Below are 56,222 nucleotides of genomic sequence, written 5' to 3' on the forward strand. Positions count from 1 at the left end.
GCTGCAGCCGCCCAGAACCTCCGGAAACTAGCCAAGCTGATCCCAGCGCCGCAGCCAAAACCGACCTAAGAGGCGGTCGGTTCGCGCTGCGAATTGCGGCCGTCTTGCTCGAAGACCGACTTCTTCAACGGAATCGGTCAAAAGCCGACACCGCGCCAATGCCCCAGCACGCCAGCTTGGGGTCACAAGCCGAAATCTGCATCGAGCAACGCCACGTCTGCGAAGGGCCAAGAGCGGCCGTCGCACGCCAGCCCATGAATAAGAGAGGTCGCCTCGCGAACGACCTCTCCTTCGTGTCCGGCAATGTATCTTATTTGCGATCAGCTTTTTTGAACGGCGGCCGCGGCTTTGCGTATCACGTCGATAACCACATTTGGCTGGGAGAGCATCGGCACGTGGCTGCTCGCCACTTCGGTGACCGTCGCTCCCATGCGCTTCGACACCCAGCGTTGCAGATCCGGATGCACGGTATGGTCTTGCGTGGCCAGAATGTACCAGCTCGGCTTCGACCGCCACGCGATCTTGTCGGCGCTGAGCTTCTGTTGCTGGAACAGATTGTAGACGGGCGCATATTGGGTGGCCCAAACCAGCTTCTGGTCTTCCGCGGAGAGGTCTCCTGCGAAGAACTCGGTGCCGCTCGGAAGCATCCAGGCACGCCCATCGGCGACCTCGACGCGTGAGAAGATATCCGACGGATACTTGTCGAGCCGGTCCTGTACGGTCTCGCCGGCATCCGGAGCGACCGCTGCAATGTAGACGAGACCGACCACGCGTTCATCGGTGCCCGAGCCCGTGATGGTGGCGCCGCCATACGAATGGCCGACGAGAAGGACCGGGCTGCCAACACGATTGAGTGTGCGCCTCACCGTCGCCAGGTCCTCCTCAAAGGAGTCCAGGCCATATTGAACGGCGATCACTTCGTACCCGTCGGCCTGCAATGCTGGAATGACTTTGCTGAAACAGGAGCCATCGGCCCAAATGCCGTGACAGAAAACGATCGTTGGCTTGATTTGCGCAGACATACTGCTTTTCCTTTTTTGCACGAGCTTCAGCGATGAAGGGCATTGGAAGACCAACTCGGTTGTCGGGGCCTCCATTGCGAAAGTCAGACTATTCGTTCATAAATGGCCGATTAGCCGTCTTTCGTTCGGTTCTTTCGCGATCCAAAGTCCTGAATGACAACGATTCTAGAAAGAACGGCCGGTCTGCTGGCCTTCGTGCGGACGGTTGACGCGGGTTCTTTCGCCGGCGCCGCGCGATCGATCGGCGCCAGCCCCTCGGCGGTATCGAAAAGCGTTTCGCGCCTCGAACAACGCCTCGGCGTGCGCTTGCTGCAGCGCTCAACGCGCACACTCAGCCCAACGTCCGAAGGCGCCGCTTACTACGAGCACGTCGCTCCCCATCTGCGCGCGATAGAGGAAGCCGACGACGTCGTGCAGGTTCCGGGAAACGTCCGTGGCGTGCTTCGGGTCACTGTGCCGAGTACATTTGGACGCCCGTTGATTTCCGCATGGGCGGGCTCGTTCCTGGAGCGCTATCCGGACATCAAGCTTGATCTCAGCGTCACGGACCGCCGTGTCGATCTCATCCGCGAGGGTTTCGACCTCGCTGTCAGAATTGGCGAATTGGAAGACACAAACCTGATCGGCCGCTCGTTAGGTGTCCTGCAATATGTTCTGGGCGCATCGCCGGAATACCTTCAGCGACGAGGAATCCCGCAGTCGATCGACGATCTCACTCAGCATGCCTGCCTTCGCCATCTGCTTGGTGGCCGGCCGCAAGCATTTACTTTTGCGGACGGCACACGGGTCATCCCCAATGGCCCCTTCGATAGCGACGATGCCCAGTCGTTGATTGAGGCGGTCATAAAAGGCGTTGGCATCACGCAGTTCATGCGCATCGCTATCGAGGACGAGCTTGCCGCCGGACGATTGAATGTCGTGCTGCCGGGCATACCGATGTTCACCACACCGGTCTACGTCCTGCACGCATTCGGACGACAACTCCCCCTGCGAGCCCGCCTGTTCATCGATTTTCTTGTCGACGCCTTGGGCGTGTCGCGCAATTTGTCACTCTGAACTTTAGGAACTGGCCAGAAACGGGTCCGACGCGCGAGCAGGGATTTCCGCCTGATCCTCTCGGCCAGTGACATCTAAAGCGCGGGCAAGCCGGGCGGCGGCTTGCGCATGTCGGTCGCCTGCTCATAGGCGTAGGCCAGACGCAGCAGCTTGTGCTCGCTCCAGGCACGGCCTGCGAAGGTTACGCCGAGCGGATAGTCAGGCGTGTCCTTGTCGTCTGCTCCCGAAATGAAACCGCCCGGCACCATGACGCTGGGATAGCCCGCCTTCGCTGATATCACGCAGCCGGCGGCGCCGGGAAACAGCACCGCGTCGAGCTTGTACTGGTTCATGTAGGCGTCCATGCCGCGCGTCTTGGCGGAGAGCAGGTCCATGGCCCGCGCCGATTTGTACTCGCGCTCGCTGAGATCGCCTCTGGTCATGTTGGCGGCGAGGAACAGGTCCTGGCCGAACCGCAGCGCCGTCTCAGCGTTCGCCTCGTTGAAGGCCACGATGTCGGCCATGGTCTTCATCTCTGTGTTCGTCGCCCAATCGCTGAGGTAGAGATTGAGATCGTGCTTCAGCTCGTAGAGGAAGACGATCGGCGGCGTCGCCAGATTACCCTTGTTGCGACTCAGGGGATTGCGATTGAGCACGTTCATGCTCGTACCCGGCCCGCCGATCCAGCCAGATGTTGGCATGTTGGCACGCACGATGATGGCGCCCAGATCCTCCAGCACCTTGATCGCGTCGATCATCACCTTGGCCGACCTGGGCGGCAGCTTGCCGTAATAGCGATCGTTGAGCGGGTCGGTCGAGTCGCTCGGCACGCCGATGCGCGCGCCCTTCATCGCGTCGGTCGCGAGGTCGGCGGTGTAGTCGACCGGCCGCCGCTGCCGCTCGGTCGCGGGGTCGAGTGGGTCTTCGGCCGCGAACACGTTCAACAGCATCGCCGCGTCGCACACCGTGCGCGTCATCGGCCCTGCAGTGTCCTGGCTGTGCGCGATCGGCAGGATGCCGGCGCAACTGACCAGCCCAACGGTCGGCTTCACGGTGACGAGGCCGTTTTGGCTTGCGGGATACAGCAGCGAGCCCGACGTCTCGGTGCCGATCGAGGCCGAGCACAGGCCGGCCGCCACCGCGACCGCCGAACCCGCGCTTGATCCGCCTGGCTGCACGACCGGAATGCCGTGATCGCCCATCAGCGCCGGCGCGTAAGGGTTTTTCACTTGGCCGCCGAGCGACGAATAGCCCGAGGGCATGTCGGCCGCGAGAATGTTGGCGAACTCCGTCAGGTTCGCCTTGCCCAGGATCACCGCACCGGCCTTTCGCAGCAGCTTGACGATTGTCGCGTCTCTCCTGGCGCGCGCGCCCTCCAGTGCCAGCGAGCCCGCCGTCGTCGGCTGCTTGTCGCCGGTCGCGATGTTGTCCTTCACCAGGATCGGGATGCCCGCCAACGGCCGCTTGGCCGATGGTTTTGTGTCGTCGAGCTCGCCAGCGATCCCGAGCGCGTCGGGATTGATCGCGCGCACGGAGTTGAGCGCGGGCCCGTTGCGGTCATAAGCTTCGATGCGCGCGAGGTAAGCTTTGGTCAGCGCCGTGGCAGTGACCTGTCCGCTGGCCAGCGCATGAGCGATATCGCTCATCGGCGCATTGTCGAGCTTCAGAGTGATCGGTGCTTCAGCGCTGACGGCAGCCGCGGCGATGCCGGCATCGCGGCGGGATGGCTTCTTCATGGCGTGCCTCGCCTGACGGCGCGTCCCGAACCATGACGCCGCGATGATCGTATATTGCCGGTGTTTTGCCCGACGGGTCAACCGCATCGCATGGCTCAGCAAGCCATCGAGCGGACCGTGCAAGCCATTGAAATATCTAACCCCGGCTACTGTGCATGGGGTTGTTTTTCAGGTTTTTGTTTTGGGTTGCCCAAAAAGATTGACCTCTCCTCCGATGGGGAGAGGTCAACGTTGCAGCAGGTTCGACTTGATCGAACGGCCCCTACTCCCAGGACCAGGTCGAGAAATCGTTCTCGTATTGCGGGACGTCCTTCCAGACGCCCTTCAGCTTCTTGTTGGTGATGGTGATGAGCTGGGGCTGGTACAGGAAGCCGGCGACCGCGTCGGTGGCCAGCATGCGCTGGGCATCGCCGAGCAGCTTTGCGCGGCCGGCCTGGTCAGGCGTCGACACGATCTGCTTGTAGAGCGCGTTGAAGGCCTCGTTGTTGTAGCCGAGGTAGTAGTCCGGCTCGGTGATCTTGACGAGGTCGAACGGCTCGACATGGCTGACGATGGTGAGGTCGAAATTGTGCGGGCCGTTGCCGGCGAACACCTGCGACAGCCACTGCGCCCATTCGACATTCTCGATCTTGGCGATGATGCCGACCTTGGCGAGCTGGGCCGCGAGGATCTCGCCGCCCTGCCGCGCATAGGACGGCGGCGGCAGCTTCAGCGACAGTTCGAGCGGCGTGGTGACGCCGGCTTCCGCCAGCAGCTTCTTGGCCTTCTCGGGATCGTAGGGGTTGATGCCGGTGGTGTCGACGAAGCCGAGCGCGCCGGGCACGTAGAAGCTGCCGATCGGCGTGCCGAAACCATCAGCCGCGCCGTCGACCATCGCCTTGCGGTCGATCGCGGCGAGGATGGCACGGCGCACGCGGACGTCGTCGAGCGGCTTCTTGCGCTCGTTGATGCCGACGATGGTCTTGGCACGGGAGCCGCCGACCATGACGTTGAAGCGCGGATCGGCCTTGAACTGTCCGATGGCGCGCGCTGCCGCAACGCGCGGGAACGCATCGACGTCGCCAGAGAGCAGCGCCGCGGTCTGCGCGGCCGGGTCGGAGATGAAGCGGATCGTCACCTTCGACAGCTTGATCGCGGCGGCGTTGCGATAGTCGGCCCATTTGGTCAGGGTGATCGAGGAGCCCTTGGCCCAGGCCCCGAGCTGATAGGGCCCGGTCCCGACCGGCTGCGTGCCGTTGGTGGCTGCACTCTTCGGCTCGACGATCGAACCGCTCGCCTGTCCGAGCAGGAACGGCAGGTTCGGCTCGGAATACTTCACCGTGATCACGACGGTGTCGGCGTCGGGCGCGTCGACCTTCTCGAAAGCCTGGAACAGGCTCTTGTCCTTGTTGGTGCTGGTCGCGATCGCGTTGCGCTCGAACGAGAACTTCACCGCCGCGGAATCGAACGGCTCGCCGTTCTGGAATTTGACGCCCTTGCGCAGCTTGAACGTGTAGGTCTTCAGGTCGGGCGAGGCGGTCCAGCTCTCCGCCAGCAAGGGCGAGACGGAGCCGTCCTCGTTGATCTTGGTCAGCGTCTCATAGATGTTGTAGAGCGTTACTTCGGCGATCGCGGCCGCGGCGGCGATGGTGGGATCGAGCCCTGGCGGCTCTAGCGCCATCGCCATGACGACGCTGTCCTTCTTGCCCTGCGCCAGCACCGGCAGCGGTGCTGCGACAAGCGCGGCGGCAAATGCGACGATCGATAATTTCCTGAACATGCGTAACTCCCCGGCCTTCTCTTGTCTCAGCCTACGCCAATTCCATGGGGGACACTAACCTTCCATGACCGCGTGCGGCAATGCCATCACGGCCTCCGCCTTGTGGCAGGCGGCGAGATGGGCTTCGCCGACCTTGCGTAGCAAGGGCGGAACCTCGCGGCAATGCTGGTCGGCGAGCGGACAGCGCGCGACATAGGGGCATCCGGCAGCAGTCACCGATTGCGAGGCGATCGCCTGGGCCCCGCGCCGCCGTCGGCCGCCGCCGGCGCGCGCCCGCGGCACGGCATCCAATAGCGCCCGCGTATAGGGATGGGCACAGCGCTCGAACAGGTCCTCCGGCCTGCCCTGCTCGACGATCCGGCCGAGATACATCACCGCGACCTCGTCGCAGAGATAGTCGACCACGGCGAGGTCGTGGCTGATCAGGATGTAGCTCAGGCCGAACTGCTCCTGGAGGTCCTGCATCAAATTGAGCACCTGCGCCTGCACGGAGACGTCGAGCGCGGAAACCGGCTCGTCGGCGACGATGAGCTTCGGCTGGGTGATCAGCGCGCGCGCGATCGCGATGCGCTGGCGCTGTCCGCCGGAAAATTCGTGCGGATATTTGTCCATGTCGGCATCGCGCAGGCCGACCTGCCGCAGCACCGCAGAGACGCGGGCGCGAAAAGTGGTGCGGTCGGCATCTTCCAGCACGGTGAGCGGCTCGGCGACGATGCGCGCGATGGTCTGGCGCGGATCGAGCGATCCGTAAGGATCCTGGAACACCATCTGGAAATCGCGGCGCGCGCGGCGCAGCTCGTCGGGCGAGATGCGGTTGAGATCGCGCCCGAGCAGCGCGACCTGCCCCGACATCGGCCGCTCCAGCGCCATCACCACCCGCGCGAAGGTCGACTTGCCCGAACCAGACTCGCCGACGACGCCGAGGCTCTTGCTGGCATCGACCCGCACGCTGACGCCGTTGAGCGCGCGCACCTGGCCCGGCGGGCGGAACAGGCTTTCGCGCGGCAGCGTGTAACGCTGCTCAAGATTCTTGACGTCGAGAAGCGGCGCTGCGGTCATGCGGGCAGCGCTCCGACATTCGCGGCCATGGAGACATCGGTGCGCACACAGCGCACGCCGTGACCGGGACCGACTTCGATCATCGGCGGCAGCGCCACGCGGCACTTGTCCTCGACCAGCGGACAGCGGTCGCCGAACGTGCAGCCGGCAGGCAATTCCGCAAGTTCGGGCACCGTCCCCGAGATCGTCGTCAGCCGCGTCCCCTTGCGCGCGCCGAGCTTCGGCCGGGCGCGGAACAGGCCCTGCGTGTAGGGATGGCCCATCCGGCGGAACACCTCGTCGGTCGGCCCGCTCTCGACGACCGTGCCGCCATACATCACCATCATGCGTTGCACGTTCTCGGCGATAACGCCGAGATCGTGCGAGATCAGGATCATCGACATGCCGCGCTCCTCGACGAGATCGGCGATGAGGTCGAGGATCTGGCCCTGGATAGTGACGTCGAGCGCCGTGGTCGGCTCATCCGCGATCAGGAGGTCGGGCTCACAGGCCAGCGCCATGGCGATGGTGACGCGCTGGCGCTGACCGCCGGAGAACTGGTGCGGATAGGCGTCGATCCGCCTTGCGGGGTCGGGCAATCCGACGCGGTCGAGCAAGGCGATCGCTTCACGCCGCGCCTGCGCCGCCGAATATTTCTTGTGACGCCGCAGCGGCTCGGCAACCTGATGGCCGATCGTGTGCATCGGGTTGAGCGCGGTCATCGGCTCCTGGAAGATCATGCTGATACGGTTGCCGCGCAGCTTGCAATAATCCGCATCCGACAGACCGGCGAGCTCGCTGCCGTCAAGCCTGATGCTGCCGGTCACGACAGCACTGTCTGGCAAGAGGCCCATCAGCGACAGCGCCGTCACCGACTTGCCGCAGCCGGATTCGCCGACGAGACCCAGCGTCTCGCCGCGCTTGAGGGTGAAGCTGACGCCGCGCACGGCCTGCGCGGGTCCGCGGCTGGTGTTGAGGCGAACGCCGAGATTGGCGACCTCGATCAGCGGCAGGGTTGAGCGCTCCCCCATCGTCATCGCTCCCGCGCCAGTCGCGGATCGAGCAGATCGCGCAGTCCGTCGCCGAGCAGATTGAGCCCGAGCACCGCGATGGCGATCGCCGCGCCCGGATAGACCGCAAGCATCGGCGACTGGAACAGCAGCGTCTGTGCGTCGTTCAGCATCCGTCCCCAGGACGGCTGCGGCGGCTGCGTGCCGAGACCGAGATAGGACAGCGCGGCTTCGGCAAGGATGGCGAGCGCGAACTGGATCGTGACCTGCACGATCAGGATCGACAGGATGTTGGGCAGCACATGCTCGATGGTGATGCGGAATTTGCCCTTGCCCGACGCGCGCGCGGCCAACACGAATTCGCGCGCCCAGATCGCGTTGGCCGAGCCGCGCGTCAGCCGGGTCAGCGTCGGGATCTGGAAGATGCCGATCGCGATGATCGAGGTCACCATGCCCGGCCCGACGACCGCGGCTAGCATGATTGCGGAGAGCACCGCCGGAAAGGCGAAGGTGAAATCGGAGAAGCGCATGATGATCTCTTCGGTCCAGCCGCGCTTGGCCGACGCGACCAGGCCGAGGCAGACGCCGAAGGTGAGACCGATGCTCACGGCGATGATGCCGACCAGAATGGTCGAGCGCGCGCCTGCGAGCAGCAGCGAGACGATGTCGCGGCCGAAGGAATCGGTGCCGAGCCAGTGCGCCGCCGACGGCGGCCGGAGCTTCGAGGCGATGTCGATCTCATAGGGCGACCACGGCGTCCACACCAGCGACAGCAGCGCCGAGGCGAGCACCAGCAGGCTCAGCGCTCCGCCGAGCACAAAGCTGCGGTGACGCAGCGCGCGGGTCCAGAAGGTGCGGGCCGGCAGCGGACGCGTTGCGACCGGGGCGTCAACCGAAGTGGCCAGGGGCGCGCTCACAAATCGTGGACCTTGATGCGGGGATCGATGAAGGCGTAGAGCACATCGACCACGAAATTCACGATGACGACCATGGCCGCAAGCAGCATCACGCAATTACGCACCACGATCAGGTCGCGGTTGGCGATCGACTGGAAGATCAGGCGGCCGAGGCCCGGCAGGTAGAACACGTTCTCGATCACGATGGTGCCGGCGAGCAGATTGGCGAATTGCAGCCCCATCACCGTCATCACGGGGATCATGGCGTTGCGCAGCACGTGGCTCCACAGCACCTCGCGCTTGCCGAGACCCTTCGCGCGCGCCGTGCGGACGAAATCTTCGCGCAGCACTTCGAGCACGGCCGAGCGCGTGACGCGCGCGAGGATCGCGGCCTGCACCACGGCGAGCGAGATCGCCGGCAGCAGCAGCGACTTGATGCCGAGCCAGATGCCATCCTCCCAGCCGGGAAAGCCGCCCGCCGAGAGCCATTGCAGCCGCACCGAGAACAGCAGGACCAGCAGGATCGCGAACCAGAAATTCGGCAGCGCGATGCCCACTTGCGTCAACGACATTACGCCGACGTCGCCGAGCTTGTTGTGGTTGGCCGCGGTGTAGATGCCGGCCGAGAGCGCCAGCGTCACCGTGATCAGCATCGACATGATCGCGAGCGGAACGGTCAGCACCAGCCGCTCCGCGATCAGGCTCGCGACCGGCGTGCCATAGACATAGCTGTTGCCGAGATCGCCGACGAGGAGGCCCTTGATCCATTGCAGATAGCGAACCGCCAGCGGCTGGTCGAGCCCGAGCTTGACGGTGAGCGCACGCACCGCGTCGGCCGAGGCATCGGCGCCCATCAGCATCTGCGCCGCGTTGCCCGGAAGAGCGTCCAGCACCAGGAAAATGATCACGGATGCGCCGACCAGCGTCGCCAGCAAGGTAAACAGACGTCGAAGAAAGAATACGCTCATGCGCGCTCGGCTTCAGGGCTCATCCGCCGCACGATCAACATGTCCGGGCGCCGGAGGCAAGTCCTTTGCGGCATGTACCTCACCTCAGCCGGGCCGGCGGGACAGAAGATCGTGCGAGGCCTCGAACAGCGCGCTCACCCGCAGCAATTCGGCATCGGCACGGAAGCGCCCGACGAGTTGGAGCCCGATCGGCAGGCCGTCGCCGCCGAAGCCGCTGGGAAGACTGATCGCGGGGTGTCCGGTCATGTTGAACGGCATGGTCCAGGGGAACCAGTGCGGCCGGACGCTGTCGAAGTGCTTGCCGTCGATCTCGATGGTGCCGAACAGGTCCTGGTCGATCGGCAGCGCGGTGCGGGTAAGGGTCGGCATCGCCAAAAGATGCCCGCGCGCAAGCAGGGATTGCACACGGCGGAACAGCGCGGTGCGCGCGAACATCGCCTCCTGATAGGCGATGCCGCTGACATTGGTCGCGAGCGCGACCTGCTTGACGAAGGCTTCGCTGAGGACGGCGCCGTGCTCGGCCACCAGCTTGGCGAAACGCGTGCGCCAGACGGTGTGGTTGATGGCGCGCCAGATCGGCTCGATGTCAAACCCCTCGCCGGAGAACTCCTCGAGCTCGGCACCGAGACCGGCCAGCCGGTCGAGGCTCGCCTTGAAGCTGGCCGCGACATCTGACGACACCGGGCGGCCGGGCGGCGACGCACAGAACAGGATCCTTTGCCCGCGCAGATCGCCGCGCGGCGCGGCGGTGCCGATGAAATCGGGCACGGGCACGCCGATCGACCAGGGATCGCAGGAATCCTCACCGGCCATCGCCTGCATCATCAGCGCGGTGTCGGCGACCGTGCGCGTGGTCGGCGTGACATAGGTCTGGTTGCCGAAGGCGTCGAGCGCCTGGCTGTGCGCGATCACGCCGTTGCTCTGCTTCAGCCCGACCACGCCATTGCAGGCTGCGGGAATTCGCGTCGATCCGCCGCCATCGGTCGCAATCGCAAGGGGCGCGATGCCGCTCGCCACCGCCACCGCAGCGCCGCCGCTGGAGCCGCCGGAGGAGCGCTCAGCGCTCCACGCGTTGCGGGTGCGGCCGAACAGCGGCGAGTCGGTCAGGCATTTGCTGCCGAATTCCGGCGTGGTCGTTTTGCCGATCAGAATCGCGCCTTCCGCGCGCAGCTTTGCGACTGCGACGGCGTCCTCGGTGGGCACATTGTCCTTGTAGGGAACGGCGCCAAAGGTGGTCCTCACACCCTTGGTGTTGACGATGTCCTTGACGGTGACCGGAAGCCCATGCAGCAGGCCGAGCGGCTCGCCGGCCATCGCCTTGCGCTCAGCCGCACGCGCCTGCGCCATCGCCTCGTCGCCGCAGAGCGTGATGAAACAGTTCAGCTCGGGCTGAAGCGCCTCGGCGCGCGCGAGCACGGCGCGGGTGACTTCGACAGGCGAAATCTTCTTCGTGGAAATGAGGCCGCGCAACTCGGTTGCGGACAGCAGGCAGGGATCGCCGTTCATCGTCAAATCATCGCTCCGAAGCCGGCCCTCGTTGGCCCAAGCATTGACAAGGCATTGACAGCGAGAATGACACTTCTGTTAACTCAGCGTCCAATACCATTTTGGTGGTCAACCCATACGTTTTCGGTATGCCAATGGATCTTCACCGGCTTCGCTACTTCGTCGCCGTGGCCGAGGCGCGCAGCGTCGGCAAGGCCGCCGAACGGCTGCGGATGGCGCAGCCGCCGCTGTCGGTCCAGATCCGCAAGTTAGAGGCCGAGGTTGGCGCGCCGCTGTTCCGCCGCGGCACGCGCGGCATGGACCTGACGGAAGCCGGCCAGGCCCTGCTGGTGCGCGCCGGCGAGGCGCTGGCGCTTGCGGCCGACGGGGTCGAAGCCGCGCGGGCGGTCGCGGCCGGCAGCCGCGGGCGGATTTCGGTCGGATACATGTTCGTGCTGGCGAACGCCATGCTGCCGCGCCTGATCCCCGAGCTGCGGCGATCCATTCCCGGCGTCGACCTCGACTTCGCCGAGCTCAGCGCCTCGACGCGCGAGGCGCGGCTGCTCGACCGCAGCGTCACCGTCGCGCTGTGCATGCCGGCGATCCACCATCCCGAGATCCAGGTGGCGCGGATTGGCGCACAACCGTTCATGCTGGCGATGCCGAAGCGCTCGCCGCTTGCGCGCCTGAGCGCGGTGCCGATGGCTCGACTCCAGGGCCGCCCGCTGATCGCGCTGCCGCCGCCGGAGCAAGACCCCGCCTCCTCCGCGGTCGCAGCCTTGCTGCGGCGGCATCAGATCGTGATGCCGATCGCGAGCCGGGTGGAGACGGTGCATTCGGCGATGAGCCTCGTTCTCGCCGGCRAGGGGCTTGCGATCCTGCCGGCCTGCGCGAAGCTTGGCGCGCCGCAGGGCATCGTGTTCAGGCCGCTGCGGGATGCCGCCGACTCCATCGATATCGCCGTGTGCTGGCGGCGGGATTCGCAGAGCCCGCTGATCCGCACCTTCCTCAAATGCGCCGAGAAGGTCGTGGCACGGCTGTGATGCGGACCCGGGCTAGACATTCCAGGTGACTTCATGGCTCCACGGCGGATCGGCGCCCGGGCGGGTACAGGTCAGGCCGGCGCAATTGGCGGCAAAGGACAGCGCGCGGCGAAGCTCGTCCGCGCCGATGTCTTTCAGCTGCTGCCGGCTGATGCGGCCCTGCTTGTGCAGGGCGAACAGGAGCGCAGCCTGAAAACTGTCGCCGGCGCCGATGGTGTCGGCGATCTCGACCTTCGGCGCCTGAACTTCGACCTGCCCTGCGCTCGCGTGCCAGGCAATGGCCCCGTTGTTGCCGCGGGTGATGACGACGAGGCTCGTGCCCTGCCCCAGCAACGCGTTCGCGCGTTGCTGATATTGCTCCTCGCCGAAGAGATACGCGAAATCGACATCCGACATCTTGATGAGATCGGCTTGGCCTGCGAACTCGGCCATGCGCGCGAGATAGGCCGGCTTGTTCTTGACCAGATTGGGGCGGCAGTTCGGATCGAAGGAGATCGTCGACGACGCGCGCGCGTCCGCGATCAGGGCTTTCGTCTCGGCGGCGCCCTGGTCGTTCACCAGCGTGGTCGAGCCGACATGAACGGCCTCGATATTCGCGAACGGAATCGCGCCGCGCCGGTAGGTCCAGTTCCGTGTCGCGGTTTCGGCATCGTAGAAGGCGTAGTGCGACTCGCCCGCGACGATGCGCACGAAGGCGAGCGTCGTCTGGCGGTCGCTGCGGGTGGCAAGCCCCAGCTCGACGTTCGACGCGGTGGCGTGGTCGACGATCATGCGCCCGAACATATCGGTCGAGACGCCGCCGACAAATCCTGTCGGCGCGCCCAGCCGCGCCATGCCGATCGCGACGTTGAGGCAGGAGCCGCCGACCGCAGGCATCACCGCCTCTCGCCCCTCGGTGTTTCGCGTCGGGACGAAATCGATCAGCGCATCGCCGCAGGCAATCAACATCCGTTTCAACCTCCGGCACCCTCGCGCATCGCTTCACGGCTGCTGCGATCGACCTCGCGCAGCAGCTTGTAGACCTCGCGCTTGCGGGCATGAAACGCGGCCATGCCGAGCGCGGTCGGTTCGCTCTTCCGTCCCAGCGCCGACATCTTCGCCATGGTCTCGCCGATCGAGGCATAGGCACCGCCGGCCACCGCGCCGAGCATCGCGGCGCCCAGCAGCACGGGTTCTTTCGTTTGCGGCAGCGCGACGGTGAGCCCGGTGGTATCCGCCATGATCTGCCGCACCAGCGGACTGCGGCTCGCGCCGCCGCCCATGATCATGATGCTGGAATGGACGCCATGCGCGGCAAAGGCCTCGATCACCTCGGCGAGGCCATAAGCCAGACCGCAGAGGCCGGCGACGAACAGCCGCTCCATCGCACCAACGTCGCTGTCGAGATCGAGGCCCGCGATCACCGCGCGGGTGTCGGGGTCGGCGTAGGGAGAGCGGTTGCCGATGAATTCGGGAAGCACATGGACGTCGCGGGCGAGCAGCGCGGCGCGGCTGGCGTCACCGGCGCGCGCGATGATGCGCCGCTCGAGGTACTCGATGAGGTCGACACCCTCGTTGCGCGCCGCCGCGCCCGCCTCGGCATGGCCGGGATGCGACTTGAGGAGATGGTCGATCGCCGCACCCGCAGCCGACTGGCCGCCCTCGTTGAGCCAGAAGTCCGGCACCATGCCGGAATAATAAGGGCCCCATACGCCGGGCACGAAGCACGGCTCCTTCGTCGTCGCCATGATGCAGGCCGACGTCCCCATGATGTAGGCGAGACGGTCGCTGACATCGCTCGTTCCGCCCGATCCGTCGCGTCCGCCGATCGCGCCGATGCCGCCGGCATGGGCATCGATCAGCGAGGCGCCGACCGGCGTGCCCGGCGACAGGCCGAGCTCCGCAGCCGCAGCTCGGGTGAGGCCTTCGCCGAGCCGCGTGCCGGGCGCGACGATCTCGGTGCCGATGCGGGCGTATTTCTCGCTGACGAAATCGGAGAGGCCGATGCGCTTGAAGAACGGCGCGCTCCAGCCGCCGCCGTCGTGTGCGAGGTAGTTCCACTTGCAGGTGACCGTGCAGGTCGAGCGCTGCAGCGACCCGGTCGCGCGCCAGGTCAGATAATCTGCCAGATCGAAGAAATGACCGGCGGCATCGAAGCTCGCGCGCATGTGCCGCTTCAGCCACAGCAACTTCGGCATCTCCATCTCGGGCGAGATCGAACCGCCGACATAGCGCAGCACCGCGTCCCCGGTCTCGTTGATCAGCCGTGCCTCGGCCGTAGCGCGATGATCCATCCAGACGATGACATTGCGCTGGCGGTCGCCGGAGGCACTGACGGTGACCGGCTCGCCTTGCCGATCGAGGACGACCAGCGAACAGGTGGCGTCGAAACCGATGCCGCCGACGCTGTCGGGCGCGATGGCAGCTTCCGCCATCGCCGCTCGCACCGACTTGGCGCAGGCCTCCCAGATGTCGGACGACGATTGCTCGACGATGTCGCCGGCCTCGTGCCAGATCCGGATCGGATGCTTGGCGGTGGCAAGGAGGGTGCCCGCCTCGTCAAACACCCCTGCCCGCGTGCTCGTGGTCCCCACGTCGACGCCGATATACGCTCGCGGCATTGTCGCTCCCGGTCGCTCTCGTCAGTTTTGACGCAAGCCTACCAGCAAGTGTAGCCGCCATCCACCAGCACGATGCTGCCGGTCATCAGGCTCGCGGCCTCCGAGGCCAGGAACAGCACGACGGAGGCGATCTCCTCGACCTGCCCCATCCGCGCCATCGGGGTTCCGCCGATCCAGGCGTCATACATTTTCGGGGTGCTTTTCACGAAAGCATTGAGCGGCGTGTCGATATAGGTCGGCGCCACCGCGTTGACGCGGACGCCGCGCGCGCCCCATTCGGCGGCCAGCGACTTGGTCAAATGGTGCACGCCGGCCTTGGAGGCGTTGTAGAAGCACTGCTCCTGCGGCTTGTTGACGATGAAGCCCGACATCGAGCCGACATTGACGATGGCGCCGCTCTTGGCCTTCAGCATGTGCTTGCCGAATTCGCGGCAGCACCAGAAGGTGCCGTTGAGATTGACGTCGATGACGTTGAGCCAGTGCTCGTCGGTGACGGTCTCGGCCGGCGTCTCGCTGCGGGCGATGCCGGCATTGTTGACGAGGATGTCGACCTTGCCGTGGCGGGCGACGAGGTCGGCCGCGACCTCCGCCACGCGCTTCGTGTCGGTGACATCCATGATCGCCGTCTCGACGTCAAAACCCTTCGCCTTCAGGGTTGCCTTCGCGCTGTCAGCAACCTTGCTGTCGCGATCGCCGATGATGACCTTCGCGCCGGCCTCGGCCAGCGCTTCCGCGCAGGCAAGGCCAATGCCTTGCCCGCCGCCGGTGATGAACGCGGTCTTGCCGCTCAGCTTGAATTTTTCGAGGTACATGGTGGTCTTTCCGTTTCTTGCCGTCTCTTGCCGTTTCTTGTCAGCCCCGAAGCGCGTTGCCGCTCTCGTCGAAGCGATGGATGCGCGCGGGATCCGGCACCAGCGACACGTGGTCGCCGGCATGCAGGCTCAATTCACCGATGTAGCGCGCCGTCAGCATGCCGAGCGGTCCGGCATCGACATAAAGGAAGGTGTCGCTGCCTAGATGCTCGGCGACCGCGATCGTTCCCTGCCAGCCGCCGGCACCATCGCGCTCGATCTTGAGATGCTCCGGCCGCACGCCGATCGTCGCCGCCCCCTTCTGCAAGGCGTGCTCGCCAGTGACGAAGTTCATCTTCGGCGAGCCGATGAAGCCGGCGACGAAGAGATTGGCGGGCCGCTCATAGAGCTCCAGCGGCGAGCCATATTGCTCGATCTTGCCACCATTGAGCACGACGATCTTGTCGGCCATGGTCATGGCCTCGACCTGATCGTGGGTGACGTAGATCGCGGTGGTACCAAGCTGCTTCTGGAGCCGTGTGACTTCTATCCGCATCTGCACGCGCAAGGCCGCGTCCAAGTTGGACAGCGGCTCGTCGAACAGGAACGCCTTGGGCTCGCGAACGATGGCCCGTCCGATCGCGACGCGCTGGCGCTGGCCGCCGGAGAGCTCGCGCGGCTTGCGATCGAGATAGGGCGTGAGGTTCAGTGTCGCGGCCGCCGCCTCGACCTTGCGGTTGGTCTCGTCCTTGGAAAGCCCAGCCATCTTCAGGCCGAAGCCGATATTGCCGCGCACGCTCATGTGCGGATAGAGCGCGTAGGACTGGAACACCATCGACAGCCCGCGCTTGGCGGGCGGCGTGTCGACGACGTTCTTGCCGTCGATCAGGATCTTGCCGCCAGACACGTCCTCGAGCCCGGCGATCAGGCGCAGCAGCGTGGTCTTGCCGCAGCCGGACGGTCCCACGAACACCACGAAGGAGCCGTCCGCGATCTCGAGATCGGCGCCCTTGATGATGTGAACGGGGCCGAAGGATTTCTGTACGTCCTGAAGTGTGATCTGACCCATGATCCGCCAGCCCCTTTACTTCACCGCGCCGAAGGTGAGCCCGCGCACGAGCTGCTTCTGGCTGAACCAACCGAGGACGAGAATGGGCGCGATCGCCAGCGTCGAGGCCGCCGACAGCTTTGCCCAGAACAGCCCTTCCGGGCTCGAATAGGAGGCGATGAACGTGGTGAGCGGCGCGGCGTTCGAGGTCGTCAGGTTGAGCGTCCAGAACGCCTCGTTCCAGGCCAGGATCAGATTGAGCAGCATGGTCGACGCCAGCCCCGGGATCGCCATTGGCGTCAAGACGTAGATGAGCTCGCGGCCGATGGTGGCGCCGTCCATGCGCGCGGCTTCGAGGATGTCGCGCGGGATCTCCTTGAAATAGGTGAAGAGCATCCAGATCACGATCGGCAAATTTCCGAGGCACAGGATGAAGACGAGGCCGATGCGGGAATCGAGCAGGCCGAAGGTCTTGAAGATGAGATAGATCGGCACCAGCACACCGACCGGCGGCATCATCTTGGTCGAGAGCATCCAGAGCAGGATGTCCTTGGTGCGCTTGGTCGGTGCGAACGCCATCGACCAGGCCGCGGGGATTGCGATCAGCAGCGCGATCAAGGTCGAGCCGCCGGCGATGATGATCGAGTTCATCGCGTGGTGGAAATAATCGCTGCGCTCCTGCACGGTCGCGTAGTTTTCCGTGGTCCAGTGGAAGAACAGGAAGGACGGTGGAATGGCGAAGGCCTCTAACTCGGTCTTGAAGCTCGCCAGCACCATCCAGAGGATCGGGAAGAAGATCAGGAAGCCGAAGAACCACGCTCCGATCGTCGAGACCACCACCCGCTGCGTCGTCGCCATCCGCGCCATGTTTCAAGCCTCCAGATTGCGGCCGACGATGCGGACGAGGAAGAAAGCGACAACATTGGCGATCACGACCGCAACGAGGCCGCCTGCGGAGGCGCTGCCGACGTCGAACTGGATCAGCGCCTGCGAATAGATCAGGAAGGCGATGTTGGTGGTTTGCAGGCCCGGTCCGCCACCGGTGGTGACGAAGATCTCCGCGAACACCGTGAGCAGGAAGATAGTCTCGATCAGGATCACCACGGTGATGGGACGCGCCAGGTGCGGCAGCGTGATGTAGATGAAGGCGGAGACCGCGCTGGCGCCGTCCATCTCGGCGGCCTCCTTCTGCTCCTCGTCGAGCGATTGCAGTGCGGTCAGCAAAATGAGCGTCGCGAAGGGCAGCCATTGCCAGGCGACGATCAGGATCACCGCGAACAGCGGCGCGTCGGTGAACCAGTCGATCGGTGTCAATCCGACCAGCTTGGCGAGCCAGGCGAACAGGCCGGAGACCGGGTGCATCAACAGGTTCTTCCAGACCAGCGCGCTCACGGTCGGCATCACGAAGAACGGCGCGATCACCATCAGCCGCACGATGTTGCGGCCAATCACGGGCTGATCCATCAGCAGCGCCAGGGGGATGCCGAGCAGGATCGTCAGCGCCAGCACCGAGCCGACCAGCACCAGCGTGTTCTGGAGCGAGGCGAGGAAGGCGGGATCGGTGAGGAAGTAGCGGAAATTCTCCAGCCCGACGAACGCCTCGGAGCCGGGATCGAGCAGGCTGTAATGCAGGGTCGAGAAATAGATCGTCAGCGCCAGCGGAACGATCATCCAGATGAACAGCAGCCCGACCGCAGGCGTCAGGAGCGAGCGCGCAAGAAACTGCGTCTGCCGGGTTGCCATCCTTGGCGTCTCCGCTGGGAGGAAGAAGGCGGCCATCCATTCGGGGCTGGCTGGTGGATGGCCGCCAGTTTGAGCTCAGGAGGGAGAGCTCGGGTTCACTTGATGTAGCCGGCGCGCTTCATCTCGCGCTCGGTGGCGGACTGCGCCGCGGCAAGCGCGGCATCGACCGTCATCGATCCCGCGAGCGCGGCGGAGAATTGCTGGCCCACCTGCGTGCCGATGCCCTGGAATTCGGGGATCGCCGCGTATTGCACGCCGACGTAAGGCACCGGCTTCACGGTGGGCTTGTTCGGGTCGGCAGCATCAATCGAGGCCAGCGTCAGCTTCGCGAACGGCGCGACTTTCAGATAGTCCTCGTTCTGGTAGAGCGAGGTGCGCGTGCCCGGCGGCACGTTGGCCCAGCCGTCTTTCGACGCCACGAGCTTGGTGTAATCCTTGCTGGTGGCCCAGGCGATGAACTTTTCGGCGGCTTCCGTCTTCTTGGAGCCGGCGGGGATCGCGAGGCTCCAGGCCCACAGCCAGTTGGCGTTCTTGCCGAGCCCAGTGTTCGGCGCCAGCGCAAAGCCGACCTTGTCGGCGACCTTGGACTCCTTCGGATTGGTGACGAAGGACGCCGCCACTGTCGCGTCGATCCACATCGCGCACTTGCCGGCGTTGAACAGCGCCAGATTCTCGTTGAAGCCGTTCGAGCTCGCGCCGGGAGGGCCGGCCTCCTTCATCAGATTGACATAGGTCGTGAGCGTCGTCTTCCATTCCGGCGTGTTGAACTGCGGCTCCCACTTCTCGTCGAACCAGCGCGCGCCGTAGGAATTGGCCATGGCCGACAGGAACGCCATGTTCTCGCCCCACCCGGCCTTGCCGCGGAGACAGATGCCGTAGGTGCCGGCGCTCTTGTCGGTGAGCTTCTTGGCGGCGTCGATAACGAAATCCCAGGTCGGCTTTTCCGGCATCTTCAGGCCGGCCTTCTCGAACAGGTCGGTGCGATACATCACCATCGAGCTCTCGCCATAAAACGGCGCGGCGTAGAGCTTGCCGTCGACGGAGACCGCGTCCCTGATCTTCGGCAGCAGGTCGGCGATGTCGTAATCGGCGCCGAGATTGGCGAGCGGCACCAGCCAGCCCTTCTTGGCCCAGATCGGCACCTCATAGGTGCCGATGGTCAAAACGTCGAACTGGCCGCCCTTGGTGGCGATATCCGTGGTGACGCGCTGGCGCAGCACGTTCTCCTCCAGCGTCACCCATTTGACGGTGATGTCTGGATTTTTCTTGGTGAATTCGCTGGTCAGCCCCTGCATTCGGATCATGTCGCCATTGTTGACGGTGGCGATGGTCAGGGTCGTTTCGGCCATCACAGGGACGGCCAGCAACAGGCAAGACGCGCCGCAGACGGCGCCGAGGACGTGTTTCACGGTGACCTCCCTAGGATCGCGCTTCTGAGCATATGCCCACGCGTTGGGCGTATGTTCGGCCGAGGTACATCGCTTGTCAAGCAGGCGCGCGGGCGTTCCCGCAACTTATGAGTGCTGCGGTGCGGGAGGGCCGGAGCTTTTCCTCCGCCTTCGCTGTCATGCCCCGCGAAAGCGGGGCATCCAGTACGCCGTGTCGTGGGTTGGTTTTGCTCCGGATAGGCCGCGGCGTACTGGATCATCCGCATTCGCGGATGATGACATTGGCGCAAGTGGCTGTAGCGCCCGCCCTACCGCTCCAAAATCGCCCTTGCCGTCGCCTCGTCCGTGATCAGGCCGTTGATCAGGTGCCCGTTCAGCGCGGCCGAGATCGCCGGCACCTTGGCCGCACCGACCGCGGCGCCGATCGTCGTGGTCTTGGCCGGCACCTCCGGCGGAATGCTGGTGAGGCGCTTGTTGGTACCGGCCTTGAGCAGGCGGCCCTTGGAATCATATGCCCAGCCGGTGATTTCGCCGATCGCCCCCTGCCGCATCATCTCGAACAGTTCGTCGCGGGTGACGAAGCCGTCGATGTGGATTTGCGCTCTCTGGTCCATCTGGCCGATACCGACGAGGCGCAAGTCCGCCTTGGCCGCGACCGCCTTGACCTTCGCGATCGGCTCGATCCGCACCATCTTGTTGCGCTCGTCTTCCGACGACATCAGGAACGGCAGCGGCATCGGATAGTGCCGCGCACCGGTGCGGTCGGCGAGCCGGCCGACAGTGTCGTAGAAGCTCGCCGAACCGTCCGCGGAGATGTTGCCGACCAGCGAGACGATCTGGTGGTTGGGCCGGTCGATCGGCGTCACGCGCTCGACCGCGGCGCGCACCGCCCGCCCCGTGCCGAGCGCGACGATGACGGGCGTTTCCGACCGCAACGTCGAATCCAGCAGATTGGCGCAGCGTTCGGCGATGCCCGCCGTGGCCTGCGGCGCGGCAGGGTCAGCCGGCACCACCTCGCAATGGCTGAGGTCGAAGCGCGCCTTCAGGCGTGCCCCCAGTTCCATGCAGGCGGCGATGGGATGTTCGAGACGGAATGTGATGAGACGCTCGGCGAGGCACAGCGAGACCAGCCGCTGCGCGGAGGCCCGCGAGACCTGGAGCATCTTTGCGATCTCGTCCTGGGTGTGACCGGCAATGAAATAGAGCCAGCCGGCACGCGCGGCATCGTCGAGCCTGGACTTTTCGTTCTCGACGGCCATGGCGGCCTATGCCTCCCAGAATTCGCTCATGTGCGCGAAGACCCGATCGGCCCCGGCGCCGGACAATATAACCTGGCCGTCGCGCCCGCGATAATGGCTGCCGCCGACAAATCCCCAGACGGTCATGCCGGCAGCCTTCGCGGCCAGCACGCCACTGACGCTGTCCTCGATCACCAGTGCGCGCGCAGGGAGCGCGCCCATTTTCTCCGCCGCGTGGAGAAAGAGATCCGGCGCGGGCTTGCCGTGCGTGACCATCTGCGCCGTGTAGATCCGGTCGCCGAAATGGGGCGCGAGACCGGTCACCCTCAGCGACAGCGCGACGCGGTCGAGATCACTCGACGAGGCCACGCAACTCGGCACGCGCAGTCCGGACAGGACGGTATCCGCATCGGGAATCGGATGGAGCGCCTTCTCGAAGGCGGTCAGTACGCGCGACTTCAGCCGGACGGGAAAATCGGCCGGCATCGCCTGGCCGAGTTCGCGATAATGTTGCGTGACCGCGCTCGTGCTTCGTCCGAGGAACAGCTCGAGCGCCTGCGCGAGTGTCAGCGAAATCCCAAATCCGGACAGCTCGTCTACCAAGCACTGGCAGCTCAAGAGTTCGCTGTCGACGAGCACGCCGTCGCAGTCGAAGATGACGAGATCGGGCCTTTGCCGGCTTCGGTCCATCCGGCCATTCGATCATATACCCATGCTTTGAGCAATAGTTCACCCGGTGGAGGACATATGCGGATTCTCCGGGGTCAATGGGCGACCTGTCGATAGATCGCCGGCAACGCCGCAGGCAGTCGACGGATGTTGCCGACGATGGCGTAGCCGCTGCGGCCGAACAGCGTCGGGACGTAGGATTGCGCCGTCGCATCGACCGTCACGCCGAAGACCGCGATGCCGAGCCGCCGCGCCTCCTGCACGGATTTGCGGGTGTCCTCGACCGCGAAGCGGCCCTCATAATGATCGACGTCATTCGGCTTGCCGTCGGTGAGGACGAGCAGTAGCTTCTTGCGCTGCGGCTGGCGCGCCAGCTCGGCCGAGGCGTGACGTACCGCGGCACCGATCCGTGTGTAATAGCCCGGCTTCAGCGCGCCGATCCGGCGCTCGATCGCGCCACTCATCGGCTCGCCGAAGGCCTTGACCGTTTCGAGCCGCACCCAGGAACGCCGGCGCGAGGTGAAGGTGAGGATGCTGTGGTGATCGCCGCAGGCCGACAGGCCGTGCGCAAGCACCAGCAGCGCCTCCTTCTCGACGTCGAGCACCCGATAACCATCGACCCAGGCATCCGTCGAGAGCGAGACATCCACAAGCAGCGTGACGGCAAGATCGTCCCCTCGCGGTCGCATCGCCACATGGACGCGATCGAGACCGCCCCCGCCACTTCCGGCGCGGAGATCGCACCGCGCACGCACGAGCGCGTCAAGGTCGAGGTCGTGCCCATCGGCTTGGGCGCGCATCAATTCATGACGCGGCCGCAACACCTCGAAGCGGCGGCGCACCTGGCGGATGTGCCGACGCATGGCGTCATCGGGCATCCAGCCCTCACCCAGCTCGGAGGCCGCACCCGCGAGCACGCGGCAATGATCGGGCAGATAGGAGCCGCTGCGATAATCCCATTCGGGATAGCTCAGGTCCGCGTTCAATCGCGATACATCGAGGGCTTCCGGCGGCAGGTCGAGATCGAATTTGAGCCGGCTCGCCGGCTTGCCGCTACGGCGGCTGAGCGTGATCTCCTCGAGGTCGTCGGCTGCCTTCCGCGCGTCCTCGTCCTCACTGTCGTCAGCCGGGCGGTCGACATTGATCATCTCGGCCATCGCGAGAATCTTTTCAAAGCGATTGAGTACGAAAGGATCGCGGCGATTGGTACCGTCCTCGCGCTCGCGGACGGCGAAACGCTTGCGATCGTCTGATGGCGCTGGCGCAGCGGTCGACGCCCAATCGTCGTCGCCTTCATGTGCGGGCGACAGCTCGCGCGTCCAGCAATCGCCCCAGAGCGGGCATGGCAGGATCGAACGGTAACCCGGCGGCGCCTTGTCCGGCAGTGGCCCCGTCCCCATCATCGCCGGCCACAGCTTTCCCACCGGCGGCGTATCGGCGCCGAGCAGAGTAAGCACGATCTGCTCCATGTCCTGCTCGATGCGCGGCAATGGCCGGTGCGGCCGCGCCATGGCCGTGGCCGCGGCCAGCCGGGCGTAGTCCTCGGCAAGGCCGGGACATTCCGTCAGCACAAGCACCGCGACTTCGCTGGTCCGGCGCAGCGTCAGCAGATCGCGCCGCAGCGGATCGGCCTCCGCGATCACTTCGACCGGTGCAAAGGCAAACCACGCGGCCAGCCACCGGTACAGCGCAGCATTCAGCCCGCGATCGGCGAAGATCGCGATGTTGTCGGGCAGGAAGATCGTCGCGGCATCACGCCCGGGTTGCGCGAGCCGCTCGTCGCCAAGCCCGATGCGCTGCCGCCATCCGAGCCGATGCCCAGTCCGGCGGGCACTCGCGCTCGCGATCTGCACGCCCGTCTCCCCGCCAAGCGCGCGGAACATGATCGCGATCCGGCCGCGCACCTCCGCGAGCGATACCGCGTGTTCGGCATGGACCGGATAGCTCGCGGTGCCGCCGACCAGGCGATGCCAGGCGCGGCCGACGGTTTCTTCAAGCTCGAGGAAATCGAGCATCGCATCACCCTCAGGAGATCACGGCGCGTGCGACGTAGAGCAGCGCCGCCTTGACGTCTGCATCATCGGTGAGCGGTTCGATCATGCCGGCCAGCACCGCATCCGTAATTGAGGCTCCGGCCGCAATCAGGGTGGCGCAATAGACCACGAGACGGGTCGAAACGCCCTCCTCCAGGTCGTGCCCCTTCAGCGCGCGCAGCCGGCCGGCCAGCAGGACCAGCGGCCGCACATAGTCGGGCGCGAGCCCGCTCTCGGCCGCCACCACCGCGATCTCCTGCTCCGGCGGCAGGAAGCCGAACTCGATGGCAACGAAGCGCTGACGCGTCGACGGCTTCAACGCCTTCAGCAGCGTCTGGTAACCGGGATTGTAGGAGACCACCAGCATGAAGCTCTTCGGCGCGACCAGCTCCTCGCAGGTCCGCTCCAGCGGCAGGATACGGCGGTCGTCGGTGAGCGGATGCAGCACCACCGTGACGTCCTTGCGCGCCTCCACGACCTCGTCGAGATAGCAGATGCCGCCTTCCCGCACCGCCCGTGTCAGCGGACCGTCGGTCCATACGGTGTCGCCGCCCCTCAGCAGGTAGCGGCCGGTAAGATCGGCGGCGGTGAGATCGTCGTGGCAGGCGACGGTATGAAGCGGCAATCCCAGCCGCGCCGCCATGTGAGCGACGAAGCGCGTTTTGCCGCAGCCGGTCGGTCCCTTCAACAAGACCGGGAGCTGATGCCGCCAGGCGTGCTCGAACAGCGCGCATTCGTTGCCGCTCGGAACGTAAGCCGGGAGCACGAGCGCGGGTGCCGACAAGGCGTGAAGTGCTGCTGTCATGGTTTTTCTCCGGAAATCATTCGGGAAAGGCGGCCGCGACTTGCGCGGCCGCCTTGTGTTTATTCGGCCGGTTGCAGGGCGCCTGGGATAGTCGCCTGCTTCTCGCGGCCGGGCACCAGCACCGCCCAGACGAACATCAATGCTGAGATCGCGACGAACACGCCGGAGCCGAGCCGCACCCAGTAGAAGAAGGCAAGCTGGTCCTGCACGTCCATGTAACTCTGGCCAAGTACGCGCTGGAGATGGACCTGAATCACGCCGGCAAAGGTCAGCGCGAAGGTCATGGTCATCATCGCCGTGCACATGATCCAGAAGCTGGTCATGCTGAGCCACTGGTTATAGGGCGCACGTCCCTTGATTTGCGGGATCGCATAAGCCATCACCGACAGGTTCAGCATCACATAGGCGCCGAAGAAGGCGAGATGGCCATGTGCGGCGGTGACCTGCGTGCCGTGGGTGTAGTAGTTCACCGACGACAACGTGTGCAGGAAGCCCCAGACGCCGGCGCCGAGGAACGCCATCACCGAGCAGCCGACCGACCACAGCAGCGCGGCGCGGTTCGGATGCTTGCGGCCGGCCTTCCAGGTCATTTGCACCGTGAAGATCACCATGGTGAAGAAGGGTGCGACCTCGAGCGTGGAGAACAGCGAGCCGATCCACTGCCAGTAACCGGGCGCGCCGATCCAGTAGAAGTGGTGGCCGGTGCCGAGAATCCCTGAGAACAGCGCAAGGCCGATGATGACGTAGAGCCACTTCTCGACCACCTCGCGGTCGATGCCGTTGAGCTTGATCATCAGATAGGCGAGCACGGACGCCATGATCAGCTCCCAGACGCCCTCGACCCAGAGATGAACGACATACCACCAGTACATCTTGTCGACCGCGAGATTGGCGGGATTGTAGAAGGCGAACAGGAAGAAGATCGCGACGCCCCACAAACCGAACAGCAGGATGTTGGTGACCGTGGTCTTGCGCCCCTTCAGCGCCGTCATCGTCACGTTGAACAGGAACATCAGGCAGACGACCACGATGCCGACCTTGATTATGAAGGGCTGCTCGAGGAATTCGCGGCCCTCATGGTAATGGAAGAGATAGCCGACCACGGCCACCCCCGCCGCGCCAAAAAACATCCAGAACTGGATCTTTGCGAGCAGCGGGCTGTACAGCTCGGTCTCGGTTTCCTCCGGTAACAGGAAGTAGGTCGCGCCCATGAAGCCGATCAGCGACCACACGATCAGCGCGTTGGTGTGGATCATCCTTACGATGTTGAACGGCAGCAGCACCGACAGCGTGTTGGGCAGAACGTAGATGGTCCCGGCGAGGAGGCCGAACAGGACCTGCGCCAGGAACAGGGTCAGCGCGCCGTAGAAATACAGCATCGCGACTTTCTGGGTCTGATATTTCATTTCGGGTTCTCTCTGTCTTGAAAGAGGCAAGGCCTTGAAGGAGGCAAGGCCCTGAAAGAGGAAGGCGTCAGCCGGCCTTGTTCGGCGGCCACTCCTGGCGCTTGATCTTGCTGGTCCATTGCAGGAAGTCGGCGAGATCGTTGAGCTCCTGGTCGGTGAGATTGAACTGCGGCATCTGGCGCCGGCCCTCCGCGCCCGAGGGCTGTGACTGCATCCAGGCCTTCAGTGTCTCGCGCGCCGCGGCCGGATCCTCATTGCCGCCCCAGCGATCCCAGACATTGCCGACTTCAGGGGCGAAATACGCGCCCTCGCCCAGCAAGGTGTGGCAATTGATGCAGGAGTTCTTCTCCCAGACATGCTTGCCGCGCGCGACCGACGATGTCAGCGTCGTCGCGTCCGTCGAGGTCGTCGCCATATAGTAGTGGCTGTGCGCCGTCAGCCCGATGAAGATGGCGAAGAAGAAAGCCGAGCCGCCGTAGAAGACGTTTCGCGCCGCCGACTTGGTCAGGCGTTCAGCCATTGCCAGTCCTTTCCGTTGTGAGTCCAGTAATGAGGAGCAGTGATGCTGTATCTTGCCGATCCGTGCCGACGGGTCTTTGTTCGGGCGCAATGAGCGCTGCGTTGGCGGCGTCAGATCAATGCGACGACGGCGGAGGCGAGCCAGGCGAACAGCACGACGATGAAGATCCATGCGCTGACGAGGCCGCGCCAGAGCGCCGGCACCGCCCGAAGGTCCATGAAATCGAGCGCGATTCGGCGGCCCTTGATGGCGGCAAGGACCAGGAGAAGTGCATTGGCGAGCAGCGGACGCGGCATCAGTGGCGGAAGCAGGATCGTCGCGAGCGCGAGGCCGATCAGCACGAGCCAGGTGATGTCGAGACGGCCGGGCATGATCAGCGCACCAGATAGAGGATCGGGAACATGACGATCCAGACCAGATCGACCATGTGCCAGAAGGCGGCGCCGGTCTCGACGCCCGAGATCTCGGCGCGGCGGCAGACCACGGCAAGGATGATGATGCCGAGGCCAACATGCAGGAGATGGAAGCCGGTCAGGAGGAAGTAGAGCGTGAAGAACGGGCTGGTCTCCAGGCCGATCCCGCGACCGATCTCTTCGGCATATTCGGTCAGCTTGATCGCGATGAAGAGGCCGCCGAGCGCCATGGCAATCAGTAGCCAGCGGCGCGAGGCCTGCTTTTCATTGGCGCGCGCAGATCTGGTCGCCCTCGCCGCGGCCCAGCCGCTGGTCACCAGCACGATTGTGTTGAGGCCGGCGAGATTCGCGTTGAGCGCCGCCTGCCCCGCCGCGAACACAACGGGATGGATCGCCCGGGCAACGACGAAGGCGCCGAGGAACAGGCCGAAGGCGACGAGCTCGCTGAAGATCAGCACCCAGATCATGGGATCGCCGGGGAGATCTTCCAAGATTCCCCAGCCGGTTCCCTGTTGTTCGCAATCGGCCGCAGACATCGTCTTTCCGGATCAGGACACCGGCCAGACCTAGCTCAACCGTCCAGTTCGGAATTTGTCGCAGGACAAACTGGGGGGCCACCGGCCGAGATGTTTGCGCCGACGCAACGTCTCGCTCGCCGGAGCGCGGTACGAACAGACTCAGGGTTCGCAAAGAGCGGTGAGCAATGACATGAGCGATGCACAGATCGGGCTAATGACCGCGACACCCATCATCATCGCCTTCGCCATCGCGCTCCGGCGCATGGGCGTGCTGTCGACGGTGGCGACGGTATCGGCGGTGAGCCTCTCCGTCGCGATCGCGACGGTGCTGTTCACGACGCAGTAGCCGGGCACTACCGATGAGGAGACGATCAGCTATCGCCGGTCGGGCGCTATTCTCGGCAGGATGAGCTGAAACCGCGTCCCCGCGCCGGGCAGGCTCTCGAGCCGGAGCTGCCCACCCAGCCGGTCGACGACGATGCTGTGCACGATATGCAGACCGAGTCCGCTGGCGCCGTCGTGTCGGCGCGTGGTGAAGAACGGGTCGAAGGCCCGCCGTTCCACATCGGGAGCCATGCCGCAGCCGTCATCAGCAAACAGCAGCTCAACGTGGTCATCATTGACCGCACGGAGCGAGACGTTGATCGTCCCGGTCTCACCATCGGAGAACGCGTGCGTCATCGCATTGACTGCGAGGTTGGTGAGCACTTGGCCGAAAGGCCCGGGATAGCTGTCCATGGCGAGATTCGTTTCGCAGTGGAGGCTGAACGCGATGTCGCGCACCCGTAACTGCCGCTCGAACTGCGACAGAACCTGGCCGGTCAGCTCGCCTGCGTCGAAGCTGCGCCGAAGTGACTCGGTCTGGTCAGCCGCCACCTGCTTGAAGGATTGCACCCGCTCGGCGGCGCGACCGAGATTCGTGACCAGCTGCGCCGACGCATCGCTGACCAGTTCCAGAAACCCTGTCAGTGTCGAGCGCTTGAGATTACCCCGCGCGACCTCCGCCGCGAACTGCTCCGCCTTGCGCTGGAGCGTCGATGCCACCGTCAGACTGCTGCCGAGCGGCGTGTTGATCTCGTGCGCGACACCGGCAACCATGCGCCCGAGCGCCGCCAGCTTTTCCGCCTCGATCAAGGTGTCCTGGATATCGCGCAGATGGCGAAGCGCGGTCTCAGCGGCGTCCCTGGCGCTGCGAATCTCCCGCTCGGCGCGCTTGCGTTCGGTGATCTCCTCCGCTGCCACGTTGACCGCGACAATCTCGCCGTCCGGCATTCGCAGCGGGTGCCAATAAGTAACCCAGGAACGCTCCTCGACCTGATCAGCCCGTTGCCCCGCCACCTCGATACCGATCACGGGCTCGCCCGTCGCGACGATCGAGCGCACAATCTGCTCGACGGAACCCGCCAGGGCCGGCACGCAGTCCCTGACCGTATGTCCAAGATGGCCTTCGATGGATATGCCGCAGATCTCGGTCAGACGCTGGTTGATCAGCAAATAGCGGCAGTCCGGCGACAGACAGGCCAACCCGATCGGGGCGGTGTCGTAGATCAGCTGCAACGCCGGCAAAGTCGAGACCAGCATCACTTCCGAAGCCGGCGATGACCTCACTGTACTCGTCACTCAGGTTCCCCGTGGTCCCTTGCGTCGACCACATGAGATTAGCACGGAATTGGCGATCGGTTGATCTAGATCAAGAAGACGCGCCGGCGCCTCTCGTTCCGAGGCTCTGGCGTGAATCGCCTCGTTCAAAACAGAACAAAGGCCCCGATCAATAAACCTGCAGCAAAGGAGCCTAGCCCGAGGGTGCAGACGGAAACGATGCGCAAGAGGATGCGAAGCCGGCCCTCAAATTCATCGTCTGTCATCTCGTGGATATGAGCCGCCACTGGTGCTGCCCTGCCCGTGCCCTGCTCGGCACCCCCCGGATCTAGTCCCCAAATCATGGTCATCGCGAGGCATCGGTTCCGGTCGCGATGCCGTGATCGAAATTGACGAAAATGGTAGTCGCCTGGCGGGGCGGCGCCAGAGCCTCCCCCGCGACGTGATTTTGCGCCTACCGCCGCTGGTTATACACGTCGATGCACACGGCCCCGAGCAGCACCAGGCCCTTGATGACCTGCTGATAGTCGATGCCGATGCCGAGGATGGACATGCCGTTGTTCATCACGCCCATGATCATGGCACCGACCACGGCGCCGCCGACGCGCCCGACGCCACCATAGGCCGAGGCGCCGCCGATGAAGCAGGCGGCGATGACGTCGAGCTCGAAGCCGAGGCCCGCTTTCGGCGTCGCGGTGTTGAGACGCGCGGCAAAGACGAGGCCGGCAAGGGCTGCGAGCACGCCCATGTTGACGAAGGTGAGGAAGGTCAGCCGCTCGGTCTTGATGCCCGACAGGCTTGCCGCCTTGGCGTTGCCGCCGACGGCATAGATCTGCCGGCCGATCACGGTGCGGCGTGTGACGAAGCCGTAGAGCGCGATCAAGGCGCTCATGATCACCAGCACGTTCGGCAAGCCGCGATAGGTCGCGATCAGGTAGGTGAAGTAGAGCACGGCGCAGGCCAGCACCACGCTCTTGCCAAGGAAGAACGCGTAAGGCTCGACCTCGATGCCGTGCGACTGCTCCCGCGCGCGGCTCTTGGCGCTGGCATAGACCAGCCCCAGCGCCAGCACCGCGCCGATCAGCATCGAGGTCGGATGCAGCGTGCCCGCTTCGGGCAGGAACTCCGGAATGAAGCCCGACGACAATTTCTGGAAGGTCGGCGGAAACGGCCCGAGCGACTGCCCCTGCAACACCGCGAGCGCAAGTCCCTTGAATACGAGCATGCCGGCCAGGGTCACGATGAAAGACGGTATCTTGAAATAGGCGACCCAATAGCCCTGCGCCGCGCCGATCGCAGCGCCGACCACGAGGCAGGCGATGAAGGCGAGTGTATAGTCGACCTTGTACGTCACCATCAGCAGAGCGGCGACCGCGCCGACGAAGCCCGCGACCGACCCCACCGAGAGGTCGATATGGCCGGTGACGATCACGAGCAGCATGCCGAGCGCCATGATGACGATGTAGCTGTTCTGGAGCACCAGATTGGTCAGGTTGAGCGGCTGGAGCAGCGTGCCGCCGGTCATGACCTGGAAGAACAGCATGATCGCGATCAGCGACATCAGCATGCCGTAATTGCGCAAATTGTTCTTGATGAAGCTGCCGTGCCGGCGCTCCTCGGGCAGCGACACCGTCTTGTCGGTCATGGCTGCGATCCTCCCATCTCCGCGGCCTCAGGCACGCTGTTTCCGTTGCTTCGTTCGTTGCGCATGATGGCGCGCATGATCTTCTCCTGCGTCGCCTCTGCGCCCTTGAATTCCCCGACGAAGGCGCCGTCGTTCATGACGCAGATGCGGTCGCAGATGCCGAGCAGCTCGGGCATCTCCGAGGAGATCACCACGACGCCGCGCCCGGCCTCCGCAAGCTCGTTGATGATACAGTAAATCTCGTATTTGGCACCGACGTCGATGCCCCGTGTCGGCTCGTCCAGGATCAGGACCTTGGGATCGGTCATCAGCCATTTCGACAGCACCACTTTCTGCTGGTTGCCGCCGGAGAGCTGGCCGGTCTCCTGGTACACGTCGGAGCAGCGGATGCGCATGCGGCTCCGGTAGTCGCTGGCAACCTTCAGCTCGGCGATGTCGTCGATCACCCGGCCGGGTGCGACCTGGTCGAGGCTGGCGAGCGTGATGTTCTTGCGGACGTCATCTGCCAGGATCAAGCCGAGCTGCTTCCGGTCCTCGGTGACATAGGCAAGGCCGGCGTCGATCGCGGCCGCAACGCTCGGCAGCACGATCTCATGGCCCTCGAGCTTGATGCGGCCGCTGATAGTGGTGCCCCAGGAGCGGCCGAACAGGCTCATGGCAAACTCGGTGCGACCGGCGCCCATCAGCCCGGCAATGCCGACGACCTCGCCGCGCTTCACGCCGAAATTGACGTTCTTGATCACCTGCCGCTCGGGATGAATGGGGTGATAGACCGACCAGTTCTCGACGGTCAGGACAGGCCCGCCGATTTTCGCGCTGCGCTCGGGAAAGCGATGGGCGAGATCGCGGTTGACCATGCTGCGGATGATGCGGTCTTCCTGGATCGGCTCGCTGCGGCAGTCGATGCTGTCGACGGTGCGGCCGTCGCGCAGCACGGTGATGTGGTCGGCGACCTTGGCCACCTCGTTAAGCTTGTGCGAGATCAGGATCGAGCCGATGCCCTGCTCGCGGAAAGCCATCAGGCGTTCGAGCAGCGCGGCGCTGTCGGCCTCGTTGAGGCTCGCGGTCGGCTCGTCCAGGATCAGCATCCGCACCCGCTTGGACAGCGCCTTCGCGATCTCTACCAGCTGCTGCTTGCCGACGCCGAGGTCGGTGATCAGCGTATCCGGCGATTCCTTCAGGCCGACCTGCGCCAGCAGCTCGCGCGTGCGCCGGTAGACCTCGTCGCGATCGATGACGCCGAATTTTGACGGCGGATGCGACAGGAAGATGTTCTCCGCGATCGACATCAGCGGGATCAGCGCCAACTCCTGGTGGATGATGATGATGCCGAGCGCCTCAGAATCGTTGATGTCGCGGAAGCGGCGCTCCTCACCCTCGAAAACGATGGTACCCTCGTAGCTGCCGGCCGGGTAGACGCCGCTGAGCACTTTCATCAGTGTGGATTTGCCGGCACCGTTCTCGCCGACAAGCGCGTGGATCTGCCCGGCCTCGACCGAGAAGTTCACGTCACGCAGAGCCTGCACGCCTGAAAAGCTCTTGCTGACGTTGCGCATCTCCAGCATGGCGGTCATGATTTCACATCCCTCGATCGCTGCTAGTTCACCTCTCCCCGCTTGCGGGGAGAGGGAGAAGAGGCTCTCCCCGCAAGCGGGGAGAGGGGAAAGAAAGAAGCTTACTGGAACTGCGACTTCTTGTAGTAGCCGCTGTCGACCAGAGTCTTCTCCCAATTGTCCTTGTAGACCACGACCGGCTTCAAGAGATAGGACGGCACCGTCTTGGCGCCGTTCTCGTAGGTCTTGGTGTCGTTGACGGTGACCTGCTTGCCGGCGAGTGCGGCGTCGACCATGTCGGCGGTCACCTTGGCGAGGTCGCGGGTGTCCTTGAAGATGGTCGAGTACTGATCGCCGCGCAGCATCGCCTTGATCGAGGGCACCTCGGCATCCTGACCCGAGATAACAGGCATCGGCTGGCCGGCGCTGCCATAGCCCACGCCCTTCAGCGATGAGATGATGCCGATCGAGAGGCCGTCATAGGGCGACAGCACCGCGTTGACCTTCTTGTTGCCGTAGTAGGCGCTGAGCAGATTGTCCATGCGCGCCTGTGCGGTGGCGCCGTCCCAGCGGAGCGTCGCGACCTTGTCCATGCCCATCTGGCCGGAGACGACGACGAGCTTGCCGCTGTCGATGTACGGCTTCAGCACGCTCATCGCGCCGTTGTAGAAGAAGTAGGCGTTGTTGTCGTCGGGCGAGCCGCCGAACAGCTCGATGTTGAACGGGCCCTTGCCGTCCTTGAGGCCGAGCCCCTGCACAAGCGACTCCGCCTGCAGCACGCCGACCTGGAAATTGTCGAAGGTCGCGTAATAGTCGACGTTCGGCGTGCCGCGGATCAGGCGATCATAGGCGATCACGGTGATGCCTTTTGCTTTCGCCTGCTTGAGCACGTCGGACAGCGTGGTGCCGTCGATCGCCGCGATCACCAGCGCTTTCGCACCCTTGGTCACCATGTTCTCGACCTGCGAGAGCTGGTTCGGGATGTCGTCCTCGGCATATTGCAAGTCGGTGTTGTAGCCGCGCTCCTTCAGCACCTTGACCATGTTGTTGCCGTCGTCGATCCAGCGCGCCGACGATTTGGTCGGCATGGCAATGCCAACCGTCGCCTTGTCCTGGGCGGAGGCAGTGACGCCTGAGGCCATCGTCGCTGCGCCGGCCAGCGCCAGCGCGAGGAATGTCGTCTTCAGTTTCAGCATGTTTTACTCCCTTGGGTGTCAGACTGTTTCTTCGTTTCGTCGAGAACGTTGGTCGTGTGCGGCTTCGAGCCTCCTATGCGAGCTTGACGTCAGGCTCCGCGCGGCCACGCGCAGATGCCTGCAACAGGAAAGTACAGCCGGCTTGCGGATCGGCAGCGCGCGCCGCCGCGTCCATATCCTGCCAGGCCGAGGTGACGAGGAGGCGTGACAGATCAGGGCCGACGAAGGCCGGGCAGCTCGATTGCCTTGCCGGCACGCGCAGCGAGCGCAGGCGCTCGCCTTGCGGAGAGTAGACATCGATCCGGCCCGCACCCCAGCAGGCGTTCCAGATCCGCCCGTCGGCGTCGCACACCGAGCCGTCGAGCCCCCCGATGCCGGTGTGGCGCAACAGAACGTCCGGCTCGCCTCGCGGCAAGCCGGTCGCCGGATCAAGCGGAACGGCGTAGAGCACGGCGCGCGCGGTGTCGGCGAAGTAGCCGGTCGCACCGTCCGGTGAAAAGCAGATCGAATTGGGAATGGTGATGCGGGGGAACAGCATCGATATCTTGCCGCGATGGAACGCGTAGATCGCGCCCGCTCCTGCCTCCGCATTGCGGCCCATGGTGCCGATCCAGAACGTGCCGGACTGATGCACACGGGCATCGTTGGAGCGCGTCGCGGGATTGTCGGCTTCAAGCGGACAGACCAGCGTCAACGCGCCGTCGGCGAGCTTGCGGATGTAGAGGCCGTCTTCGGCGACGATCAACTGGCGCTCGGCGTCGATGCGCCCGAGACCGCTCGCCATCCGGCCGAGAGCGTGGACGCGAATGCTGCCGCTGCCGAGATTCGCCTCGAACAGCCGCTCCTCGCGGATATCGAACCACCAGGCCGTGTCGGTGCTCAAATCATAGGTCGGCCCCTCGCCGAGGTGGCACGGATCGTCCGAGAGAACCGAGGTCGGCACCTCTTCCATCATGGCGTCCTCACTCCAAAGCGATAGACCGTGTGATGACGGTAGACCTCGCCGGGATTGAGGCGCGGGCTCGGGAAATCCGGCCGGTTCGGCGCATCCGGCCAGATGTGCGGCTCGAGACACATGGCATCCGACTGCCGGATGAGCTTGCCGCCCTTGCCCGAAATCGTGCCGTCGAGATAGTTGCCGGAATAGACCTGAAGGCCGGGCTGATTGGTCAGGAGCTCCATGATGCGCCCTGAACGCGGCGCCTCCAGCCGGGCCGCGAAAGCAAGCTTGCCATCGCGCCCGAGACAGTAGGTATGGTCGTAGCCCTTGCCGTTCCGCAATTGCTGATCGCTCTCGCGGATGCGCGCGCCGACGGCTTCGCCGTCGCGGAAGTCGAACGGCGTTCCGGCCACCGCGCGCGGCGGCTCAGCCAACGGAATGGCGGTGGGATCGATGGCAAGGAAATGCTCGGCGGCGACCGTCAGCTTGTGGTCGATAATGGGCGTGCCTGAGGTCGCGCCTTCCAGATTGAAGAAGCTGTGATTGGTCAGGTTGACGATGGTCGGCCGGTCGGTTCGCGCCTCCATCGTCAACGACAGCTCGGCCGGGCCGGTGACGCGATAGGTCAGGCGCACGTCGAGCCGGCCGGGATAGTTTTCTTCGCCATGCGGGCTCGAATAGGTGAGCGTGACGCCCGGCTCCGCGCCGTCGTCGATGGCGGCGATCTCCCAGAGCTTGCGATCGAACCCGTCGAGGCCACCATGCAGCGCATTCGGACCGTTGTTGACCGGAAGCTGCACCGTTTCGCCGTCCAGCGAAAATCGTCCGTTGGCAATGCGGTTGGCGTAGCGGCCGACGGTGGCACCGAAGAACTTTCGTTCGGCGCGATAACCGGCGAACGCGTCATGGCCGAGCACGACGTCGTCGTAACCGCCTTTGGCGTCCGGTGCGATGAGCGCCTGGATCACCGCGCCATGGGTGATGATGCGGGCTTCGAACCCGCCCTCCCCGCGCAGCACGATGCGCTCGACGTTGCGGCCGTCCGGCAGCGTTCCGAAGATGTCTTTTGTTATTCTTGAGCCAGCCATGTTCAGTCCACAAACGGTTCGACGATGTTACGCTTGCCGAGCAGGAAGGCATCGGCAACGAGACGCAGCGGCGCCAGGTCGACGTCGCGCGCGCCGGTCGCGGTGAGCTTGACGAAGCGCCCGTACAGCTCGCGATATTCCTGATCGGGCGCCTCGGCAATGGTCTCGCCGTCGATCGCCATGCGCCGGCCGCCGCCCGACAACGTCATTCGGCCCTCGTCCGTTTCGACGAGGATATCCCAACTCTGCGGTCCGGTCTGGCGGAAATCGAACTCGGCGGTCACAGGCAGGCCGCCGATGTCGGTCAGCGTCAGGTTCGCGGCGATCGGGGCCTGGCAATTGGCTGGAAAGGCCAACTCGGCCGCGGTGACGAACACCGGCCGCGGCAGAATACGGGTCAGGATCGAGAGCGCGTTGATGCCGGGATCGAACACGCCGAGCCCGCCCGGCTCCCAGATCCAGCCCTGCCCGGGATGCCAGACGCGAACGTCTTCCTTCCAGTTGATGTGCACAGACTTGATCTGCCGCGTGAGAAGCCACTCGCGCGCCGGCTCGACCGCGGGCGCATAGCGCGAATGCCAGGTCGCAAACAGCGTTCGCTTGGCTTCCTCCGCCATCGCGATCAGCGGGTCGAGCTCGGCGACGCCGGTGCCGGGCGGCTTCTCCAGCATCACGTGCTTGCCGGCAGCGAGCGCCGTGGCGGCCTGGGCACGCCGTACCTGCGGCGGCGTGCAGAGCGAGACGGCATCGATCGGCGGTCCCTTTTCCAGCAATTCCTCGATGGTCGCAAAATTCGGCACGCCCGGCAGCGATGCGTTGCGGCTCGCGACGGCCGCGAGCGTCGCGCCCGCCGTCGCGGCAATCGCACCGACATGCTGGTCGCGCGCGATCTTGCCGAAGCCGACGATGGCAATGCGAAGTTCGGTCACGCTTTTTCTCCAATATCCGCGGACGGCAGCGCCTCGGCCTCGTGGCGGCGCATACCGTTGTGAATGACATAAACCATCGCTTCCGAGGCGGTCTGGGCGTCGCCGGCGGCGATGCCATCGACGATCTTCTGGTGCCAGAGCAGCACGGTGTCACGGTCCTCCGGCTCGACCGGTGCGCTGAGCAGGAAGGAGGCGCGCAGGGCGGCCTCGATGACGTGGCCGATCGAGCGCATGAACAGATTGCCCGAAGCGCGCGCCACCGCAACATGGAGCGCGAGGTCGGCGTCGGCAAAGCCGACGGAATCGGAAGCCTCAAACCGCATGCGGTCCATGCAACGACGGAGCTCGGCGAGGTCGTCCTCGGACCGCTGCGCCGCCGCCAGCATGGCCGCGCGCGGCTCGACCGCGAGGCGAATCTCGGCGAGGTCGTTGAGGAAGCGCTTGTCGATGCCGGCGTCGAGATGCCAGGCCAGCACGTCAGCGTCGAACATGTTCCAGGCGGCGCGCTCGCGTACGACGGTGCCGACGCGGGCCTTGGTGGTGAGCAGACCCTTGGCGACCAGGGTCTTCACGCTCTCGCGCAGCACCGGTCGCGACACGCCGAACATTGCAATCATCTCGGCATCGCCAGGCAGGCGCGTTCCCTCGGCGTAGCGGCCGGCGATGATGTCGACGCCGATCGAGCGGGCCACTTCCGCATGGTTGGAGTGAGCCCGGCGCGTCGGGATGACGACGATGCGCGACGTCATGTGGCTGCTCCTGCGCGCTTCGCCGCCGGCCGCCGCGCGAGCGCGACCAGCCCCTGCTGCAAGGCGATGAAGGCGAACAGTAGCACGCCGGTCGCGATCTTGGTCCACCAGCTCGACAGCGTTCCGTCGAAATTGATGTAGGTCTGGATCAAGCCCTGGATCAGCACGCCGAGGAAGGTGCCGATCACCGAGCCCTGCCCGCCCGTGAGCAGCGTACCGCCGATCACGACAGCCGCGATGGTGTCGAGCTCGACGCCGACCGCGGAGAGCGAGTAGCCGGCGCTCGTGTAGAAGGAGAACACGATGCCGGCGATGCCCGCGAGCAGGCTCGACAGCATGTAGATCCTCACCGTCATCTTGCCGACGGCAACGCCCATCAGGCTCGCGGTCGCCCGGCTGCCGCCGAGCGCGTAGACATTGGCGCCGAACCGGGTGAGATGCAGCAGCAAGGCGCCGCCGATCACGATCACGAGCATGATGATCGCGATCGCCGTCAATCGCCCTCCACCGGGCATCCGCAGCGCGAAGTCCGACACGGTGGAATAGACCGGCGCGGTGATCGGCACCGATTCCGTCGAGAGCAGGAAGCTCGCGCCACGGGCCAGGAACATCCCCGCCAGCGTCACGATGAACGGCGGCAGGTCGAAGACATGGATCACCGCGCCCATCGCAGCTCCGAAGGCCGCCGAGAGCGCGAGGATCGCGACGAAGGCAAGCAGCGGCGGCACGCCCCAGCGCTCGATCGCAAGCGCGACGAACACCGTGGTGAAACCAATCACCGAGCCGACCGAGAGGTCGATGCCGCCGGAGATGATGACGAAGGTCATGCCGGTCGCGACGATGCCGAGAAAGGCGTTGTCGGTGAGGAGATTGCCGACCACGCGGGTGGAGGCGATGTTGGGGAATTGCACGGCGCAGAGCGCAAAGCCGGCAACCAGCACGATAGCGGTGATGAGGACGGGCGGCAGGCCTTTCATGCTTTGGACCTCCGCAGCCGCGCGGCGATCCCGGCAATCCCCGAAAATTTCGGCGATTGCAGCAGCAGCACCGTCATCACCACCACCGCCTTGACCAGCAAATTGAACTCCGGTGGATAGCCCGACAGCAGAATGCCGGTGTTCATGGTCTGGATGATCAACGCACCGAGCACGGCCAGCACGAGGCTGAAACGGCCGCCGAACAGGGAGGTGCCGCCGATCACCACCGCGAGGATGGCGTCGAGCTCGAGCCAGAGGCCGGCATTGTTGGCATCCGCGCCCATGATGTCGGCCGCCGCGATCACGCCGGCGAGCGCGGCGCAGATGCCGCACCAGACGTAGACAGCCAGGATCATCGCACGCGTGCCGACGCCGGCAAGCTCGCTCGCCCGCGCGTTGCCGCCGGTTGCCTCGATCAGCAATCCGAGCGCCGAACCGCGCACCACCGCTCCGGTGAGAATCAGCATGCCCAGGGCGATCACGACCGGCATCGGCACGCCGAGCACCGCGCCATTGCCAAGCCAGACCAGATCCGGCGAGGAGAAGGTCACGATACGCCCCTCGGTAATGAGCTGCGCGATGCCGCGTCCCGCCACCATCAGGATCAGCGTCGCCACGATCGGCTGCATGCCGAGCACCGCGACGAGAAATCCGTTCCACAATCCGCAGACCAGGCCAGCGCCGAGCGCGGCCGCAAGGACCACAGGCAGACTGTGCGTGTCGGCAAGGCTCGCCGCGATCGCGCCCGAGATGGCCATGACCGCACCGACCGACAGATCGATGCCGCGCGTCGCGATCACCAGCACCATGCCGAGCGAGAGCAGCGCCACCGGCGTGCCGCGGTTGAGCACGTCGATCAGGCTGCCGAACAGCCGGCCGTCCTGGAGACGCAGATCGAAGAATTGCGGCGACACGATGCGATCGGCCGCCAGGATGACGATCAACGCGAGGATCTGGGCAAGGCCGCGGCGCGGCAACAGCGCTGTCATGCCCGACCCTCATGCGCGACAGCGGCGCCATCGGCGGCGATGGCCGCGAGAATGTTGCCGACGTCGATCGTCTCTCCCGCGAGCTCCTCGACATGGGCACGGTCGCGCAACACGACCACGCGGTCGGAATAGGTCACGATCTCATCCAACTCGGAGGAGATCACGAGCAGCGCCAGCCCGTCGTCGCAGAGCTCGCGGATCAGGCGGATGATCTCGGCATGCGCGCCGACGTCGATCCCGCGGGTCGGCTCGTCCAGCACCAGGAGGCGCGGCGAGGTCGCGAGCCAGCGCGCCAGCAGCACCTTCTGCTGATTGCCGCCGGACAGCAGCCCCACGGCGCGCTCCGGATCGGGCGGGCGGATGTCGAGCATCTTGACGTAGCGGCCTGCGATCTCGTCCTGCTCGCGGCGCGACAGCGGCCGGTGCAGGCCGCGCTTGGCCTGGAGCGCGAGCACGATGTTCTCGCGCACGGTGAGCTCGGCGACGATGCCGTCGGTCTTGCGTTCCTCCGGGCAATAGCCAAAGCCGTGGCGCACGCCGTCGCGCGGCGACTGCAGCCGCACGGGCGCCCCCTCCACCCTCGCCTGCCCGCCATCGGCGCGCTCGGCACCGAACACCAGCCGCGCTGTTTCGGTCCGGCCCGAGCCGAGCAGGCCGGCGAGACCCACGACCTCGCCATGGCGCAGCTCGAGATTGAACGGCGCGACATAGCCGGCCTTGCCGTAGTTCTCGAAACTCGCGCAGACCTCGCGCGCCCGATGCTCTCCCGCCGACGCGCGGGCGCTGGTGGTCTCGGCCAGCTCGCGGCCGAGCATCATCCGGATCAGCTCGAGCCGCGGCAGCGAGGCGGTCTCGCGCTCGCCGACCAAGCGGCCGTTGCGCAACACCGTGATGCGGTCGGAGATCTCGTAGACCTGATCGAGGAAGTGACTGACGAATACGATGCCGATGCCGCGCTTGGCGAGCTGGCGCATGATGCCGAAGAGGATCTCGACCTCGTGGCGGTCGAGGCTCGCCGTGGGCTCGTCCAGGATCAGCACGCGCGCGGAGAGATCGACGGCCCGCGCAATCGCGGTGACGTGCTGGATGGCGACGGAATAGCTGCCGAGCGGCGCGGCGACGTCGATATCGAGGCCGAAGTCCGTGAGAAGCGCCTTGGCGCGACGCCGCATCTCGCCTTCACGTACGATGCCGAAGCGCATCGGCTGTCGGTCGAGGAACAGGTTCTGCGCGACCGAGAGATTCGGTAGCAGATTGACCTCCTGGTAGACCGTGGCGATGCCGGCCTGGAGTGCGGCCTTGGCCGAGCGCGGCGCGACCTCTTCACCGCCAAGCCGGACGATGCCGGCATCGCGCGGGAATACGCCGGTGATCACCTTGATCATCGTGGATTTGCCTGCGCCGTTCTCGCCAAGCAACGCATGAATCTCGCCGGCACGAAGCGTGAAGTCGACCTCCTGCAACGCACGCACAGCACCGAAGCTTTTGCTGATCCCGCGCACCTCCAGCAGGGAAGGAGCAGGATCGGGGCTGTTCTCCATAACGACGTCACTCCCACCGGCGTCCGCTTATGCTGCGGACACCCAGCCTATTCGTTCGCGCAACGGTTTCGAAGGGGGATGCGCCGGACCACGGGGGAGCGGTCCGGCGCTGCGCCGCCTCAGTAACCGAGGCCCTTCTTGCTGTCGTAGATCTTCTGCGGATCGTCAGCCGCTGTATAGAGCTTGGAGTCGGTCTGGATCCACTTGGGCGGAACGGTGCCCTTGTCCTTGAAGGCCGCGACGGCATCGAGCGCGGGGCCGGCCATGTTCGGCGTCAGCTCGACGGTGGCATTGGCCTCGCCGGCGGCCATGGCCTTGAAGATGTCGGGGACTGCGTCGATCGAGACGGTGAGGATCTCCTTGCCCGGCTTGAGGCCGGCTTCCTTCATCGCCTGGATCGCGCCGACCATCATGTCGTCATTGTGCGCGTAGACCGCGCAAATCGACTTGCCGCCGCCTTCGGCCTTGATGAAGCTCTCCATCACCTCCTTGCCCTTGGCACGGGTGAAGTCGCCGGTCTGGCTGCGCACCACCTTGAGGTTCGCATGCTTGGCGATGGCGGTGTCAAAGCCCTTCTTGCGGTTGGCGGCGACGCTGGCGCCGACCGTGCCCTGCAATTCGACGACGTTGCAGGCCTTGCCGCCGACGGTCTTGGCCAGCCAGTCGCCGGCAACCTCGCCTTCGTGCACGCTGTCGGAGGTCACGGCGGTGAGATAGAGCTCCTTGCCGGAGGGATCGATGTCGCGGTCGAGCAGCACGACCGGGATCTTGGCCTCCTTGGCCTCCTTCAGCACCGAGTCCCAACCGGTCGAGACTACGGGTGCAAGGAAGATCGCATCGACGTTCTGCGCGATGAAGGAGCGGATCGCCTTGATCTGGTTCTCCTGCTTCTGCTGCGCGTCGGCGATCTTGAGATTGACCTTTCGCTTGGCAGCCTCCTGCTTGGAGACCGACGTCTCGGCCGCGCGCCAGCCGGATTCCGATCCGATCTGCGAGAAGCCGATGGTGAGCTCGGCGGCGCTGGCCGGCAGCGCGAGCAGCAACGCGGCCGTGGCGCTGGCCGCAAAGAGGGCTTTGAGGGTCATCAGGCGTATCTCCCAAGAAGTCATCTTGTGTTATCTCGAGTGCCGATCGGTAGCATGGCACCCGCAGGCCGGCCTTTGAGGCGGCGGGAGGGACTATTTCACGGAAGATGAGTTCCGACTAGTCATATTATTTGACTATTCGCGCGAAACTTCGATTTGGCGGGAAGGACGGTTCAATGACACGCCCAGCGCGATTTTGTTCCGTGGATGCAACGGGGAGATGAAGGAATATKTGCGGCCCGCAATCTCTCCTCCGCGTCATTGCGAGCGCAGCGAAGCAATCCAGAAACTGTCCACGCAGGGACTCTGGATTGCTTCGCTGCGCTCGCAATGACGGTGTGGATAGAGTTCGGCGTAGGTCGACCAAATCGACTCGCGGAGAGTCCGCGTCACCCGGATTGCATCTTCGATGCAATCCGGCTCTCCCCGCGTGCGGGGAGAGGCGAAGGGTAGCGGAGCTAAATCAGCTTCCGTTGCGCGAGGTTCTTCATCAGCGCGCCGATTCCAAACGTCCAGGGCTCGCACTCGTCGCTGGTGCGCATGCGGTTGATGAGCTTGCCGAGCTGGGGTGCTGCGATCGTGACGATGTCGTCGCGCTTGTGGGTGAACCCCTGCCCCGGCGCATCGCGATCCTTGACGGGTGCGAACATCGTGCCGAGGAACAGCACGAAGCCATCGGGATATTGATGCACCTTGCCGATCGTCTGCTCGACGAGGTCCGTGGGATCGCGACTGATCATGCTGATCGAGGAATGGCCGTCGAGAACGAAACCGTCCGCGCCCTTCACGTTCAGGCTGATGTCGAGCTTGCGGGCGTCGTCGAGTGTGAARCTGTCGTCGAACAGACGCAGCAACGGGCCGATCGCGCAGGAGGCGTTGTTGTCCTTGGCCTTCGACAACAGCAGCGCCGAACGCCCCTCGAAGTCGCGCAGATTGACGTCGTTGCCGAGTGCGCCGCCGACGATCTTGCCGCGGCTCGAGACGAACAGCACCAGCTCGGGCTCGGGATTGTTCCAGGTCGATTTCGGATGCAGCCCGGCATCCATGCCGGTGCCGACCGAGGACAAGGTCGGAGCCTTCGTGAAGACCTCGGCATCCGGACCGATGCCGACTTCGAGATATTGGCTCCAGGCGTTCTGATCGATCAGCACCTGCTTCAAATGCATCGCCTGGTCGGAGCCCGGCTTGAGCTTCGACAGATCGTCGCCGATCAGCCGCGTCACTTCTTTCCGGATCGCTTCGGCCGATGCCGGATTGCCCTTGGCCCGCTCTTCGATGACGCGCTCCAGCATCGAGATGGCAAAGGTGACGCCGGCGGCCTTCAGGGTCTGGAGATCGAGGGGCGCAAGCAGCCACGGCTTTTTCGGATCGCGCCCATCCGGCGCCGTGTTGGCCACGATCGCTTCGAGATCGCCGATGCGCTCGCCCTTGACCGAGGCGAGCGCCTTGGCCGGATTGTCTTCCTCGCAGAGCGCGCTGACGGTCGGAAACTTGGCGGTGACGTCGAAGACGCCGTCTCCACGGACGGCRACAACGGCCGGGCCGTTCGCCTGCGGCAGCCAGACGCGGCCGACCAGCGTCCCCTTCGTTCCATCCTCGGGGAGAAGATCTCTAACAGACAGTGTCGTCATGGCCGCGTCCTCGCTCTTTCTCGGATCGGCCGCGTTCACAGCAGCCGATCCCATTGGCGAAGACCAATAAACGTCTGGCAGGGGAAGTCCAGACCGGCAGCGAAGAGCCGCTATGCCCCTGCCCGGGCCTTTATGCGCCTGCTCGCGCTTTGCGCGCCGCGATCTGCTGGAGCGCCCAGCGCGCGTTCTTGCGAACGTCGGGGTCGGCATCGTCGGCGATGACCGCCAGGAACGCCTCGCCGTCGGGATGGGCGATCTCGCCGAGCGCGGCCGCCGCCTCCTTCCGCAAATTGGCCTGGTCGTGGTTGATGCAATTGCCGATCGGGCGTACCGCGCGCTCGATCTTCATCTTGCCGAGGCTGCGGATCGCCTTCAGCCGCACCTGCCAGAATTCATCGGCGAGCGAGCCGACAAGCTGATCGGCCGCGAGCGAACCGTTGACGTTGAGGCCCAGCGTTTCCGCGGCCATCTCGCGCACCATCCAGTCCGAGTCCTTCAGCCCGCGTGTGATCGTCTCGGCCGCGGGCTTCAGCTGCGAGAAGGCCAGCGCGCTCACCGCGGCGCGGCGCACATGGGCGTCGGGATCATTGATCAGCGCGGTCAGCGCGGGGATGGATTCCTCCAGCTTGAGGAAACCGATCACGCCGATCGCCTGCACGCGAACGGCCGCATCTTGATCCAGGAGCGCTTCCAGCGCCGGCTTCAGCGTGTCCTTGCAGCGCAGCTCCTTCAGCGCGCGCAGCGCGCCCATGCGGACGAAGGCATGGGCGTGCTTGACCAGCGGCAGGATGATCTCGGCGCAGGCCGGATCCTTGAACTCGGCCATGCTGTCGGCCGCGGCCGCCGCCACGATTCTTTCGGGATCGACCAGCAGTTTGACCAGCCCATGCGCGGCCTCCGGCCCGTCGAACTCGCCGAGCGCCATCGCGACCTGCTGGCGCACACCGGCGTCGGGATCGGCGGCCATGTTGGCGAGATGCGCGACGGCTGCGGGATCGCCGGAGTGACCGAGCGCGATGATGGCGACGCGGCGCTCGGCGGGATCGGCGGCTTGCAACCGCTCATCGGCGTCTTCGAGGTCGTCATAGGACTCGAACGGGCTCGACATGATCACCTCAACAGATAGGGAATATTGACGGTGACGGCGCCGGTCGGGCAATCGGCCTCGCAAGGCATGCAGTACCAGCACTCGTCATAGGCCATGTAGGCCTTGCCGGTCATGTCGCTGATGCGGAGCACATCGAGCGGACAGACGTCGACGCATACGGTGCAGCCCTTGTCGGCGATGCATTTGGCGTCGTCGACGACCACCGGAACCGATGTCTGATAGGACGCGAGAGGCATTTTATGTCTCCTGTTGCGATGTTGCGGTGGATCAGGCGGAGGCGCGGATGCGCTGCTTGTCGTAGAGGTCCTTCTCGTCGTCGGCGATCGGCACGACATAGGGCTCCACGGCGCGCTTCTCGCTGGTCATCTTGCCGTTCTGCTTGGAGAGCAGCGTGTGGCAGAACCAGTTCTCGTTGTCCTTCTCCGGGAAATCCGTGCGCCAGTGATAGAGGCCCCAGCGGCTCTCCTCGCGGTACAACGAGGCGTGCACCGCCATGTCGGCGCAGTCCATGATCGACTGCACTTCGAGCGCACGAAGCAGCTCGTGCGCATTGCGCGCGATCATGTGTTCCTGCATGTCCTGCCGCGTCTCGGCGAGGCGGCGCATGCCGAGCTCGTATTTGCGCGTGACCTTCGGCGGCTGGAGATAGTCGTTGACGAGGCGGCGGGTCTTGTACTCGACCTGGTTCGGCGGAATGCCGTCCTCGCGCTTCGTTGGCGCCAGCACGCGATCGCGCTCCCTGGCGACATCGGCGGCGTCGAATTCCGCGAAGTCGTGGCTGTCGGCGAACTCCATCGCGTCGATGCCGGCGACCGATCCGTTGGTGAAGGCGCCCAGCATGTAATTATGCGGCACGCTCGCCATGTCGCCGGCGGCGTAAAGGCCGGGCACGGTGGTGCGGGCATTGTCGTCGACGAACACGCCGGAGGCGCTGTGGCCGGAGCAGAACCCGATCTCGGAGATATGCATCTCGATCGACTCGCTACGATAGTCGACCCCGCGCCCCTGCTGGAACAGGCCGCGCGTGGGACGCTCGACCTTGTGCAGCGTGGATTCGATCTCCGAGATCGTATCAGGATGGAGATGCTTGAGCTGGAGGAACACCGGGCCCTTGCCTGACAGCAGCTCGTTGTAGAACTCCAGCATCATCTGGCCGGACCAGTAGTCGCATTCGATGAAGCGCGATCCCTCGTTGTTCGCGGTAAAGGCGCCGAAGGGACCGGCGACATAGGCGCAGGCCGGGCCGTTATAGTCCTTGATCAGCGGATTGATCTGGTAGCATTCGAGGTTCGCGAGCGCGGCGCCGGCGTGATAGGCCATCGCATAGCCGTCACCGGAATTGGCGGCGTTCTCGTAGGTGCCGAACATGTAGCCGGAGGTCGGCAGGCCCAGGCGGCCGGCGGCGCCCATGCAGAGGATCACGGCCTTGGCTTTGATCGCCAGGATTTCGGCGGTGCGAGTGTTGACTGAGATCGCGCCGGCGATGCGCCCGTCCGACGACTTCAGCAGCCGCGTCGCCATGTAGCGGTTGGAGATCAGGATGCGGGCGCGGCGGAGCTGGCGGTACAGCGCCTTCTTCACGGTCTCGCCGTTCGGCATCGGAAGCACATAGGTGCCGATGTGGTGCACCTTCTTGACGGCGTAATCGCCGTTCTCGTTCTTCAGGAAGCGGATGCCGAAGCTGTCGAGCTCCTCGATAATCTTGTAGCAATTTTGCGCGTATTTATAGACCGCCTTCTGATCGACGATGCCGTCGTTGGCGATGGTGATTTCCTTGGTGTACTGCTCCGGCGTCGCGTAGCCGGGGATGACGGCGTTGTTGAGCCCGTCCATGCCCATCGAGATCGCGCCGGAGCGCTTGACGTTGGCCTTCTCGAGCAGGACGACATTGGCCTTCGGGTTCTTCAGTTTTGCCTTCAGCGCCGCCATCGGGCCGGCCGTACCGCCGCCGATGACGAGCACGTCGCAGGAAACCTCCGAAAGTCCGTCGACGATCTCATCTAGTGCCATCACTTGCTCCTGGTTCGCCGGTCCTGCGCCTTTGCATCAGATTTGTTCAGGTGGTTGTCCGGCGATAGCAATTAGTTGTCGCCGGGACGCGATTTGCGCCTCAGCGCTCGACGAAGGCCTTTTCAACGACGAAATGGCCGGGCTGGCTGTGGTTACCCTCGACAAAGCCGCGCGCGGCAAACATCGCGGGGAGTTCCTCGAGCATCGCCGGGCTGCCGCACAGCATGATGCGGTCGGTCTCGATATCGAGACCTGTTAGCCCGATGTCGTCGAACAGCTGATTGGAGGCGATCAGGTCGGTGATACGGCCGCGGTTTTTGAACGGCTCGCGGGTGACGGTCGGGTAGTAGACGAGCTTGTCGCGGATCAGGGGGCCGAAGAATTCGTGATTGCGCAGGCCGTCGACGAGGTGCTCACCATAGGCGAGCTCCGAAACCTGGCGGCAGCCATGGGCGAGCACGATGGTCTCGTAATTCTCATAGACGTCGGGGTCCTTGATCAGGCTGGCGAAGGGCGCGAGGCCCGTGCCGGTCGAGAGCAGCAGCAGGCGCTTTCCAGGGATGAGGTTGCCGGTGATCAGCGTGCCCGTCGCCTTGCGGCCGACCAGGATGATGTCGCCCTCCCGGATCTTCTGGAGGCGCGAGGTCAGCTGGCCGTCCTGCACCTTGATCGAAAAAAATTCGAGCGCCTCCTCGTGATTGGCGCTCGCCATGCTGTAGGCCCGCATCAACGGCTTGCCCTCGACTTCGAGCCCGATCATCGCGAACTGGCCGTTCAGGAAACGGAAGCCCGGATCGCGCGTCGCCGTGAAGCTGAACAGGCTATCGGTCCAGTGCCGGACCGACAAAACCGTTTCCTTCTGAAATGCGCTCATGCTCTCTCCTCAGCCGTCGTTGGCGCACAAGGTTTCGGAGAGAGCAGAGCCCGGCAATTCGGAAGTGAAATTCCCGGTCGATTAGTTTCACATTTAGTGGGCGGTGACTGAAGAGGAGGCCGACGGCCACGCGTTCGCGCTGGCAATTAGTTGCTATTCGTGCGCGCCCGCGCCGACATAGAAGGAAGCTGGAGGTTCGTCATGACCATGACCTTGGTGGCGCCGACTGTGGCGGCCTATGAAGCCAGCGCCGATCTCGCGACGCTCGTCGTGCGCACCACGCAGGACGACGTGGTCGGGATCGCTGTCGAGCAGCTCCGACTCTCCTGCAAATGCGCCCATTGCACCCGTGCCCGCTTCGACGATCGCTTCCCCGAACGCTTTCCCGGCATCGCCATCACCGAGATCGGCGATCTCGGCTACGGGCTGAACATCTCGTTTTCGGATGGGCATAACAGGGGGATTTATCCGAAGCCGTATCTGCTGAGCTTGGCGGGGCGGTAAGCCTCGATCCCGCTACACGCACACCGCTGTCATTCCCCGCGAAAGCGGGGAATCCAGTACGCCGCGGCCCCTCCGTATGTCACTGAAGTCTCTGGAATACTGGATCGCCCGCCTTCGCGGGCGATGACAGCGGAGTGAATGGCGGCGGCCTGCCACGAGCTCCCCCCATCTGGCACGGACATTGCTCCTCTTTAGAACGATTTGAACGTTCCGGAGGCAGACGATGTTGCAGGCGGCGAATGCGGTTCGCGGGACGGTTCCCGCAACGGTCCGGCCTGCCGGCGGCTCCTCGCTGCTGCTGACCGAGAACCAACAATGGATCGGCGGACCGCCGCCGCTGATGGACAAGCTGTCACCGCGCGAGCGGGAGCTGGTGCTGAAGCAGGGCCGGCGAAAGGTGCTCAACCGCGGCCAGACGCTGTTCAGCCAGGGCGGCAAGCATGACGGCATCTGGCTGATCGAGAGCGGCCGCATCCGCGTGTTCTACACTTCGCCGCTCGGACGCGAGATCACGCTGGCCTATTGGCACGTCGGCAATTTCGTCGGTGGGCCCGAAGTGTTCGAGGGCACCGTGCATCAATGGTCCGGCGTCGCATCCAGCAATTGCAGCGTCGTGCACCTGCCCGGAAAGGAACTGCGGTCCCTTGCCGTGGAGATCCCGAACCTCGCCATCGGCCTCATTGAAGGCCTTACCTTCAAGGGCAAATGCTATTCGGCGCTGGCGCAAATGCTGGGAACACGTTCGATCACCCAGCGCCTCGCGCATCTTCTGCTGCATCTGGTCGAGCTCTACGGCGTCGAGGATGCCGACGGCCGGGTGATCGCGGCGGCCTTCACCCATGCCGACATCGCCCACATGGTCGGCGCGACCAGGCAATGGGTCACGATCAGCCTGAAACGGATGCAGGAGAAGGGAATCGTCGTCACCAAGCGCTCGCAGATCGTGGTGTGCCGGGCCGACGCTCTCGAGGAGATGCGCGGCCAGAGCGGCGACTAGGGTCGATGCACAGGCAAGTGGCTTTATAGTGCAGGACTGCCCAAGGAGTATGCAATCAGCTTTTCCCGGCAACTAATCGACTGCGGCGGTCACTCCGGATTTGCCCTGCCCGCGGCCTCACCCAATCATGGCAACCACAGCACATCCAACCGAATGAGGATGAGAATGGTCCGCCATCTTCCCACGCTCTCGATCGCGATGTCGGTGACCTCGCTGGCGCTTCTGATCGCGCAGCCGGCCCTGGCGGAAACCGTCACCCTCGGCATCGGAACGCAGGACACCACGACCAACACGGTGACCGCCGGCGTCGTCATCCGGCAGCTGCATCTCCTCGAGAAATATCTGCCGAAGGACGGCAAATACGCCAATATCAAGTTCGAGCTGGAGTGGCAGAACTTCACCTCAGGCCCGCCCGTCACCAATGCGATGATGGCGAACAAGCTCCAGATCGGCATGATGGGCGACTATCCGCTGATCGTGAACGGCTTCACCTTCGGGAGCAATCCGGAGAGCAAGAGCCGCCTGATCGGCGTGGCCGCCTACAGCCTGTCTGGCTCCGGCAACGGGCTCGTGGTCCACAAGGACTCGCCCTATTACGATCTCGCCGATCTCAAGGGCAAGCTCGTCAGCGTGCCGTTCGGCTCGGCCGCGCACGGCATGGTGCTGAAGGCGATGCAGGACCGCGGTTACGCCTCCGACTTCTTCCAGCTCGTCAGCCAGAGCCCGGAGGTCGGCTCGACCAATCTCCAGGAGAAGAAGATCGACGCGCACGCCGACTTCGTCCCCTTCGCCGAGCTGCTGCCGTTCCGCGGCTTTGCGCGAAAAATCTTTGACGGCGTTGAGACCAACCTGCCGACCTTCCACGGCATCGTGGTCCGCACCGATTTCGCCGAGAAATACCCCGAGGTCATCGTTGCCTACTTCAAGGCGCTGATCGCCGCCAACCAGTGGCTGCGCGACGATCCGAAGCTCGCGGCCGAAAAGATCCAGGAGTGGACCGGCATCAACAAGGAAGTCGTCTATATCTTCCTCGGTCCCAGCGGCAACATGACCACCGATCCCACGGTGAAGCCGGCGCTGATCGATGCAGCCGCGACCGACGTCAAGGTTTTGCAGAATCTCGGCCGCATGAAGGAGTTCGATCCGAAGAAGTGGGTGGATGATTCCTACATCCGCAAGGCCTATGCCGAGATGAAGCTCGACTATGACACCCAGCTTGCGAGCACCAGAAATTACGAGATCGCGGGCGAAGATTCCTTCTGCAAGAAGCCGATCACCGACCCGCGCAAGGCCGGCGAGGTCTGGGTCGACGAAGCCGGCATCCTGCCGTTTGCGTCCGCAGCGTGCACGTTAGGGGCCTATGCCGACTACAAGGCCAAGGGCAAGAAGATCAACGTCGCCTACGTCTTCGACACCACCCGTGGAATCAAGCTGTTCGCCGACCAGGCCTTCTTCGCGGTCGGCAACGGCGAGGTCGCGCCGTTCCTGCTGAAGAAGGACGCCGAAGCCCATGCCGCCAAGATCAATGGCAAGGTGCTCGGCTTCGACGACGCGGTGAAGGCGGCGGTCGGCGGAGGCAAGACGTGAGCAGTCCCGCCCTCGCCAGACATCCCGAGGACAGCATGCCGGCAGCAACTGCAATCGCCGAGGCGGGCCCCGTGCCCGCCCCCTTCCCGCCCGCGACACCGCCTTCCTTCGGCACGCTTGCGCTGCGCTGGTACCGGCTCAATCGAGCGGGGCTACGCGCGACGGCGATCGGCATCATATCGCTGCTCGCCTTCCTGCTGGTCTGGCACCTGCTCACGACCTATCGCGTCGTGTTCTTCGTGCGCTTCACCAACGTGCCCTCGCCGCTCGCGGTCTATGCGAGCTTCACCAAGGCGATCCACGATCCGAAATTCCTGCTGCACATCCTCTTGAGCTGCCGGCGCATCTTGTTCGGCTTCTCGCTCGCGGCGGTGGTCGGCGTGCCGCTCGGCCTGATCATGGGCCGCTTCAAGCTGGTGCACGAAATCATCTTCCCGGTCGCCGAGGTGCTACGGCCGATCCCGGCAATCGCCTGGGTGCCGATGGCAATCATGCTTTGGCCGACCAACGAGCAGAGCATCGTCTTCATCACCTTCCTCGGCGCATTCTTCCCGATCCTGGTCAACACGCTGCATGGCATGTCGCTCGTCGACCCCGTGCTGGTGCGCGCCGCGCAATGTCTCGGCGCGCGCGAGCGCTCGATCTTCCGCGAGGTGTATTTTCCGGCTTCGATGCCGCACATCTTCACCGGCCTCACCGTCGGTATGGGCGTGGCCTGGGTGTCGCTGATCGCCGCCGAGATGATCTCGGGCCAGTACGGCATCGGCTACTTCACCTGGGAGGCCTATTCCCTTGTCCAATATGCCGACATCGCGGTCGGCATGATCGCGATCGGCGTGCTTGGCCTTGGATCGAGCCTGCTTATCAGGGGCGCCGGGCAGTTGGTGATGCCGTGGAGGCTAAAATGAACGAAATCCTGACCAAAGCACCGCAAGGCCATATCGAGGTCAGGAATTTCTCCCTCAGCTATGAGAGCATCGAGGGACCTGTGCAGGCCGTCACCGATACGCAGATTCATGTGAAGCCCGGCGAGTTCGTCTCGATCGTCGGGCCCTCCGGCTGTGGAAAGTCGACGCTGCTCAATGCTGTCGCCGGCTTCCTCAAGCCGACCACCGGTGTAGTCACGGTCGACGGCGAGCGGGTCAACGGCCCCAGCGCCGAGCGCGGCATGGTATTTCAGCAATATTCGCTGTTTCCGTGGAAGACGGTGCGGGAGAACGTCGAGTTCGGCCTGAAGATGCGCGGCATGGCGCGCTCCCAGCGCGAGCGCGCCGCGCGCACGCTGCTCGGGCTCGCGGGGCTCGAAGCGTTCGAAAAGCATTATCCGGAAAAACTCTCCGGCGGCATGAAGCAGCGCGTCGGCATCGTCCGCGCGCTCGCGACGGGACCGAAGGTGCTGCTGCTCGACGAGCCGTTCGGCGCGCTCGACGCGCAGACGCGCGTGATCATGCAGCAGATCCTCACCAACATGTGGCAACGGCTGAAGATCTCGGTGCTGTTCGTCACCCACGACATCGACGAAGCCATCTTCCTCTCCGACCGCGTCTACTGCATGACCGCCCGCCCCGGCTCGATCAAGGCGGAGATCCCGATCCCGCTGGAGCGGCCGCGGCAGCAATCGATGATGATGTCGTCGGAGTTCCTGGCGCTCCGCCGCGGCCTGATGTCACTGATCCGCGAGGAGAGCCTGAAGGCGATGGGCGGCGAGATCAGCGACATGGGCATGCAAGGGCTTAACATCGAGCTGCATGGGCATTCGCTGGCGGATGTGATCTAGCGCCCCATCTCGACGATTGCGCTCTTACTTCCCTTCTCCCCTTGTGGGAGAAGGTGCCTTGCCGAAGGCAAGGCGGATGAGGGGTCTGCTTCGGCAAACTCCCTCTCATTTCGGACTCGCGGATAGAACCCCTCATCCGGCGCTTCGCGCCACCTTCTCCCACAAGGGGAGAAGGAAGAGGAGTTCGCAGTCGCTGTGCTCCCCTCACTTGAACCAGTGCACCAGCGCGATGCTGATGCCGAGGAGCAGCATCAGCGACAGTGTCACGGCAGCCGTCACCCGGCCCCCGACATTCGCCAGCACCTTCACGTCGACGCCGAGGCCGAGCGCGGCCATCGAGACCACCGTCAGGAAGCTCGTGATCTTCGTCACCGGCCCGACCACCGTGCCCGGCACGATCTCCAGCGAGCGCAGGGTCGCCAGCGCAAGAAAGCCGAGGATGAACCAGGGGACCAGGCGGAAGAAGCCGACATTGGATTTCTTGGCGCCGGTCTGCCAGCGCGAGGCGACCAGGGAGAGACCGACGACGACGGGCCCGAGCATCAACACGCGCATCAGCTTCACGAGCGTGCCGATCTGCGTCGAGACGAGCCCGGCCGGGACCGTTGCCGCAAGCACCTGCGGCACGGCGTAGACGGTGAGGCCTGCGAGGATGCCATATTGCGTGGCCGACAATTGCAGCAGCGGAATCAGCAGCGGCAGGCCCAGCACCATCATCACGCCGAGGATCGCCGTAAAGGAAATCGAGGACGCGATCTCGTCGTTGTTGGCGCCGATGATCGGCGCCACGGCGGCGATCGCGGAATTGCCGCAGATGGAATTGCCGCAGGCGATCAGGATCGAGAGCCGCGTCGACAGGCCCAGCATGCGACTGAGGCCGAAGGAGACGCAGAGCGCGATCACGACGACCGCGGCGATCGATGCCAGCAGCGCCACGCCGGAAGCCGCGATGGCGGCGAAGCTGATCGAGGCCCCCAGCAGCATGACCGCAACTTCGAGCAGCTGCTTGGCGCTGAAGGCGATGCCGGCCTGCCAGCGCGGCGCCGGTTTCCAGAAGCTGCGCAGCGCCATCCCGAGCAGGATCGCCATCACCAGCGCTTCGACATAGGGGTGCTCGAAGACACCCAGCTCGGCCCGTTCGAGCAAGGCCGAGATACCGGCCACGGCGATGCACAGGAGGATTCCCGGAATCAGCGCCGCAATACGGCTCACGACAGTGGTAGGCTTGGCGTCGGCCGGGTTGGATGCTTGATTCTGCGACACAAATCTCTCCCAGAGGAGAAATATTTATACGCAGTGCTGGCCGATTGGGGAATAAGTTTTCAGCATATCAGGGCCGAGGGAAGTTCTATCCTCAGCCCGGAATAATCGGCTCAGAAGATCAGGCTTTTGGCGAGCGAGGCGACGCGGCTGAAGCTGTCATAGACGCCCGGCTCAAAGAAGGCCGCACGCGCGAGCACGATCCCCGCGACCAGCGACCAGAACACCGTGGTGCCGGCCCGCAACAGGAGCTTTGACGCGCGCGATCGCGGCTGGGTGTCCGTTGCGGACACCAGCTGCTCGCCGAAGGGCTCAAATCCAGTGCGTTCCATGGCTACGCCGATCCATCAAATTCTGAATGGAATGTCGTCGTTTCGGCCCCAAACGGCAATGGAAGCGATTGGCGTTTTTGGCCCTCGATGGGGAAACTCCTTCCGTCTGGCGAACCCGAGGCAATAGTTTTCTTCTTTGGGCCGGTTTGGCGGTCCGGAACCCGGTTAAAGCGCCAGATAGCGGCGACGGATCGCGTCGTTGGCCTTCAGCTCGTCGATTCCGGCGGCATAGACGATCTGGCCCTTGTCGATGACAGTGGCGTGGCTCGCAAGCCCCAGGCAGAAATGCATGTTCTGCTCGGCGATCAGCACGGTCGATCCGAGCTGTCGGAGCTGCCGCAACAGCTCGCCGATCCGCTGCACGATGATCGGCGCGAGGCCCTCGCTCGGCTCATCGAGCAGCAACAGCGCCGGGTTGCCCATCAGCGTGCGCGCGATGGCGAGCATCTGTTGCTCCCCGCCCGAGAGACGTCCGGCGATGCGATGGCGCAGCGGCTCCAGCAGCGGGAAGACGTCGTAGATCCGCTTGATCGGCCACTCGTCCTGGCCTTCCGGCCCCTTCTTGCGACCGATGACGAGATTGTCCTCGACCGTGTGCTCCGGAAAGATCTGGCGATCCTCCGGCACGAAGCCGAGACCGGCGCGCGCGATATGGTGCGGCCTCTGGCCCGAGATCACCGCGCCGCGCAGGCTGATCCTGCCCCGCCGCGGCGGCGCCAGCCCCATGATCGCCTTCATGGTCGTCGATTTGCCCGCGCCATTGCGGCCCAAAAGCGCCATGGTCTCGCCCTGCCGCACCGAGAGGCCGACGCCGAACAGTATCTGGCTGGTGCCGTAGTAGACGTCGAGATCGGCGACTTCGATAATGGTCGCGCTCATGCGGCGGCCCCCGCATGTTCAGTGCCGAGATAGGCCTCGATCACGGCGCTGTTGCTTCGGATTTCGTCGGGCGTGCCGGTCGCGAGGATGCGGCCGTAGCAGAGCACGACGATCTTTGGGGCGATCTTGAACACGATGTCCATGTCGTGCTCGATGAAGACGACGGTGATTTTCTGCGTCTCCCAGAGCTCGCGCACCTTGTCGATCATGCGCCAGCGCTCTTCCGGGCCCATGCCGGCAGTCGGCTCGTCCAGCAGCAGAACCTTTGGTTCGAGCACCAGAGCGAGCGCAATGTCGAGCAGCTTCTGGTCGCCATGCGACAGCGTTGCGGCCGTGCGATTGCGCTTTCCCGCGAGGCCCAGCAGCTCCATCACGTGCTCGGCGCGGTCGCGCGTCTCGGGCAAGGGAAAGCGCTTGTGCAGCACCGCGGACGAGCGCTGGTCGGCGCTGACGGCGGCAAGCATGGTCTCCTGCACCGTCAGCGATTTGAAGATGCTCGCGACCTGGAAGGCGCGGCCGATGCCGTGCCGCACGATCTCCGGCGGCGAGCGGCCGGCGAGATCGATGCCGTCGAGCAGCACCTGGCCGGAATCCGGCCTCAAGGCGCCGGTGATCAGGTTGAAGAACGTGCTCTTGCCGGCGCCGTTCGGGCCGATCACCGCCGTGAGCGAACCGTCGGGGAAGTCGAGCGTGACGTCGTTGGTCGCCTTCACGCCGCCGAAGGATTTTGCGAGGTTGCGGATCTCGAGCATCGCTAGCGCCCCTCGCCTGCGTCACGCCGGTGCGCGAACCAGTCGGCAACGAAATCCAGCAGGCCTTTGCGCAGGCCCAGCGCGAAGAACAGGATGACCACGCCGAGCACGATGCCGTGGTATTCGGTGAAGCGCGTGACGGTGTCGTTGAGCAGAAGCAGCAGCACGGTGCCGACCATCGGCCCCAGGAAGGTCGAGACGCCGCCGAGCATGTTGATGAAGATGCCCTCGCCCGAGATCGTCCAATAGGCGAATTCCGGATAGGCACCGGAGACGAACAGCGCCATCACCATGCCCCCCATCGACGCAAACAATGCCGCCAGCACGAAGACTGTCAGCTTGGCCCGCCAGACGTCGATGCCGAGGAAGCTTGCGCGCGCGGCATTGTCGCGGATCATGCGCAACGTGTAACCGAACGGCGATTGCGCGATCTGGCGCATCGCGAGCAGGCCGAGGATGAGAAGCGCGCAGCTCGCGACATAGAGATGGATGTGGTTCGCAAGATTGATGCCGAGGAATGTGGGGCGCGGAATGCCGCCACGCAGGCCCTGGTCGCCGCCGGTGAAGGAGGCCCAGGACAGGATGGTCGAGTGGATCAGCATCTGAAACGCGAGCGTGACGAAGGCGAAATAGATATCCTTCAGCCGCACGCAGATCGCGCCGATGACGGCGGCGATTACCGCCGTGATCGCCAGCGTCGCGACGAAGGCCACGGGAATCGGCACGCCCAGCTTCTGCATGATCAGGCCAAAACTGTAGGCGCCAAGGCCGAAGAACATGCCGTGGCCGAACGAAGTCAGGCCGGTGTAGCCGACCAGCAGGTTCAGCGAGGTCGCGAACAGGCCGTAAGCCGAGCAGCGGATGACGAAATCGAGCAGCGCCTTGCTGCCGGTGAACAGCGGCAGGCTCGCCAGCACGGCAAAGGCGACGAGCGCAATCAGGACGTCGCGATAGCGTTGCAGCGCCACACCGCTACGCACCGGCGCCAGCGTCTCGGCGCGTCCGGCCTCGAGCTCGGTCATGCCGCCTCCTTGCCGAACAGGCCGGTGGGCTTGG

General features: G+C 64.7%; 54 protein-coding genes (1 of these 54 running past the window's edge). 8 read left to right on the forward strand and 46 right to left on the reverse strand.

Features of this window, described 5'->3' with window-relative positions:
* Nucleotides 1–320 precede the first annotated feature (320 nt).
* Nucleotides 321–1,022, reverse strand: a complete 702-nt coding sequence (locus AB4Z51_RS19410; protein ID WP_085399436.1) for an alpha/beta fold hydrolase — start codon at nt 1,020–1,022, stop codon at nt 321–323.
* A gap of 153 nt (nt 1,023–1,175) precedes the next feature.
* On the opposite strand from AB4Z51_RS19410, the gene AB4Z51_RS19415 reads away from it, so the two are divergent.
* Entirely contained in the window at nt 1,176–2,078 is a 903-nt protein-coding gene (locus AB4Z51_RS19415; protein WP_063984453.1) for a LysR family transcriptional regulator, read from the forward strand.
* A 74-nt stretch (nt 2,079–2,152) separates the two neighbouring features.
* On the opposite strand, the gene AB4Z51_RS19420 is transcribed toward AB4Z51_RS19415, so the two are convergent.
* The 7 genes from AB4Z51_RS19420 to AB4Z51_RS19450 all read right to left on the reverse strand — a co-directional run bounded on the left by AB4Z51_RS19420 (nt 2,153) and on the right by AB4Z51_RS19450 (nt 10,970).
* Nucleotides 2,153–3,793, reverse strand: coding sequence for an amidase family protein (locus AB4Z51_RS19420; protein WP_441497794.1), 1,641 nt, complete (start codon nt 3,791–3,793; stop codon nt 2,153–2,155).
* A 262-nt stretch (nt 3,794–4,055) separates the two neighbouring features.
* Nucleotides 4,056–5,552 carry an ABC transporter substrate-binding protein gene (locus tag AB4Z51_RS19425; RefSeq protein WP_441497795.1) on the reverse strand — a complete coding sequence of 499 codons (1,497 nt, stop codon included), beginning with the start codon at nt 5,550–5,552 and terminating at the stop codon, nt 4,056–4,058.
* 54 nt (nt 5,553–5,606) lie between these two features.
* Nucleotides 5,607–6,611 carry an ABC transporter ATP-binding protein gene (locus tag AB4Z51_RS19430; RefSeq protein ID WP_085399434.1) on the reverse strand — a complete coding sequence of 335 codons (1,005 nt, stop codon included), beginning with the start codon at nt 6,609–6,611 and terminating at the stop codon, nt 5,607–5,609.
* The gene (locus tag AB4Z51_RS19435; protein WP_167768070.1) at nt 6,608–7,621 is read right to left on the reverse strand and encodes an ABC transporter ATP-binding protein; all 1,014 of its coding nucleotides are present in this window, start codon (nt 7,619–7,621) and stop codon (nt 6,608–6,610) included. Before AB4Z51_RS19435 ends, AB4Z51_RS19430 begins: the two co-directional genes overlap by 4 nt.
* Nucleotides 7,622–7,623: 2 nt before the next feature.
* Entirely contained in the window at nt 7,624–8,517 is an 894-nt protein-coding gene (locus AB4Z51_RS19440; RefSeq protein ID WP_085399432.1) for an ABC transporter permease, read from the reverse strand.
* On the reverse strand, nt 8,514–9,464 hold the full coding sequence (locus AB4Z51_RS19445; RefSeq protein WP_085399431.1) for an ABC transporter permease: 951 nt from the start codon (nt 9,462–9,464) through the stop codon (nt 8,514–8,516). Before AB4Z51_RS19445 ends, AB4Z51_RS19440 begins: the two co-directional genes overlap by 4 nt.
* Nucleotides 9,465–9,548: 84 nt before the next feature.
* Nucleotides 9,549–10,970: an amidase gene (locus AB4Z51_RS19450; protein WP_085399430.1), complete on the reverse strand. Its 1,422-nt coding sequence runs from the start codon at nt 10,968–10,970 to the stop codon at nt 9,549–9,551.
* Nucleotides 10,971–11,104: 134 nt separating this feature from the next.
* Between AB4Z51_RS19450 and AB4Z51_RS19455 the strand changes: the two genes are divergently transcribed.
* Entirely contained in the window at nt 11,105–11,992 is an 888-nt protein-coding gene (locus AB4Z51_RS19455; protein ID WP_441497796.1) for a LysR family transcriptional regulator, read from the forward strand.
* A gap of 12 nt (nt 11,993–12,004) precedes the next feature.
* On the opposite strand, the gene AB4Z51_RS19460 is transcribed toward AB4Z51_RS19455, so the two are convergent.
* The 15 genes from AB4Z51_RS19460 to AB4Z51_RS19530 all read right to left on the reverse strand — a co-directional run bounded on the left by AB4Z51_RS19460 (nt 12,005) and on the right by AB4Z51_RS19530 (nt 27,182).
* The gene (locus tag AB4Z51_RS19460; protein ID WP_085399429.1) at nt 12,005–12,940 is read right to left on the reverse strand and encodes a carbohydrate kinase family protein; all 936 of its coding nucleotides are present in this window, start codon (nt 12,938–12,940) and stop codon (nt 12,005–12,007) included.
* A 5-nt stretch (nt 12,941–12,945) separates the two neighbouring features.
* A complete protein-coding gene (locus tag AB4Z51_RS19465) occupies nt 12,946–14,592 on the reverse strand; it encodes an FGGY-family carbohydrate kinase (RefSeq protein ID WP_135214994.1) in 1,647 nt (548 codons plus the stop codon).
* A 38-nt stretch (nt 14,593–14,630) separates the two neighbouring features.
* A complete protein-coding gene (locus AB4Z51_RS19470) occupies nt 14,631–15,404 on the reverse strand; it encodes an SDR family NAD(P)-dependent oxidoreductase (protein ID WP_085399427.1) in 774 nt (257 codons plus the stop codon).
* Between the two features lie 40 nt (nt 15,405–15,444).
* Nucleotides 15,445–16,452, reverse strand: a complete 1,008-nt coding sequence (locus AB4Z51_RS19475; protein ID WP_085399426.1) for an ABC transporter ATP-binding protein — start codon at nt 16,450–16,452, stop codon at nt 15,445–15,447.
* A 15-nt stretch (nt 16,453–16,467) separates the two neighbouring features.
* The gene (locus tag AB4Z51_RS19480; RefSeq protein WP_085399425.1) at nt 16,468–17,298 is read right to left on the reverse strand and encodes a carbohydrate ABC transporter permease; all 831 of its coding nucleotides are present in this window, start codon (nt 17,296–17,298) and stop codon (nt 16,468–16,470) included.
* Between the two features lie 3 nt (nt 17,299–17,301).
* Nucleotides 17,302–18,174, reverse strand: a complete 873-nt coding sequence (locus AB4Z51_RS19485; RefSeq protein ID WP_085399441.1) for a carbohydrate ABC transporter permease — start codon at nt 18,172–18,174, stop codon at nt 17,302–17,304.
* 95 nt (nt 18,175–18,269) lie between these two features.
* The gene (locus AB4Z51_RS19490) at nt 18,270–19,523 is read right to left on the reverse strand and encodes an ABC transporter substrate-binding protein (RefSeq protein WP_441254555.1); all 1,254 of its coding nucleotides are present in this window, start codon (nt 19,521–19,523) and stop codon (nt 18,270–18,272) included.
* A gap of 347 nt (nt 19,524–19,870) precedes the next feature.
* Nucleotides 19,871–20,821, reverse strand: coding sequence for a sugar-binding transcriptional regulator (locus AB4Z51_RS19495; protein ID WP_441497797.1), 951 nt, complete (start codon nt 20,819–20,821; stop codon nt 19,871–19,873).
* A gap of 6 nt (nt 20,822–20,827) precedes the next feature.
* Nucleotides 20,828–21,490 (reverse strand): HAD family hydrolase, encoded by a 663-nt coding sequence (locus AB4Z51_RS19500; protein WP_085399422.1) that lies wholly within the window; start codon nt 21,488–21,490, stop codon nt 20,828–20,830.
* A gap of 74 nt (nt 21,491–21,564) precedes the next feature.
* Nucleotides 21,565–23,484, reverse strand: coding sequence for a nitric oxide reductase activation protein NorD (locus AB4Z51_RS19505; RefSeq protein WP_354112457.1), 1,920 nt, complete (start codon nt 23,482–23,484; stop codon nt 21,565–21,567).
* 10 nt (nt 23,485–23,494) lie between these two features.
* Nucleotides 23,495–24,307 (reverse strand): CbbQ/NirQ/NorQ/GpvN family protein, encoded by an 813-nt coding sequence (locus AB4Z51_RS19510; RefSeq protein WP_085399420.1) that lies wholly within the window; start codon nt 24,305–24,307, stop codon nt 23,495–23,497.
* Nucleotides 24,308–24,366: 59 nt separating this feature from the next.
* Entirely contained in the window at nt 24,367–25,713 is a 1,347-nt protein-coding gene (locus AB4Z51_RS19515) for a cbb3-type cytochrome c oxidase subunit I (protein WP_085399419.1), read from the reverse strand.
* Between the two features lie 67 nt (nt 25,714–25,780).
* Nucleotides 25,781–26,233, reverse strand: coding sequence for a c-type cytochrome (locus AB4Z51_RS19520; protein ID WP_085399418.1), 453 nt, complete (start codon nt 26,231–26,233; stop codon nt 25,781–25,783).
* 110 nt (nt 26,234–26,343) lie between these two features.
* Entirely contained in the window at nt 26,344–26,604 is a 261-nt protein-coding gene (locus AB4Z51_RS19525; RefSeq protein WP_085399417.1) for a cytochrome C oxidase subunit IV family protein, read from the reverse strand.
* Nucleotides 26,605–26,606: 2 nt separating this feature from the next.
* On the reverse strand, nt 26,607–27,182 hold the full coding sequence (locus AB4Z51_RS19530) for a cytochrome c oxidase subunit 3 family protein (protein ID WP_135214996.1): 576 nt from the start codon (nt 27,180–27,182) through the stop codon (nt 26,607–26,609).
* Between the two features lie 172 nt (nt 27,183–27,354).
* Between AB4Z51_RS19530 and AB4Z51_RS19535 the strand changes: the two genes are divergently transcribed.
* On the forward strand, nt 27,355–27,510 hold the full coding sequence (locus AB4Z51_RS19535) for a hypothetical protein (protein WP_085965373.1): 156 nt from the start codon (nt 27,355–27,357) through the stop codon (nt 27,508–27,510).
* Nucleotides 27,511–27,539: 29 nt separating this feature from the next.
* Here the strand turns inward: AB4Z51_RS19535 and AB4Z51_RS19540 are convergent, their stop codons facing one another.
* The 17 genes from AB4Z51_RS19540 to AB4Z51_RS19620 form a co-directional block, all read right to left on the reverse strand.
* A complete protein-coding gene (locus AB4Z51_RS19540) occupies nt 27,540–28,745 on the reverse strand; it encodes a sensor histidine kinase (RefSeq protein WP_085399415.1) in 1,206 nt (401 codons plus the stop codon).
* Between the two features lie 472 nt (nt 28,746–29,217).
* Entirely contained in the window at nt 29,218–30,408 is a 1,191-nt protein-coding gene (gene mmsB, locus AB4Z51_RS19545) for a multiple monosaccharide ABC transporter permease (RefSeq protein WP_085399414.1), read from the reverse strand.
* Nucleotides 30,405–31,982: a multiple monosaccharide ABC transporter ATP-binding protein gene (gene mmsA / locus AB4Z51_RS19550; RefSeq protein ID WP_085399413.1), complete on the reverse strand. Its 1,578-nt coding sequence runs from the start codon at nt 31,980–31,982 to the stop codon at nt 30,405–30,407. The genes mmsB and mmsA overlap by 4 nt, the downstream gene beginning before the upstream one ends.
* 101 nt (nt 31,983–32,083) lie before the next feature.
* Nucleotides 32,084–33,157, reverse strand: a complete 1,074-nt coding sequence (gene chvE / locus AB4Z51_RS19555; RefSeq protein ID WP_063984479.1) for a multiple monosaccharide ABC transporter substrate-binding protein — start codon at nt 33,155–33,157, stop codon at nt 32,084–32,086.
* Nucleotides 33,158–33,230: 73 nt separating this feature from the next.
* Entirely contained in the window at nt 33,231–34,109 is an 879-nt protein-coding gene (locus tag AB4Z51_RS19560) for an SMP-30/gluconolactonase/LRE family protein (RefSeq protein ID WP_085399412.1), read from the reverse strand.
* The gene (locus AB4Z51_RS19565; protein WP_085399411.1) at nt 34,109–35,185 is read right to left on the reverse strand and encodes an aldose epimerase family protein; all 1,077 of its coding nucleotides are present in this window, start codon (nt 35,183–35,185) and stop codon (nt 34,109–34,111) included. The genes AB4Z51_RS19560 and AB4Z51_RS19565 overlap by 1 nt, the downstream gene beginning before the upstream one ends.
* A 2-nt stretch (nt 35,186–35,187) precedes the next feature.
* Complete coding sequence (locus tag AB4Z51_RS19570; RefSeq protein WP_085399410.1) at nt 35,188–36,114, reverse strand: Gfo/Idh/MocA family protein; 927 nt, start codon at nt 36,112–36,114, stop codon at nt 35,188–35,190.
* A complete protein-coding gene (locus tag AB4Z51_RS19575) occupies nt 36,111–36,863 on the reverse strand; it encodes a FadR/GntR family transcriptional regulator (protein ID WP_028150313.1) in 753 nt (250 codons plus the stop codon). Before AB4Z51_RS19575 ends, AB4Z51_RS19570 begins: the two co-directional genes overlap by 4 nt.
* Nucleotides 36,860–37,840, reverse strand: a complete 981-nt coding sequence (gene yjfF / locus AB4Z51_RS19580) for a galactofuranose ABC transporter, permease protein YjfF (RefSeq protein ID WP_071915510.1) — start codon at nt 37,838–37,840, stop codon at nt 36,860–36,862. Before yjfF ends, AB4Z51_RS19575 begins: the two co-directional genes overlap by 4 nt.
* Nucleotides 37,837–38,829, reverse strand: coding sequence for an ABC transporter permease (locus AB4Z51_RS19585; RefSeq protein ID WP_085399409.1), 993 nt, complete (start codon nt 38,827–38,829; stop codon nt 37,837–37,839). Before AB4Z51_RS19585 ends, yjfF begins: the two co-directional genes overlap by 4 nt.
* A complete protein-coding gene (locus AB4Z51_RS19590) occupies nt 38,826–40,370 on the reverse strand; it encodes a sugar ABC transporter ATP-binding protein (protein WP_085399408.1) in 1,545 nt (514 codons plus the stop codon). The genes AB4Z51_RS19585 and AB4Z51_RS19590 overlap by 4 nt, the downstream gene beginning before the upstream one ends.
* Before the next feature lie 119 nt (nt 40,371–40,489).
* Nucleotides 40,490–41,455, reverse strand: a complete 966-nt coding sequence (gene ytfQ, locus AB4Z51_RS19595; protein WP_063984486.1) for a galactofuranose ABC transporter, galactofuranose-binding protein YtfQ — start codon at nt 41,453–41,455, stop codon at nt 40,490–40,492.
* A gap of 458 nt (nt 41,456–41,913) precedes the next feature.
* Nucleotides 41,914–43,086: a fumarylacetoacetate hydrolase family protein gene (locus AB4Z51_RS19600; RefSeq protein WP_085399440.1), complete on the reverse strand. Its 1,173-nt coding sequence runs from the start codon at nt 43,084–43,086 to the stop codon at nt 41,914–41,916.
* 130 nt (nt 43,087–43,216) lie between these two features.
* The gene (locus AB4Z51_RS19605; RefSeq protein WP_441497798.1) at nt 43,217–44,194 is read right to left on the reverse strand and encodes a HEAT repeat domain-containing protein; all 978 of its coding nucleotides are present in this window, start codon (nt 44,192–44,194) and stop codon (nt 43,217–43,219) included.
* A gap of 2 nt (nt 44,195–44,196) precedes the next feature.
* Nucleotides 44,197–44,430 (reverse strand): 4Fe-4S dicluster domain-containing protein, encoded by a 234-nt coding sequence (locus tag AB4Z51_RS19610; protein WP_008141081.1) that lies wholly within the window; start codon nt 44,428–44,430, stop codon nt 44,197–44,199.
* Between the two features lie 31 nt (nt 44,431–44,461).
* A complete protein-coding gene (locus AB4Z51_RS19615; RefSeq protein WP_441497799.1) occupies nt 44,462–46,204 on the reverse strand; it encodes a fumarate reductase/succinate dehydrogenase flavoprotein subunit in 1,743 nt (580 codons plus the stop codon).
* Between the two features lie 100 nt (nt 46,205–46,304).
* Nucleotides 46,305–47,078 carry a ferredoxin--NADP reductase gene (locus AB4Z51_RS19620; protein ID WP_085399405.1) on the reverse strand — a complete coding sequence of 258 codons (774 nt, stop codon included), beginning with the start codon at nt 47,076–47,078 and terminating at the stop codon, nt 46,305–46,307.
* Nucleotides 47,079–47,285: 207 nt separating this feature from the next.
* Between AB4Z51_RS19620 and AB4Z51_RS19625 the strand changes: the two genes are divergently transcribed.
* The 5 genes from AB4Z51_RS19625 to AB4Z51_RS19645 all read left to right on the forward strand — a co-directional run bounded on the left by AB4Z51_RS19625 (nt 47,286) and on the right by AB4Z51_RS19645 (nt 51,943).
* Nucleotides 47,286–47,582: a gamma-butyrobetaine hydroxylase-like domain-containing protein gene (locus AB4Z51_RS19625; protein ID WP_441497816.1), complete on the forward strand. Its 297-nt coding sequence runs from the start codon at nt 47,286–47,288 to the stop codon at nt 47,580–47,582.
* Nucleotides 47,583–47,805: 223 nt separating this feature from the next.
* Complete coding sequence (locus AB4Z51_RS19630) at nt 47,806–48,579, forward strand: Crp/Fnr family transcriptional regulator (protein WP_085399404.1); 774 nt, start codon at nt 47,806–47,808, stop codon at nt 48,577–48,579.
* A 165-nt stretch (nt 48,580–48,744) separates the two neighbouring features.
* A complete protein-coding gene (locus AB4Z51_RS19635) occupies nt 48,745–50,166 on the forward strand; it encodes an ABC transporter substrate-binding protein (protein WP_441497800.1) in 1,422 nt (473 codons plus the stop codon).
* Complete coding sequence (locus AB4Z51_RS19640) at nt 50,163–51,074, forward strand: ABC transporter permease (RefSeq protein WP_135214998.1); 912 nt, start codon at nt 50,163–50,165, stop codon at nt 51,072–51,074. The genes AB4Z51_RS19635 and AB4Z51_RS19640 overlap by 4 nt, the downstream gene beginning before the upstream one ends.
* Complete coding sequence (locus AB4Z51_RS19645) at nt 51,071–51,943, forward strand: ABC transporter ATP-binding protein (protein ID WP_085400672.1); 873 nt, start codon at nt 51,071–51,073, stop codon at nt 51,941–51,943. Before AB4Z51_RS19640 ends, AB4Z51_RS19645 begins: the two co-directional genes overlap by 4 nt.
* 204 nt (nt 51,944–52,147) lie before the next feature.
* On the opposite strand, the gene AB4Z51_RS19650 is transcribed toward AB4Z51_RS19645, so the two are convergent.
* From AB4Z51_RS19650 to AB4Z51_RS19675, 6 genes are all read right to left on the reverse strand, one after another.
* Nucleotides 52,148–53,206 carry a YeiH family protein gene (locus AB4Z51_RS19650; RefSeq protein WP_038941923.1) on the reverse strand — a complete coding sequence of 353 codons (1,059 nt, stop codon included), beginning with the start codon at nt 53,204–53,206 and terminating at the stop codon, nt 52,148–52,150.
* A gap of 110 nt (nt 53,207–53,316) precedes the next feature.
* On the reverse strand, nt 53,317–53,535 hold the full coding sequence (locus AB4Z51_RS19655; protein ID WP_063984492.1) for a hypothetical protein: 219 nt from the start codon (nt 53,533–53,535) through the stop codon (nt 53,317–53,319).
* Between the two features lie 165 nt (nt 53,536–53,700).
* Nucleotides 53,701–54,414, reverse strand: a complete 714-nt coding sequence (locus AB4Z51_RS19660) for an ABC transporter ATP-binding protein (RefSeq protein ID WP_085400670.1) — start codon at nt 54,412–54,414, stop codon at nt 53,701–53,703.
* Nucleotides 54,411–55,166, reverse strand: coding sequence for an ABC transporter ATP-binding protein (locus AB4Z51_RS19665; protein ID WP_085400669.1), 756 nt, complete (start codon nt 55,164–55,166; stop codon nt 54,411–54,413). Before AB4Z51_RS19665 ends, AB4Z51_RS19660 begins: the two co-directional genes overlap by 4 nt.
* Nucleotides 55,167–55,168: 2 nt before the next feature.
* The gene (locus AB4Z51_RS19670) at nt 55,169–56,188 is read right to left on the reverse strand and encodes a branched-chain amino acid ABC transporter permease (protein WP_085400667.1); all 1,020 of its coding nucleotides are present in this window, start codon (nt 56,186–56,188) and stop codon (nt 55,169–55,171) included.
* A protein-coding gene (locus AB4Z51_RS19675) for a branched-chain amino acid ABC transporter permease (protein ID WP_085400665.1) crosses the window boundary here: on the reverse strand, nt 56,185–56,222 show its 3' portion. Its footprint extends 865 nt past the window's final position; the window shows 38 of its 903 coding nt (coding positions 866–903); the start codon falls outside the window, past its right edge — the gene reads right to left on this strand; its stop codon occupies nt 56,185–56,187. The genes AB4Z51_RS19670 and AB4Z51_RS19675 overlap by 4 nt, the downstream gene beginning before the upstream one ends.

It is taken from the genome of Bradyrhizobium sp. 2TAF36, assembly GCF_052114925.1.
Classification (GTDB): domain Bacteria; phylum Pseudomonadota; class Alphaproteobacteria; order Rhizobiales; family Xanthobacteraceae; genus Bradyrhizobium; species Bradyrhizobium barranii.

Coding starts and splice junctions, on each gene's coding strand:
- AB4Z51_RS19520 (WP_085399418.1), bottom strand. CDS start 26,233: ATGGCTGAACGCCTGACCAAGTCGGCGGCGCGAAACGTCTTCTACGGC.
- AB4Z51_RS19630 (WP_085399404.1), top strand. CDS start 47,806: ATGTTGCAGGCGGCGAATGCGGTTCGCGGGACGGTTCCCGCAACGGTC.
- AB4Z51_RS19450 (WP_085399430.1), bottom strand. CDS start 10,970: ATGAACGGCGATCCCTGCCTGCTGTCCGCAACCGAGTTGCGCGGCCTC.
- AB4Z51_RS19445 (WP_085399431.1), bottom strand. CDS start 9,464: ATGAGCGTATTCTTTCTTCGACGTCTGTTTACCTTGCTGGCGACGCTG.
- yjfF (WP_071915510.1), bottom strand. CDS start 37,840: ATGAAAGGCCTGCCGCCCGTCCTCATCACCGCTATCGTGCTGGTTGCC.
- AB4Z51_RS19605 (WP_441497798.1), bottom strand. CDS start 44,194: ATGTCGAGCCCGTTCGAGTCCTATGACGACCTCGAAGACGCCGATGAG.
- AB4Z51_RS19420 (WP_441497794.1), bottom strand. CDS start 3,793: ATGAAGAAGCCATCCCGCCGCGATGCCGGCATCGCCGCGGCTGCCGTC.
- mmsB (WP_085399414.1), bottom strand. CDS start 30,408: ATGACCGACAAGACGGTGTCGCTGCCCGAGGAGCGCCGGCACGGCAGC.
- AB4Z51_RS19565 (WP_085399411.1), bottom strand. CDS start 35,185: ATGGCTGGCTCAAGAATAACAAAAGACATCTTCGGAACGCTGCCGGAC.
- AB4Z51_RS19465 (WP_135214994.1), bottom strand. CDS start 14,592: ATGCCGCGAGCGTATATCGGCGTCGACGTGGGGACCACGAGCACGCGG.
- AB4Z51_RS19525 (WP_085399417.1), bottom strand. CDS start 26,604: ATGCCCGGCCGTCTCGACATCACCTGGCTCGTGCTGATCGGCCTCGCG.
- AB4Z51_RS19505 (WP_354112457.1), bottom strand. CDS start 23,484: ATGCTCGATTTCCTCGAGCTTGAAGAAACCGTCGGCCGCGCCTGGCAT.
- AB4Z51_RS19660 (WP_085400670.1), bottom strand. CDS start 54,414: ATGAGCGCGACCATTATCGAAGTCGCCGATCTCGACGTCTACTACGGC.
- AB4Z51_RS19435 (WP_167768070.1), bottom strand. CDS start 7,621: ATGGGGGAGCGCTCAACCCTGCCGCTGATCGAGGTCGCCAATCTCGGC.
- AB4Z51_RS19670 (WP_085400667.1), bottom strand. CDS start 56,188: ATGACCGAGCTCGAGGCCGGACGCGCCGAGACGCTGGCGCCGGTGCGT.
- AB4Z51_RS19500 (WP_085399422.1), bottom strand. CDS start 21,490: ATGGACCGAAGCCGGCAAAGGCCCGATCTCGTCATCTTCGACTGCGAC.
- AB4Z51_RS19425 (WP_441497795.1), bottom strand. CDS start 5,552: ATGTTCAGGAAATTATCGATCGTCGCATTTGCCGCCGCGCTTGTCGCA.
- AB4Z51_RS19430 (WP_085399434.1), bottom strand. CDS start 6,611: ATGACCGCAGCGCCGCTTCTCGACGTCAAGAATCTTGAGCAGCGTTAC.
- mmsA (WP_085399413.1), bottom strand. CDS start 31,982: ATGACCGCCATGCTGGAGATGCGCAACGTCAGCAAGAGCTTTTCAGGC.
- AB4Z51_RS19610 (WP_008141081.1), bottom strand. CDS start 44,430: ATGCCTCTCGCGTCCTATCAGACATCGGTTCCGGTGGTCGTCGACGAC.
- AB4Z51_RS19585 (WP_085399409.1), bottom strand. CDS start 38,829: ATGACAGCGCTGTTGCCGCGCCGCGGCCTTGCCCAGATCCTCGCGTTG.
- AB4Z51_RS19655 (WP_063984492.1), bottom strand. CDS start 53,535: ATGGAACGCACTGGATTTGAGCCCTTCGGCGAGCAGCTGGTGTCCGCA.
- AB4Z51_RS19535 (WP_085965373.1), top strand. CDS start 27,355: ATGAGCGATGCACAGATCGGGCTAATGACCGCGACACCCATCATCATC.
- ytfQ (WP_063984486.1), bottom strand. CDS start 41,455: ATGACCCTCAAAGCCCTCTTTGCGGCCAGCGCCACGGCCGCGTTGCTG.
- AB4Z51_RS19540 (WP_085399415.1), bottom strand. CDS start 28,745: ATGCTGGTCTCGACTTTGCCGGCGTTGCAGCTGATCTACGACACCGCC.
- chvE (WP_063984479.1), bottom strand. CDS start 33,157: ATGCTGAAACTGAAGACGACATTCCTCGCGCTGGCGCTGGCCGGCGCA.
- AB4Z51_RS19470 (WP_085399427.1), bottom strand. CDS start 15,404: ATGTACCTCGAAAAATTCAAGCTGAGCGGCAAGACCGCGTTCATCACC.
- AB4Z51_RS19485 (WP_085399441.1), bottom strand. CDS start 18,174: ATGGCAACCCGGCAGACGCAGTTTCTTGCGCGCTCGCTCCTGACGCCT.
- AB4Z51_RS19410 (WP_085399436.1), bottom strand. CDS start 1,022: ATGTCTGCGCAAATCAAGCCAACGATCGTTTTCTGTCACGGCATTTGG.
- AB4Z51_RS19665 (WP_085400669.1), bottom strand. CDS start 55,166: ATGCTCGAGATCCGCAACCTCGCAAAATCCTTCGGCGGCGTGAAGGCG.
- AB4Z51_RS19480 (WP_085399425.1), bottom strand. CDS start 17,298: ATGGCGCGGATGGCGACGACGCAGCGGGTGGTGGTCTCGACGATCGGA.
- AB4Z51_RS19590 (WP_085399408.1), bottom strand. CDS start 40,370: ATGGAGAACAGCCCCGATCCTGCTCCTTCCCTGCTGGAGGTGCGCGGG.
- AB4Z51_RS19615 (WP_441497799.1), bottom strand. CDS start 46,204: ATGGCACTAGATGAGATCGTCGACGGACTTTCGGAGGTTTCCTGCGAC.
- AB4Z51_RS19625 (WP_441497816.1), top strand. CDS start 47,286: ATGACCTTGGTGGCGCCGACTGTGGCGGCCTATGAAGCCAGCGCCGAT.
- AB4Z51_RS19635 (WP_441497800.1), top strand. CDS start 48,745: ATGGTCCGCCATCTTCCCACGCTCTCGATCGCGATGTCGGTGACCTCG.
- AB4Z51_RS19515 (WP_085399419.1), bottom strand. CDS start 25,713: ATGAAATATCAGACCCAGAAAGTCGCGATGCTGTATTTCTACGGCGCG.
- AB4Z51_RS19415 (WP_063984453.1), top strand. CDS start 1,176: ATGACAACGATTCTAGAAAGAACGGCCGGTCTGCTGGCCTTCGTGCGG.
- AB4Z51_RS19490 (WP_441254555.1), bottom strand. CDS start 19,523: ATGGCCGAAACGACCCTGACCATCGCCACCGTCAACAATGGCGACATG.
- AB4Z51_RS19475 (WP_085399426.1), bottom strand. CDS start 16,452: ATGGGTCAGATCACACTTCAGGACGTACAGAAATCCTTCGGCCCCGTT.
- AB4Z51_RS19530 (WP_135214996.1), bottom strand. CDS start 27,182: ATGTCTGCGGCCGATTGCGAACAACAGGGAACCGGCTGGGGAATCTTG.
- AB4Z51_RS19495 (WP_441497797.1), bottom strand. CDS start 20,821: ATGGCCGTCGAGAACGAAAAGTCCAGGCTCGACGATGCCGCGCGTGCC.
- AB4Z51_RS19575 (WP_028150313.1), bottom strand. CDS start 36,863: ATGACGTCGCGCATCGTCGTCATCCCGACGCGCCGGGCTCACTCCAAC.
- AB4Z51_RS19560 (WP_085399412.1), bottom strand. CDS start 34,109: ATGGAAGAGGTGCCGACCTCGGTTCTCTCGGACGATCCGTGCCACCTC.
- AB4Z51_RS19620 (WP_085399405.1), bottom strand. CDS start 47,078: ATGAGCGCATTTCAGAAGGAAACGGTTTTGTCGGTCCGGCACTGGACC.
- AB4Z51_RS19510 (WP_085399420.1), bottom strand. CDS start 24,307: ATGACAGCAGCACTTCACGCCTTGTCGGCACCCGCGCTCGTGCTCCCG.
- AB4Z51_RS19645 (WP_085400672.1), top strand. CDS start 51,071: ATGAACGAAATCCTGACCAAAGCACCGCAAGGCCATATCGAGGTCAGG.
- AB4Z51_RS19460 (WP_085399429.1), bottom strand. CDS start 12,940: ATGTTGATTGCCTGCGGCGATGCGCTGATCGATTTCGTCCCGACGCGA.